Genomic DNA, 50911 nt, shown 5'->3' with positions numbered 1-50911 from the left:
GGTGCATTCTAGAGCATTTCAGAATCATTGCAACCCCCAATTCACTATATTTTTCACGTATGTATTTTTTATAAGCGTTTTTGCTAAAAAAATTGCAATTTTACCTATTTTTTAAGCATTTTTTATAAATATTTAGCAGATAGTCGATATTTAATTAAGTAAATTTCTTATATCTAGCAAATCTTTTTCAGCGCTTTTAATTCTAATAAAAGTGACTTTGATTGCTTATTAATCATTAGTCTACTTTTCTGCCTCAAAGCACATCATTTTTTTCTGTCATCACACCGATTCAAGCTTTATAGACTTTTTTTGCGTGCATTTTTATATTTCCCAGCATTCTTTTAACGTTCATATGCTAAATGTTGCATGACTTCCAAGATGACTTGTTGCTTTCCACGGAAATCTTCAGCAGAAAATAGCAGCTTTGCACGTCGAGGGAGTTGTTCTCGTACCAATGCAAATAGTTGGTACTGTGCTGCGATATCCAAATCATGTAATTGTTGCTGCGCCTCACAAAATAATGCTCGCTTATGCTGTGTGGTTTGGTAGTCAAATAAATATCTCAAGATTCGATCGATCTGTTCATCATGATTATCGGTATTGTAATACGCCATGTTGTTGCTCTTTTTTGATTTTTGACCATTGTTCCATAAGGCCTGTTTTTGCAAAAATCATTTTAATTACATGCTTAGTCATTTTTGCTGATAAAAATACAGCCTATTTATTTGAATAATCACTATTAACGATCACAGTCATAAAAAGCCACTATTTTTGGGCTTTAGACGCATAGAGCGCAGGCTGCATTTCACGTACACTCTTTTTATTTTTTAGGTGCAGGATGCCAACACAGTTTTTTCCACGCTTATTCTTACTATTAAGCGGATTAGGATTATTAGCTTTTGGTGTCGTACTCTCTATACATTCAAATTTAGGGACATCCCCTATTTCTTCGGTGCCCTACAGCTTTAGCTATATCTTTCCACTCACCGTCGGCACATTAACAGTATTAATGCATATCGTCATGATTCTGCTGCAAATGCTGATCTTAAAATCACGCTTTCAGTGGATACAGTGGTTGCAATTACCTGTGGGAATTTTATTTGGTGCATTTATTGACAGTTTAATGTGGCTCACCCAAGGCTGGAGCATAGAAAGTTACCCACTTCAACTCTTGGCTTGCTTGGCAAGTTGCCTGATTACCGCTTTAGGTGTGAGCTTAGTGGTCAAAGCCAGTCTAGTCCTCTTAGCCGCAGAAGGTCTCTATCAAGCCATTGCTGTTCGTTATCGCCTTGATTTTGGCAACTGTAAGACCTATGGCGACATCCTCTTGGTCAGTATTGCAGTTATCAGCAGTTGGCTGGTCTTACATCAAGTCATCGGAGTACGTGAAGGCACCATTATTACCGCACTTTTAGTCGGGACTTTAGTCAAGCGGATCTTACCTAAATTAAGCTTCATTCAATTTGGCCCTAAGCCCTAAAACCAAGCTCCATGAACATCTATCTAAGTAAAGACATTTTAAAGCTCGATTGAATCGGGCCTTTTTTCTGGCGCGATTAAAATCTTTAATACAGAAATGAATGTGATTTTTGAAAGGAATAGCTCAATTTTACAAATAAAAAAGGGAAAGATCTCTCCCAAAATCTTTCCCTTAGAATTGAATCTTTAGTCGATCCATCGTGTAGTTATTATAGTTATTTGTTAACTCACTAAAAAAAGAGTCCCTTGGGGAAGAGACTTATAAAAAGTGGAGTTATGATTATGTACCCTCTAGATGGTATATATCTCTCTCTAGATGAATAAATCTTATACATAAAATTCGAGAAATGCAACACATTTGGCAAAATTTAAGTGTTGTTTTTATAAGGTTTTTTTTGAATTTGCTTATTTATATTATTAATATATTAATTGGTAAAAAAAAGCAGGCCGAAGCCTGCTTTTAATTCAATAACTTAACTAAAAATTCAAGAATTTATTAGTCGGTAAAAGTTACTTTTGCGATCGCTTTTTTGCTCGCTTGGATGATCAAAGTTTTGTTTTCTGACACAGCATAACCTGCATCAACCACTTCCCAATCCACTTTCACCCCGCCACGACCAATTGCATCTTTTGCTTGAGCTGCATTTTTAGTCAAACCCGCTTCACGCAAAATAGAAGTAATGAAAATCTCACCACCAAATGCGCCACGAGAAATCGTCACTTCTGGTGTACCTTCTGGAAGTTCACCTTCAGTAATCAAGTTACCTGCACCTTTGTGCGCATTTGCCGCAGCTTCTGCGCCATGGAAACGCTCAACCAATTCAAGTGCAAGAATTTTCTTCACTTCTTGTGGATTACGGCCTTCAGCCACTTCTTTGAGCAACTGTTGAATGTCTTCAATCGATTTAAAGCTCAACAAGTCAAAGTAACGTTCGATCAAATCATCTGGCATTGACAGCACTTTTTGGTACATCGCACCCGGTGCATCAAATACAGCAATATAGTTACCCAAAGATTTAGACATTTTATTTACGCCGTCTAAACCTTCAAGAATCGGCACAGTAATGCACACTTGAGACTCTTGGTCATAACGGCTTTGTAATGTACGACCCATCAGCAAGTTAAAGGTTTGGTCTGTACCCCCCAACTCTACATCCGCTTCTAGCGCAACTGAATCATAACCTTGCACCAATGGATATAAAAACTCGTGAATCGCAATCGGTTGATGGCTGTTATAACGTTTAGTGAAGTCATCACGTTCCAACATACGTGCCACAGTTTGCTGTGAAGCCAACTGAATCAAGTCAGCAGCAGTTTTTTGACCAAACCACTCTGAGTTAAACACAACTTTAGTTTTCGCTGGATCTAAGATCTTAAATACTTGTTCTTGATAAGTTTTAGCATTTTCTAAAACTTTTTCACGTGACAACGGTGGACGCGTAGCGCTCTTACCCGTTGGGTCACCGATCATGGCTGTATAGTCACCAATCAGGAAGTAAACTTCATGACCTAAATCTTGGAAAACTTTTAATTTATTAATCAGAACCGTATGACCTAAATGTAAATCAGGTGCAGTCGGGTCAAAACCCGCTTTAATTTTTAATGGGCGATTCTGCTTTAATTTCTTAAGAAGATCTTCTTCAGAAATAATCTCATGTGTGCCTCGTTGGATGAGGGCAAGTTGTTCTTCAGCCGGCAGGAAATTTGACATCACAAAATCCAAATAGATCAGTTATACAATTTGTGCGATATACTAACACTTTTTCAGCACATTGCAGGCTTAAGAATCATCATGACAGCGATCTACATTGGGGTAATGACCGGCACAAGCATGGATGGTGTCGATATTGTTGCTGCTTCTTTTGATCCTTTAGAGATTCATGCGACGCTCACACTTCCCTTTGACCCAGACCTTCGTGATGAACTGATGGCGCTCACTTTGCCTGATGATAACGAAATTGATCGTATGGGTAAGGCAGACGTTGCATTAGCTCAAATGATCGGTCATGGCATCAATGAATTGATCGAGAAAAATCAGCTAGATCGTAGTCAAATCAAGGCGATTGGTTCGCATGGACAAACCATCCGTCATCGCCCTGAACATGGTTTTACCCTACAAATTGGCGACCCAAACATTATCACCGAACTCACTAAAATCCCTGTGATTTCAGACTTCCGCCGCCGTGATATGGCTGCAGGCGGTCAAGGCGCACCTTTAGTTCCTGCGTTTCATCAAGCGCTTTTCCAACATGATACTATTCACCGTGTGATTTTAAACTTGGGCGGCATCGCCAATGTCAGCATGTTACCTGCAGGCAAACCTGAAGATGTCTATGGCTTTGATACAGGCCCTGCCAACATTTTAATGGATGCTTGGTGCGAACGTTATACTGGTCAGCCCTATGATGAAAATGGCAACTGGGCAGCTTATGGTCAACCTATTCGCAGTCTGCTCGACCGCTTACAAGCGCACGAGTTTTTCTCTAAGGAACCACCAAAAAGCACAGGTCGTGAAGACTTCAATCTAGAATGGTTAGATGAACAGATTCTCGATTGGCGTGGAGATCTCGAATATGACGAACTCGAAGATACGCCAGAAAACATTCAAGCAACCTTAATGAAACTCACCACACGTGCCATTAAAAAAGCCATTTACCGTTCTGATATGGATACCGGTGAAGTCTATGTATGCGGTGGTGGTGCATACAATTCGCACCTATTAGAGCAACTGCGCTGGCGTCTACGTAAACATGAATGGACGGTGCAAAGTACCGCAGATTTAGGCTTAAGCCCAACATGGGTGGAAGCCACAGCCTTTGCTTGGTTGGCGATGCGCTTTGTCAATCAGCTTAGTGCAAATTTACCAAGTGTGACGGGTGCTGCTGGCTATCGTATCTTAGGTACAATCACTGCGGTTTAAGAGTCAAAAACATATAAAAAAGGTCTGCAATTGCAGACCTTTTTATTATTGATGAATTAACGCATCATATTTTTCGCATTTTCATTACGAAATGCCCGTAAAATCTGCTGTCCCGCCCGACCTGTTGGACTTAAACCCAGTCGATTTTGCTCTTGTCGAATGGCTTGACGGGTTTTATCTCCAATTAATCCATCCACTTTACCGATGTCATAGCCGCGGTTAAGTAAAAATTGTTGAATCTCACGTCGTTCCGCACGTGAAGTCCCAGGATCATCGGTTGGCCATGTCGTACTAAAGCCACCCTTGCCTTGCAAGCGATCGGATAAATGCGCAATCGCTAATGCATAACTCTCTGCCGCATTATAGCTGTAGATTGCATCGAAATTTTTAAACACTAAGAACACAGGCCCACTTGCCCCAGCCGGTGCCATTAAACCTGCTTGGCTTGATCCAGAAAGGTTACCTTGAATTAACGGCGTACCATCGGCACGCTGCAAACCACGATTCATCCAGCTGTCTAATGACTTTTTATTACGGCGACTTTCTCCACTGATCGACATGCCATCCGGAATTTTGACTTCAAAGCCCCACGGCTGACCAGTTTGCCAACCACGCTTTTTCAGGAAGTTGGCTGTAGATGCCAACGCATCCGTGGTGCTCGATACCAAATCACGGCGGCCATCACCATCAAAATCCACGGCCAGTTCTTCATAAGTACTCGGCATAAATTGGGTATGACCAAATGCACCTGCCCACGAACCTTTCAATTGTGATTCATTTAAATCACCACGCTGCAAAATCCGCATGGCTGCAAAAAACTCGCCACGGAAATAGCTTTGACGGCGTCCTTCACAACTTAAAGTGCCCAATGACTGTAATAAAGGATAGCTACCCGCAATATCACCAAAATTACTCTCCACACCCCAAACCGCGACCACGGTTTCAGCAGGCACACCATAAGCCGCTGCGACACGGTTTAATACATCACGATGCTGCGCCAATTTCTGCTGACCCAGTTGTACACGCTCTTCATCTACCAGACCGGACAGATAGTCCCAAATCGGAGTTGAAAACTCAGGCTGATAGTTGAGCTTTTCAATCACAGAATAATCAGGTGTTAAATTTTGTGTATAGCGATCATAAGTGGATGCACTCACACCAGCATTCATTGCTTGCGAGCGCAAATTGGCTAAACAACCTTGAAAGTTATTTTGTGGTGAAATGCTGCTTGTTGTAGGCATGCTCGACGCATTGACAGACTGACCATTAATAATCAACTCGGCATTTGCCTGAGTTATTGCCAATAAAGCAGTCCCGAAAACAAATCCTAAGTGATGCTTCATACCCTAGATCTTTTTTGAATTTAAATTGTTGCTTTAACAATAGCAGCTCAAAGCAAAAGTTAAAGGTTCAAAACGTAAATTTAAATTCATATTTTATACTTATTTAAATTCATTTTTAAAATTTGAATTCAAAAGCAGTTATCCACAACCCAACTTTAAATTCATTAGAAACCAAACACCAGTTTAAATTTAAATTCAAAACTTTTAAATTTAAAATAAATTAGGCGCATAAAAAATTACCCACAAATGCAAAATGGGGGAAAAATTTATTTTTATTATTAATAATCAAAATATTATAGGTTTTAAAATACACTCCCTATAGATCCAATAAGTCTGAGCAACTTTTAAATTCAAATTTTTAAATTTAAACTCAGCGAAATGAATTCATTTTTTCAAATTTGAATTCATAAACTTTGAATTCATTGCTTTTGGTATAGGATTTTTTGAATTCAAATTCATAGTTTGAATTCAAAAACACAATTTAAATTCAAAACGCTTTGGTTATTTTTGATTTTGATTCACACACATCACAGGCTATTGATACACAAAAAATCATACGAAGATTAACGCAGAATATTTATAAACGAACGAACACTTTATGATCCATAGTTTCTTATCGTTTCACCGATAAGCGGTGTGATTTTGCAAAGAGGCGCAATCATGCCCGAACTATAGCGATAAAAAAAGCGGCCATATGCATGACCGCTTTTTTATCATTCAAACTCAAGTTTAAATGGTCATATCTTCGCTAAGCGCCAGCGGATTCGGCAAAATTTTCGCCAATGCGCGGCATAAAGCTGTTAATTCAGCGGTATCGTTCGGCATTAAAGTGATGTGACCAATTTTGCGACCTTCACGCTCTGTTTTGTTATACAGATGCAAATGCGCGCCATTCAGTGCCAATACATCTTCAGATTTCGGATGTTGACCAATGATGTTTACCATGACCGTTGGACGAACAACTTCAGTTGAACCCAAAGGTAGACCTGCTACAGCACGAATGTGGTTTTCAAATTGTGAACACACTGCGCCTTCAATCGACCAATGCCCCGAGTTATGCACACGTGGCGCCATCTCATTGGCATATAAGCCTTTATCCGTCACAAACAGCTCTAACGTCAAAACACCGACATAATTCAAATGATTGAGCAGGCGAGTAATGTAATCTTGCGCAACTGGTTGTAAGTCTGCACTGTTTGGTGCAGGCACAATCGAATGCGACAAAATGCCGTTGTGGTGGTGGTTTTCCGCCAATGGCCATGTTTTCACATCACCATCTTGACCACGCACCGCAATGATTGAGACTTCACGTGAGAAGGTTACAAAGCTTTCTGCGATCAATTCACCTGCAGGGCCTAGTTCAGCCCATGCTTGATCCATTTGCTCAGCGCTACGTAGCACAAATTGACCTTTACCGTCATAACCGCCACGCGATGTTTTCAGTACGATGGGTAAACCCAACTCAGCAACAGCAGCTTGTAAACCCTCGAAAGATGTCACGGCCTTATAAGGTGCAACTGGGATAGCCAATTCATCAAACAAAGCCTTTTCGGACAAACGATGCTGTGCAATCGCTAAAGCTTGGCGCGGTGGGTGCAATGCTTTGTTCTTAGTCAACACATCAACATCTGCTAACGGAGTATTTTCAAACTCTAAGCTGAAAACATCTGCGCTCTGAATGAAATCTTGCAAACCATTTTCAGCTTGAGTCGAAATCACTGGACCCAGCGCTGCAGAAGGGCACTCAGTACTCGCTTCAAAGAAGGTGCATTGAATGTTTAAAGGCAATGCCGCTTGCGCCATCATGCGACCCAACTGGCCACCACCAAAAATACCAATGGTTTTATCCATGAGAAATGCCCCTTAATTAAGCTTGACCCGGAATATTTTTACTCGCCACTTTATCGGTTTGCGCAGCGCGGAAATCTGCAACATTTTTTGCGATTTCAGGACGCGTTAAACCTAAAATTTGTGCCGCCATGATCGCTGCATTGGTCGCACCCGCTGGGCCAATCGCCAAAGTACCAACTGCAATACCTGCTGGCATTTGCACGATAGACAGTAATGAATCCACGCCGTTTAAAATTGATGATTTTACCGGTACACCAAGTACAGGTAGGTCAGTCTTGGCTGCGCACATGCCTGGCAAATGTGCTGCGCCGCCAGCACCGGCAATAATCACTTGAATACCACGATCACGTGCGGTTTCAGCATATTCGAATAATCGATCTGGAGTTCGGTGTGCAGATACAACTTCCGCTTCAAATGGGACGCCAAGCTGTTTGAGCATATTGGCAGTGTTTTCTAGAGTTGCCCAATCCGATTGAGAACCCATGATAATTCCAACGAGAGGAGTGTCTTGTGAAGCGGCCGCATTCATTGCAATGTTTCCAGAGATTAAAGTAAGAGAGAGTAAATCTCGACTAGAGCCAAGCTTTAATAAGAGCCCCATATTATAGACTGAAAATTCATCTCAATAAAATTTAACGGTTGTCTTTAAAGAGAAAACTCCATAATATTTTGATGAAAATATTTTTATTTTTTTCAATTTTATAAAAACTTTTATTAAATCAATATTTATAACTGATGTTACGCACATAAAAGTAATTTTGCATTTTTAAAATGATTTTTAAGCCTATTCGACGGAGTCTTACATCTTAGGGATTGAATAAAGGGATTAGCCTTCGGCTGGAGGTACTTTTGTTTCAGCAAAAGTACCCAAAACCATTGTCATCCGCAAAACTCGTTCACTAGCGTCTAATTATTCAAAAATATCGCAAAACATTTTTGATTAGAAGTAGTCCTGTCTCAAACACTTGCGGATGACCTTACCGCGTATCGTTCTTTTATTTGAATCAAATTACGCTCCTGATGTTACTGCGTAACATCAGTTTATAAGACACCTTAAACATAAAACAGATCTTTATCCTGCTCACTTTAGCCCTAAGCTCTCCGAGTTTTGCCCAACTCGTTCAACTCAATACGAGCCAATGAATCAATTAAGCACTACGAAATACGAAATAGACACATCCAAAAAGGCATAAACCTGCCCACAAATAGTCCAATTTAAAGGGTTGTTTAAAAAGGAAAATCATAAATGGAACAAAGACCAATAGCGTCACGACTTCTTGTGTAATTTTCATTTGACCCAATGACCACCCATGTTTGGCCAACAGTCGCGTTGCTGGAATCATAAAACTGTATTCGAGTAATGCAATCGCCCATCCAAATAAAATCGCTTGCCAAAGCGGTGCATCATGTAAAAACTTCAGATGTCCATACCAGGCCAAAGTCATAAAACAGTTGGAAATAATCAATAAAAACAGGGCAAGTGACATAAGCAATCAAGATCGCAAAAATTTGCTCTTATTGTACGTTTTTCATCATGATTTCGCGCCTATTTTCCGTGTTTTTATCCTCAAGAAATTTGCGCACATTTGATCAGTTACGAGCTCAATCTTTTTGCACGATCTCATACAAAAAAATCTATCTTTTCCCTAAGACCCTTGCTATGGTTGCTCTCAAGTGAAATTAACCTTTTCAACCAAATCTATAATGACAACACCACAATAACAAAGTGATGTGTCGATAAAAGCAGTGGAGTTAGAACGAATGCATCTGCATATCTTGGGTATTTGTGGCACCTTTATGGGTTCATTGGCGCTCTTGGCGCGTGATTTAGGACATAAGGTGACGGGTTCAGACCAAAACGTCTACCCACCAATGTCTACCCAATTGGAAAATGCAGGCATTACCTTAATGCAAGGCTATGACCGTAACCACCTTCAACCACACCCTGATCTCGTGATTGTCGGCAATGCCATGAAACGTGGCATTGATGCTGTGGAATACATGTTGAACGAAGGCCTGCCTTATATTTCTGGCCCACAGTTCCTTGCAGATCACGTCCTACAAGGCAAACATGTCTTAGGTGTTGCAGGCACACATGGTAAAACCACAACCACAACCATGTTGGCATGGGTGCTCGATCAAGCCGGTTTAAACCCTGGCTTCTTGATTGGCGGCGTACCCTTAGGCTTTAGTGAAAGCGCACGTTTAGGCGGTGGTGAATATTTCTGTGTAGAAGCCGATGAATATGATTCGGCATTCTTCGACAAACGTTCGAAGTTTGTGCATTACCATCCTAAAACAGCGATTTTAAATAACCTTGAATTTGACCATGCTGATATCTTCGATGACTTGGCGGCGATTCAAAAGCAATTCCATCATCTGGTTCGTACTATTCCAAGTGAAGGCCGTATCATTGCGCCCATCACAGAGACAAATATTGATGAAGTCTTGGAAATGGGCTGCTGGACACCTGTAGTGCGTACATCTTTAGATGCCAATGACAAATCTGAGCTGTATGCAGAGCAATTGTCTGCTGATGGTTCACATTTCAAAGTACTGCAACATGGTGTCGTGAAAGGCGAAGTCAAATGGAATATGACTGGGCAACACAGTGTAGCCAATGCTTTGGCAACCATTGCTGCAGCTGAACATGTCGGTGTTTCGATTGAAACGGCGTGTGAAGCGCTTTCAAACTTTGGTGGTGTAAAACGTCGTATGGAGCTTTTGGGCACAGTACGTGGCGTTGAAGTGTATGACGACTTTGCACATCACCCAACGGCGATTGATACCACGTTAGAAGGTGCGCGTAAGCGTCTAGGTCAACGTAAGCTTTGGGCGGTGATTGAGCCACGTTCTAATACCATGCGCATGGGTAGTCATAAAGATGGCCTTGCACATTCTGCACGCTTAGCGGATGAAGTGATTTGGTATCAACCTGAAGGTTTAGATTGGGATCTACAGCCTGTGATTGAAGCTGCTGCGAATAAAGCTGTCGTGGCACGTTCACTGGATGACATCATCCAAACCATCGTAAGCGAGGCAGGCGAGGGCGATGCTGTAGTGATTATGTCGAATGGCGGTTTTGGTGGTTTACATCAGAAGTTGATCAGTGCATTAAAAGCCTAAATCAACTGGATAAAATGAAAGAAGCCCGCGAAGCGGGCTTTTTTTATTTTATTCACACTCAGCTTAAAAATAATGCTGATAGCCTCGGTTTTTATAGCCTGAATCCAGCTTAACCGGCTGTTCAACATTTTCTAATCTTAACAATGTCGTTAAAAACGCCTGAATTTGTTCCGTATTAAGCAGGTTTGGTTGAAAGCTTGAATGTCCAAAGCGCTGGAATAAACTGGCAATTTCACTATGTCGATTTACATATTTCATCGACCATTTTGAAAAATCGATTTGATCAATAGTTTGATCAGGATAACGCACAATATCCCGATGCCGCGTATCTTGCGCAATATGCTGAAAAAGCTGTTCGAGAGCCGCTTGTTCACCTTGCAGGCATTGGAAGAACCGGCCTTCTGCATAGTACAGCACGCCAAAAATACGCTTTTCAGTATTAAAGCTGCGGGCTCTCACCAAAATATCACTTAAATCTTGTATTAAATCAAATTGTTGTTCTATACGTGTACTGGCATAACAGAGTTGTATCATTGTGTTTATTCTTCAAGTATTTGCATGATTTTAACGCGGGATGAGCGACAAAATTAGTGTATATTTGTATGTTTTTTAATCAAATGTGCTTTTTAACTTACAACAGAAAACCGATATCACGGATACCGAAATTAGCTTCAAATTTTTAAACTGATCAACATTAAAACAATGAAACGATTCCTCTTTGAGGATGAATATAGAGGTCTCCCATGCTCAAAAATTTATTCATATTTTTATCGATCACTTGTGTATATTTTGCTGCCTTAATCATCCTGAATAATTTTGGCATTTCAGATTTTTTAAATGTCGTGATTTGCTCGCTTATCTTAGGAATAACACTGCGCACCGTGATTCCTCACTATCTTATTTATTTACTGATGATGATGACCATTGGCAGTATTTATTTTGTGCTGAATGATTTTGCTTTATTAAATATCATGTGTTTAAGCTTGGTTTTAGGAATATTGATCTGCTCAATTTTGTTCCAATTGTGGCCACATATCGTCAAAACACCATCAACGCTGTTGAAACTCAAGCTCAATTGAGCACAACGCAGTTTTTAAATTTTCATACTGATAAAACGCCCGCATCGCGGGCTTTTTTAGGCTTGAATATCGGCTAATGTCTTGTCTCGGCGAAACATCACCTCTACATAAGAACAGGTTGGGATAATTTTTAAGTGTTTGTCACGAGCAAATTCCACCAAATGATCCAATAACACACGAGCAACCCCTTGCCCACGTAAGGAATCATCTACCCACGTGTGATTTGCCACAATAGTGTGTTCATCACGCCATAAGTAACTCATTTCTGCGAGGCGTATACCCTCAGCATTTAACTGAAAAAATTCACCTTTTTGACCGTTATCTTGATGTTGCATAGTCACTGTTTTTTCTTCCTTTTTATGAAAAAATACACCGTGTAACAAACGAGAAAGTGATCGGTACAGAACTTAAACGACCTATATTCAACTGTAGGTGATAATAAATCCGTACACCTTTCACATTAATTAAAAAACAATTAAATCACACTTGCCGGATATTTTTATTATGGACCTTTATCTTGTCGCCATCTTTGTATTACTCATTGCTGCAGCATGCTTGGTTGTATCGCTGTATAAATCACGATCTTAATTCAATTTCACAATTAGATTTCAAATAAAAGAACAGCCTGATCGCAATACGATCAGGCTGTTTTTATTTATCCAAATGATTAATCTACATCACGCTGTACAATTTAGCGTAGAACATCACGAATCGATTCATCTTTATCAAATACAGATTTTGCAAAAGGGCAGAGTGGAATAATTTTCACGTTCTTTTCCCGAGCAAAATTCACTGCTGCATCGAGGAGATGTCGTCCAACACCTTGTCCTCGCAAGCTATCACTGACATCGGTATGATCAATAATAAATTTATCATCGCCTGCCCATGAGTAAGTCATCTCTGCCAAACGCTCCCCATCTTGCTCAACAAATAAAGCTCCTTTTTTTTGATCATCATCTTGTTGTACAAACATCTTAAATTTCCTCCATTTTTTTATAAATTGGCATGTAATGCAGGTCAACTCTGTTGTTTTTGTATTAATTTAAACCGCATGTACAGGGCTTAAATCGGTTCCTGCTTGTGTATACAGCATAGTAAAATATGCCACTTTTTTTATTTGAAGACACTCATGTCTGCCTCTCCCTCCGAAACGGCTTTTTCTGGCTCTTGGACGGCTGTGATTGCTTTGGCTTTCGTAGCATTTATTTTTAATACCACTGAATTTGTACCTGTCGCGTTGCTCAGCGATATTGGCAAAACCTTTAGCTTAGCCGCAACCGATGTCGGTATCATGATTACGCTGTATGCATGGGTGGTTGCGCCGATTTCTTTGCCGATCATGTTATTGACCAAAAATATTGAACGTCGCTCGCTCCTGATTTGTTTATTTATAGTGTTTATTATCAGCCATGTTCTGTCGTATTTCGCATGGAGCTTTAATACCTTATTGCTCAGTCGAATCGGCATTGCCTTCTCACATGCACTTTTTTGGTCAATTACCGCATCACTGGCAGTTCGTGTTGCGCCGAAAGGCAAAGAATTTCAGGCCTTGGGTCTTTTAGCCACAGGCACAGCTTTGGCAATGGTTCTCGGTATTCCGTTTGGGCGGATGGTTGGAGAAGCCTATGGTTGGCGAAATACCTTTGCTCTGATTGGCATTGGCGCCAGTATCGTTTGCCTGATTTTAGCCAAAACGCTGCCAATACTGCCGAGTTTGAACTCTGGCTCGCTGAGCAGCCTAAAACAGTTTATTCGTCGTCCAAGCTTAATGATGGTGTTTGTATTAACCATTATCGTGATTAGTGCGCAATTTACTGCATATAGCTATATCGAGCCGTTTTCACTTAACATTGCTGCGTTCAGCTCCATGCAAACCACAGCCTTGTTATTAATCTTTGGTGCAGCAGGCTTTCTGGGATCTTATCTCTTTGGGAAATTTGGTGGGAAATATCCCAAAGTTGCGATTCCTTTGAGTACAGCCACACTAGCTTTATCGATGCTGCTGTTGCTTCCTGTTTCTTTGAGTTTTGCAGGTGTAAGTGCAGTGTGCTTATTGTGGGGCATGAGTATCATTGGATTTAGTCTCGCATTACAGTCAAAGACACTACATCTCGCATCCGACGCCACCGATGTCGCCATGGCTATCTATTCAGGACTTTATAATGTCGGGATTGGCGGTGGTGCACTCTTGGGCGGTATCGTCAGCGTTCATTTCGGTTTGAGTTATATTGGTGTGATCGGAGGAATCATCGCCGTGATCGGCACACTTTTAGCCTTAGCGTTAGTACACCGTGGTGATTTTAACCCTCCTGTGGCACATTAAATGAATTCGCAAATTGCCGATTGCACTTTGTACTAAAAACTGTCATGCTTTGCCGCATATTTGGACAGTGTCCAAAACAAAATTTGAACAAGGGGAGTAGCCTCCTCCAAACGTAAACCTTGTTTTACGTGTCAGAATATCGTCATTACACTTTGCAAAAAGTCGGTATCTGAGCATCGCTGCTGAAAATCATTACAGTACGATGTAGGCAAGACCTTGATCATGTTGTCTCAGGCGTTTTATTTCGTCTGGCAACTGGTCGAGGTTTTTTTATGGCTGGTTGTTAGATGTGGAGAATACACATGGAAACGATTGGCTCTTTATGGCTATATCTGGCATTTTTCGGTTTAGTCACCATCATGCTACTCATCGACTTTTTAGGCTTTAAAAATAACAAAGGCCAAGAAATCAAAGTCAAAACCGCTGCCTATTGGAGTATTGCATGGGTCTCTGTGGCTACCTTATTCGGTGGTGCATTGTGGCTCTATTTACAGCAAACCGCTGGTGTCGCTGTTGCAAACACCAAAGTCATGGAATATTTCGCTGGTTATCTGCTCGAGAAATCACTCGCAATTGATAACGTTTTTGTCTGGCTCATGATCTTTGCTGCCTTTGCCATTCCACCTGCTTTGCAGCGTAAACTGTTACTCTACGGTGTCCTTGGTGCAATTGTGCTGCGTACCATCTTTATTTTTATTGGGGCATGGTTCGTTCAAGAATTCTCTTGGGTGCTGTACTTCTTCGGTGCGTTCTTGGTGTATACCGGCTTTAAATTCCTTAAGGGTTCAGACGAAGACGACAAAGATATCGAAGATATGGCAATTTTGAAGTGGCTACGTAAACACATGCGTATTACCCCTCAAATGCATGAAGATAAATTCTTCGTTCGTCAAAATGGTGTCTTGTGGGCAACGCCGCTCTTTTTAGTGTTGATCTTGGTTGAAGCATCGGACGTGATTTTTGCGGTGGACTCAATCCCAGCAATCTTTGCGGTTACCTCTGACCCGTTTATTGTACTGACTGCAAACTTGATGGCGATTTTGGGTCTACGTGCCATGTTCTTCCTCTTGTCTGGTGCTGCATCGAAAATGCATTACTTACCATATGGTCTGGGCATTATCCTGGTATTTATTGGCGCTAAGATGCTGTTGCTCGATGTGTTCCACATGCCAATTTGGATTTCACTCGGTTTTATTGTGGTGACTTTAACCATTACTGCATGGTTATCAATCCGACACAGTAAGAAGTACCATCAAACCACGTTATAAAACGCTTAGATAAATAAATGCCTTCTTTCGAGAAGGCTTTTTTTATTTTGTAACAAAGCCATGAACTAAGCTTCAGGCGTCATCAAGAGTTTGAGTTTCGGCCAGCGTTGTAAAAATTGTTTTTGCTGCACACGCTGCAAAAAAGTCGCCTGACTGACTAAACGTGGGTTCCAACGGACATTTAACTCAAATAAATCATCTAAACCCAAAGGAGCAATCAGCTGTATTTGTTGTTGATCATCCAATTTAACGGCGATGGCAGTGGCAGTTTCTGGCCACAAAGATAGCGCATGCTCAATCGACTTGAGCGCCTGTATCGGCTCGCCATTTTCCAAGCGATACCACTGGTGTACTGTCGCTTGGTTGGTGACATCCCAATGAATGTGAGGAAAATCCAACTGCATCTGCTGTTGAATCCTGTAACCCTGTGTTCCATCATCATGTTCCGCATAATAAATCACATCCACTTCTGTGCCTTCCAGTGCATAGTGTTGTTGATGTCGCTGTGACCAAATCAAATTACGAACTACGCCTGCAGCCAAATAAGCCTGTGTATCTATGGCATACAGGGCATGTAAAATCTGCATGATGCCTTGATGCCTTGATGCTGAAGCAGGTTATGCTTTAATTGGTCTGAATAGCTCATGTTCACTAAAGGGTTCATTATCGTTTTTTAAAGGGCGCTCTTGAGATCAATATAGCAAGCGTTGCGACTCATGGTCTTTATTCATTCATCGATGCAATGTATACAGCTCAATGCTTTTGTATTATTCAAATCAAATACAATGAACAAAAAACAGAATCATTTATAAACAGCTGTTCTATTTTTTAGAACACATTTTCACAATTACTCTAACGGTATTTTGAACCAAATTGGGCTACAATCAACCGAAAAAATTCTAAACTGCAGGTATGTCATGTCTTCTGTTATCACATCTACAGCGATCCGTGGTCGCTTTCTAGATATTCAGAATACAGTTGCCCAAGCACGTGAAATTCACGACCAAGTGCGCTATTTCGAAGATGGTTTGCTAATTACGCAAGCCGGAAAAATTCAATGGTTCGGTCCATGGTCTGAGGGCCAACACCATCTCCCAGATCAGGTTGAAGTACAACATTATCCAGATCAATTGATTGTTCCGGGTTTCATCGACACCCATATTCATTATCCACAAACGGAAATGATGGGGGCTTATGGTGAACAGCTACTGGAATGGCTTGATACTTATACCTTCCCAACCGAAATCCAATTTGAAGATCCGGCTTATGCAGAGCAAATTGCACAGTTCTTCGTAAACGAGTTACTCAAAAATGGAACCACAACAGCCTTGGTTTTTTGTACCGTTCATCCACAATCGGTCGATGCTTTATTTAAGGCTGCAGAACAGCATCAGATGCGCTTAATTGCTGGTAAAGTCATGATGGATCGACATGCCCCTGAAGCATTATGTGACACAGCTGAGAGTGGCTATAACGACTCCAAAGCACTCATCGAAAAATGGCATGGTAAGGGGCGTAACCTGTATGCCATCACGCCTCGTTTTGCCCCAACCTCAACGCCTGAACAATTAGCACGGGCAGGGGAGCTAAAAGCCGAGTATCCCGATGTTTATGTGCATACACATTTGAGTGAAAATAAAAATGAAATTGCGTGGGTCAAATCATTATTCCCTGAGCAAAACGGCTATTTGGACGTTTATCATCATTATGGTCTGACCGGATCACGTTCCGTGTTTGCGCACTGCGTGCATTTGGAAGATGCCGAATGGGACTGTATGCATCAGACCAACTCTGCCATTGCGTTTTGTCCAACCTCAAATTTGTTCTTAGGCAGTGGTTTATTTCCATTAAAGACAACATGGGAAAAACAGGTGAAAGTCGGCTTAGGCACAGACATTGGTGCAGGCACTTCATTTAACCAACTGCAAACCATCAATGAGGCCTACAAAGTTCAACAACTTCAAGGTGATAAACTGTCCGCATTTGAAGCGCTGTACCATGCCACGTTAGGGGGAGCAAAAGCCTTAGACCTAGAGGACAAACTTGGAAACTTTGATTTGGGCAAAGAAGCAGATTTTGTGGTGCTCGATTTAAAAGCCACGGCTTTACAAGCCCTACGTCAACAACGTGCCAAAAATCTGGAAGATGCTTTATTTGCCCTGATGCTGATGGGTGATGATCGTAATATCCATGCCACCTATGTGTTTGGACAATGTGCGTATGTCAAAGCATAAAACGGCTCGACCGAGACGAAAAACAGCGTTGAAAATTGGACTGATTGCCGTCGCTTGTCTGTGCTTACTCAAGCGTGACAGCACTTCCAAGAAAAACTGATTACATTTTCAACGGCAAAAAAGATGCATCTGCGCGCCAGATGTATTAAAATTGGTTCATCTTTAGAGGTGTTGCAAGTCAACACCTTTTTTATTTTTTGATTTGCTTTTTTAGGTATCTACCCATGTCTGTTCAAATGAGCGTACTGATTTCCACTGAAGAAATTCAAGCTAAAGTGAAAGAGCTTGGCGCAAAAATTGATGCACACTATGCTAACAGCGACAAAGAGTTGGTGTTAATCGGTCTTTTACGCGGTTCTGTTATTTTTATGGCTGACCTTTGCCGCGCAATTTCAAAACCGCATGAACTCGACTTCATGACCGTTTCAAGTTATGGCGGTGGGACCGTATCTACTCGTGATGTAAAAATCTTAAAAGATTTAGACGGTGACATTAAAGATAAAGATGTCTTGGTGGTTGAAGATATTATCGACTCAGGTAATACCTTAAGCAAAGTCCTAGAAATTTTACAGACGCGTAATCCAAACTCAATCGAGCTTTGTACTTTGGTTAGCAAGCCTTCACGTCGTGAGATTGAACTCGAAGTGAAATTTTTAGGTTTTGAAGTCGAAGATAAATTTATCGTAGGCTATGGTCTGGACTATGATCAAAAATATCGTCACATTCCATTTATTGGGGAAATTGGTCTCTAAGCAAGATCAGATACTTAAGAGTGGCCAAAGGCCACTTTTTTTTATTTTTTGGTTTGTTTTGAACAAAAAAACAACAGTTTTTTGCATGTTTAGGCTATAGCTCAGCGCAGTTTTGATTAAAGATAAAGATTGAACATGTCGTAAAAAACAAATACATGATAACAAAAGGAGAGTTACTATGTGGTCACTCATTGTTGCGATTGTTGTTGGTTTTATTGCTGGTTTAATTGCACGTGCGATCCATCCTGGAGATGACAAAGCCGGTTTCATCATGACCACCATTCTCGGGATAGCAGGTTCCTTACTTGCAACCTATGGCGGACGTTTATTAGGTCTGTATGGAGAAAATTCTGCTGCAGGATTTATCGCTTCCGTCATTGGTGCGATCATCGTGTTGTTTATCTATAACCTTGTAACGAAAAAAACCCGCGTCTAATTTTTTATAACGCCATTAAAATACCCGCCTATAGACGGGTATTTTTTTAATTGTACTTTATTCATCGTACAGCTTGAAATTATTTGATCTCTTTTAACATCGATTCTAATTCAGCAGCGGGGTAGGCACCGGTTAAGATCGAACCGTTGGCAAATACGATTCCCGGTGTACCACTTAGTTTTAAGCTTTTAGCTAATTTTAAATTTCGATCAATGGGGTTTGCACAGCTTTTCGCTGACTTCGGTTGAACTCCCTTATTGATTAAATTATTCCAGGCCATAGCAGGGTTTGAATCACAAAAAATTTGCTTCGATGGCGCCAACGACTGCGGTTTTATCGCTGTGACAAAAGTATAAATGGTCACATCATTGAGTTTTGCCAGTTCTACTTCAAGCTTCTTACAATATGGGCAATTTGGGTCAGAAAAGATCGCGATTTGGCGCTTCCCATTCCCCCTGACTGTTTTAATCGCATCTTGTAATGGAAGTTTATTCCACTCAGTTTTCTGCTGATCGAGGATCAATTGTTTGGTCAGATTTTTTTGATCTTTTAAACGGATCATAGATCCTGCAATCACATAATCCGCATTTTCACTCAAATACAAAACTTGATCTTCAACAAAACCGCTATATATGCCCGGCATTTCGGTACTTTGAATATTTTCAATTTTTAAACTGGGGTGCTTTTCTACCAAGAGCTTTTGAACCTGTGCCGCATCTGCCAAAGCAAAAGTCGAAAGGGTGGTACTCAACGCCAACGCACATATTTTTTTCAACATAGACCGAACAACTTCAACATTTAATTGATTCAGCATTCTAAGCCTTAACACGTGAAAGTCTTGGGCATTTTTCAGTTCATTACGCAATAGCTACATGCCGTTTCACGTGGAACATATTAAGCTGCATCAGGTGAATTAATTTCAACAGACACATGTACAATTTCTTCATGAATCGACAGCGCTTGACGCACTTCATCTGCACTCAATGCCTGACTTGTTTCTAAAGTCACAATACATGAAAACTGACCTTTACCCACTTTCCATACATGTAAATCAGTTACATCGACGTCGACAGGTAATTGCATTAAAATCTCTCGAATCTCATCAATGACAGGGTGATCCATTTCCGCATCCAGTAATGTTTGTCCAGTTTCTTTCATCAGCCCAATGGCCCACTTACCAACAAGTACCGCACCAACAATCCCCAATAGCGCATCTAAAAATCCCCAACCCAACCATTTTCCGGCAAATAAAGCCACAATGGCCAACACCGAAGTCACCGCATCTGCAACCACATGCATGAAGGCTGCTTTCTGATTGAGGTCGTGATGATGATCATGCTGCTCCTCATGGCTATGCTCATGATGGTGATGGTGATGGTGATGGTGATGGTGATGGTCATCATGCAATAACCAAGCACAGATCAAGTTCACCACCAGACCTAAAATCGCAATAGGGATTGCTTCGTTATAATGAATTTGAACCGGGTTGAATAAGCGTTCCACCGAATGAAAGGCCATAAATGCAGCAACGACCATCAATAATATCGCGCTGCTATAGCCCGCTAAAATTTCAATTTTCCAAGTCCCAAAACTAAAACGAGCATCTTGGGCATAGTGGCGTGCCGCACGATAGGCAAAATAGGCCAAGCCTAATGCCAACATATGTGAACTCATATGCCAGCCATCTGCCAATAATGCCATCGAATTAAAAATCCATCCGCCAATGACTTCTAACAACATCATGACTGCCGTTAAAATGGTGGCAATTAAGATCCGTTTTTGTGCGAGTGGATTACCTTCATCAAATTGGTGATGATGAATTCGGATGGATGGGGAAGTTTTCATTAGGTTCTATGTTTAAATATACTCCCCCATAGTATATTTATTTTCGGGAGAAAGTGTTGAGTCATTTACATCAGGACAAAAAGATTTTAAATCGGGTTAAACGTCTACAAGGTCAGGTCAATGCGGTTGAACTGGCTTTACAGCAACCCGAAGCAGGGTGTATCGAGGTTTTACAACAAGTTGCGGCCATCAAAGGTGCTGTAAATGGATTAATGAATGAATTAATCGAAGCACATTTACGCCATCATGTATTGCCTCAAGATGTTGAAATCAATGAAGCAGAACTGGAAGAATTTGTAAAACTGCTTAAACGCTATGGATAAAGTTACAACTGCGATTTGACCATGGAAAACAATCGGCATTAAACTGAGGCCATATTTCCTTCTTCCTCATGCAGCACAATATTGACTCTATTGGCTGTACCTCTGCGACTTTAAAATGACCACATCTCCCTCTTGGCGACCATTTATCATGGTGAGCCTTGCACTCTGTATGGGCACTATTGGTACAGCGCTAGCTAGTCCTCTGTATCCCATTTATCAACAACTTTGGGGACTGCTGCCGAGTCATATCACCTATATCTTTGTTGCCTACATGTTTGGTTGCCTAGCGACTTTGCTGTTTTTAGGTCATACCAGTAACAGTTTTGGTTTTTTAAGAACCCTGCAAATCGGTATGGCGTGCATCATCTTAGGTTTAAGCTTATCAGTGTTTGCCAGTAATGCACTGTGGTTATCTATCGGGCGCTTTATTATCGGGATTGCCTCGGGTTTAATTAGCACCTCAGCCATGCTTGGCTTGGTCTATACCATTCCTGAACAGCATAAAAATAATGCACCGCAGCTGAGTTCAATCATTACCGTGATTGGTTTTGGTCTTGGCCCGTTTATTGGTGGGGTGATTGCCCAATTTTCGGAACAGCCTTTAGTCACCCCTTATATCCCTGTGATCTTTGGGGGTTTGGCATGTCTAATTGGGTTGTTTTTTATTCGCACACCGAACTTTGAGCCACAGCCTTTTTCAGTGGCACCACATTTGGAATTGCCTGAAAAGCGTGATCATTCACGATTTTATATCGCCGGACTGACTGCCTTTTGTGCCTTTGGCTCTTTTAGCTTATTTGCATCACTCGCACCCTCTTTCGTCAAAGATGCGATCCCATGGCATGGCCCTTTGGTCAGTGGTAGTGCCATTGCAAGTATCTTGCTGGTTTCCGCTGTCGTGCAATTTATGGCGAAATCGATTCCTTCTGCAAAATGTGTCAATGCCGGCTTAATAGTGTTAATACTGAGCTATGCGCTCCTTGCGCTATGTATGACCCAACATTGGAGCGCATTGTTTTTTGTTAGCGATGTTTTAGTCGGTGTCGGGCATGGTCTGGGGCTTTTAGGCGCATTTGGCTTAGTTCATCAAATGACCAACAATCAAAACCGTGCTGCGGTGATCTCGACCTATTTGTTTATCGGATATCTAGGCACCATTATTCCAATTATTGCGGCTGGTTATTTATCTGATCATTTTGGCTTGATGGTCGGTGTTTTAGGTTTTTGTATTGGCGTAGGTTTATTGTGTATCTGCTTATTGCTTTGGCACCGTAGTCTGAACACCAATTAACCACTGAACTTATTCAAGAAGCATCTTGTATTGGGTGCTTCTTAAACCCAAAAACAATTAAGAAACCCTATAAAAATCAATCAAATTAAATTAAGATCTTGTGTGATGTGATTCAAAAATTTAAAAAATGCTAAAAATTCAATGTCAAATTAACACTGCAGAAAATCAAATCATCGCCAGCAGCGAATACGGGAATATTCAATATAGTTTACCGTTTGAATCCTTACCGCAATTAGAAACCTATGATTTTATCGTTTGGGGCTTTTTACCCATTGCTATGCGCCTTGGCATCCCGCTGCATGTAGAAGGACCTATTTCAATACAAACCCTCCACTCCGCACGTGAGGTTTCAACGGTCTGGGCCGCTTGGTTACCTGATTTATATCAACCAGTCATGCTCAGTGCTGCATCGATTATCCAAACACCACCGGCAAACCAAACCACTCAAAATTTAAGCTTTTTTAGCGGTGGGATTGACTCCACATATAGTACATACAAAGCTTTTCTTGAAAATGGGCAAGACTCTGATTGTCTCACTGTGCATGGAATGGATTATAAATTTGATGACCATGAAAAATTTCAGGCCTTAATGGATCAGACCCATGACTTTAGAAGCCAAGTTTTTAAGCAAAGTCGCGTGGTAAAAACCGATGCTTACACGCTGTACAGTAAATATGGCTGTAACCCTAAAGGTTCGCATGTCACACATATCTTTTCGCTGTTTTCCTGCGCTTCGATTTTTGAACATTACCAGCAATATCGAATTTCAGCCGATTACCGTTTAGATCAACAATTATTCGTTCATCCCTATGGCTCAAATACGGCATCCAACCGATTGATGAAGAACCGATCTGGGGTCTTAATCACCCTCGACGATGATGTGACGCGATCACAAAAAACCGCATTTTTAAGCCAATCTGACTTAGATTTACAAACCCTGTCGATCTGTGTGGACTATAGGGCTCGACCAAAAAATTGTGGTCAATGCAGTAAATGTATGCGCACCAAAGCCATGTTTTATGCCACTAGCCCCGAAATTCCCGATATCTTTTTAGATCGTCGCTTTGAAAAACAGTGGTATCAATCCATTCCATTAAGTTCAAAAATTAATCGTGCATTTTTAATTGATATTTTGTCAGCGGTCGAAAAATCCTCGCAACAGCAACAATTTCCAGACTATGCAACACTCAAAGTCAAAGTTGAGGCTGTATCGAAAAGAGCAGCAATCAATCCTTTTTATGGGATGAAAATAAAAGATGTGCTGAGAACGATCATTAAAATCATTTTTGGCTCAAACCCACACTAAAGCGATGCAAAAAAGCACGATGTTTTCGAACATCGTGCTTTGGATGGATCTATCCATAGGTGAAATGAGGAGCTCAATCGTTTTATTACTTTCCGATACAGAACGATCCAAAAATCTTACCGAGTAGATCATCTGCACTGAAATCGCCCGTAATTTCACCTAAGGCATTTTGCGCCAAGCGTAGAGACTCAGCCACCAACTCACCCGCATGATAAACCACCAATTGCTCACGTGCTTCTGCAAGATAGCGCTGAGTGCGCTTCATTGCGTCTAAATGGCGTGTTCGAGCAATAAAGGTATCTTCTTCTGGTTGAAAGCCTGCATGCGCTGTAATCGCATCAATAAGCGCTTGAACGCCAGTTTCTTGTTTAGCCGAAACGCGAATATGTCGAAAACCGTTTAAATCAGTAATTTCTGCGGTAGATCCCGTCAAATCACATTTATTACCAATCAGCATCAAACGCTTCGGTTCAATATGATCCGCGAAGTACGCTTGGGCCAATTGCAATGGATCTTCGCCTTGACTTAAGTCATAGACCAAAAGTAACAAGTCAGCTTGCTCAATTTCTTTAATTGCACGGCGAATCCCTTCTTTTTCGACGATATCACCGGTTTCACGTAAACCAGCGGTATCGGTCAAAGTAATCGGCAAACCATTGAGGCTGATTTTTTCATGTAAAACATCTCGTGTCGTACCGGCAATATCCGTCACAATCGCACGTTCAACACCTGCCAAAGCATTAAGTAGAGAAGACTTACCTGCATTGGGTTTACCGGCAATCACCACTTGTAGACCTTCACGCAGTAACTGACCTTGACGAGCAGACTGCTGTACAGCATGGACCGAGCTTGCCACGTCATCCAATAAACCCAAAATCTTACCATCCGCCAAAAAGTCGATTTCTTCTTCAGGAAAATCAATCGCTGCTTCCACATGCAAACGCAAATGGATAAGTTTTTCTAACACCGTATTGACCTTGCTCGAAAAGGCACCTTGTAATGAACGTACCGCAGAACGTGCAGCAGCTTGTGAGGTGGCATCAATCAGGTCGGCAATCGCCTCGGCTTGCACCAAGTCCATTTTGCCATTTTCAAAGGCGCGCATTGAAAATTCGCCCGCTTTTGCAGCAACAGCACCCAATTCAAGTAACCGTGCCAATAATGCATTTTGAATAACGGGGCCGCCATGACCTTGAAGCTCCACCACATCTTCACCCGTAAAAGAGTGCGGATTTGGAAAGCAAATCACCAAACCTTCATCCATGATTTCATTCGATGCATCATAAAACTTACGGAAACCAGCAAAACGTGCTTGTGGTAGGGATTGCTGCGTTAATGCTTCTGCAATGGCATATGATTTGGGACCAGACAGGCGAATCACGCCGACACCACCACGACCCGGTGGTGTGGCTATTGCTGCGATGGTGGTTCGGTTTAACATAAAATTCACCTAAAAATTTTCAAACGACAGATAAAGAAAAATCCGCCTAAGATTACCATCTTAAGCGGATTTATTCAGCCCATCAGCAATGCTTAGTTTGCTGAGTCAGCCGCTTCACGTTTTAAACGGTCTTTTTCAACTGATTTGTTAATCAAACCTTGTTGAAGAATAGTAATACTGTTGTTACAGATCCAGTAAAGCACAAGACCCGCAGGGAAGAACAACATAAATACCGTAAAGATCACTGGCATGATTTTGAAGACTTTCGCCTGCATTGGATCAGCCGGTTGTGGGTTCAAACTTTGCTGAATGAACATGGTCAAGCCCATTAATAGCGGCAAAATAAACCATGGATCCATCGCAGATAAATCTTGAATCCAACCTAACCATGGCGCATGACGTAGTTCAACAGACTCCATCAATACCCAGTACAAAGCAAGGAAGATCGGCATTTGGAGCAATAACGGCAAGCAACCTGATAGTGGGTTCACTTGCTCACGTTTATACAATGCCATCATTTCTTGCGAGAAGCGCATACGGTCTTCACCGAACTCTTCTTTCATGCGTTGCATTTCAGGTGCAATCACACGCATTTTCGCCATAGAGCGGTAGCTCTTCGACGACAATGGCCATAAGATCAGTTTCACCAGAATGGTCAATAGAATAATTGACCAACCCCAGTTACCCACTAAACCGTGGAAAAACTCAAGACCGACAAACAATAATTTCGCAATAGGCCATAACCAACCGTAGTCTACAGTTTGGTTTAAACCAACCGCCAATTCTTTTAATTCAGATTGGATTTTTGGACCTGAATAGAACGTTGCATCTACTTCTGCCACAGTTCCTGCAGGAACATTGATTGCAGGCGATGTGAACTGAATAATGTTCATATCATCGGTAGATTTACGTGACTCAAGTTTCGCAGCATACGGTTGACCATTGGCTTGCGTTAATTTGATCTGTCCAGGAATCCACGCACTCACGAAGTAATGCTGAACCATTGCAACCCAACCGCCAGTTGCTTCAACATTCAATTTTTCTTCATTGAAGTTGGCAAATTTAAGTTTGTTGTAATGTTCTTCAGGCGAACCCCATGCACCACCAAGGAATGTACCTAAAGTGAAAATACCTTGATCAGATTTACCTGGATCTTCAGAGTTGTCGCGTTTAAGCTGACCAAACATCTGACCTTGCCAGTTCTGAGCACTGCGGTTCACGATTTTATGATTCACGACAACAGGGTATTCACCTTCAGTGAAGTTAAAGGTTTTAATAACCTCTACACCATCTGCTGTTTTATAAACCATTGGTACTGACAAAACTTTTGCTGTTTGGCCATCTTTACCCTTCACAGCTTTTGCGTCATTTAACGTATATGAAGATTTTTCAATCTCATAGGTCGGACGTCCTTTCGGATTGCTGTCAGGGCCATTAAGACCAATTAAGCCAGACTGAGCAACATAAGTCCGTTTTGCATCGCTTTCAAGCATTACAAACGGTTCATCGCTGTCTTTATTTTTGTCATGATTGAGTAATTCAATACGAACAATATCGCCACCCTTTGGATTAATCCAAAGATGGTAAAGGTCAGTTTGTACTGAAATTAACTGTTGACTAACAGGTGCAGTGGCATCTGTTGTTTGTTGTGTAGCAGCATTATTTGCTTGCGGCACATCAGTAGCAGCCGTAGCTGTCTGGCCATTTGGTAAATCGGCAGATACTTCATGCGTTACCACCGCAGCATTTTGCTGAGGTTTTTGTTCCGCATTTCCATAATCTTTCTGCCAAGCCAAAATGAGCAAATATGCGACAACAAACATGGCCCCTAGAATTGCAATCCTGGCCCATTGTTGCATAGGTATTACCCCAAGTGGTTAGAGTGATTTTGGTTCAATAAACGTTCACGAAAGGGTACAGCAACGTGAAGCGTTTGAGAATCTATTTGCTGAAATGAAATAAAACGAATTGCTTTTGATGGAACAGGATCATAGCCTGAACCGCCCCAAGGATGACAACGGCAAATACGCTGAACAGCTAGACACACTCCACGTACAGCACCATGTTGATGGACTGCTTCCAAAGAATATTGAGAACATGTTGGAATATAACGACAGCGTGGTCCCAATAAAGGACTAATCGCAATCTGATAGAAACGAATGAGCCAATGCAGTAAACGAACCATTGGTCATCTCTACGCTTGTGGGGAGGTAGCTATTTTTTTATGCTTATTTGCAAGGCGCTGCAATTTTTGCCAAGCAAATTGTAATTGCTGATGCAACTCTGCATTCGGTACCGCCTCTATGCCCATTTTTGGCATAACGACAATATCTAATACATTAGACTGCTGTTGATGCAGGCGAAAACTTTCGCGTGCAAGTCGTTTTACTCGATTTCTTTCATGTGCGCGGCGCACTTTTTTCTTAGCAACAACAATACCCAAACGGCTATTCGGCTGTTCGGAGATTTTTGCTAGAAATAAGAAATGGGGTTGATGCACTTTAAAAAGCGCACCATCGAACACACTTTTATAATCGGCAGCACAGTGTATTCGCACATCTGTGCTAAAGCCGTAAAGTGTTGTCATAACACCCAAGTCTTGACAGTCTTAACTGAAATTAAACAGTTAAGCTGTGACGACCTTTTGCACGACGACGCGCTAATACTTGACGGCCAGCTTTAGTAGCCATGCGAGCACGGAAACCATGAACGCGTTTACGTTTCAACTCAGAAGGTTGGAAAGTACGTTTCATATCGAAACTCCACAAATGATCTTTCAGTAAAGGTTCGCGATTTTAGTGCTCATTGCTTGAGCTGTCAATGAAAAACACGCTTTCTTTCAAAATCTAGGCTGTGATATATCAAGATAATATAAGGATTAGAAATCAGTCAGAAAGTTTTAAATTAAAATATTCACAAACTAAATCATTGTATATATTAATTATTCAAGTTATCTTCAAGTTTACTCACAGATTTATCCACAATCTCAAATTTGTGAATTGGTTTTTATGAATTTAAATTTGAATTTAAACCAACCATCAAGTTATCCCCAGAATGGGTCGACCTTATAAATAAATTCAAATTTTAAAATTTAAATTTATTACTATTAGTGTTGATATTTTCTGTGGAAAACGTATTTTTAGATTTAAAAAACAAATAATTACATTGTGGATAACGATGTTTTTATAATTTTGATAGTTTGTGGATAACTTTGTGCTACAATTTATCCACAGCTTGCGGATAAACTTATCCACACGTGATTTAAATTTAAATTTAAACTCAATTTGCGTTTTTTTGATCGATTTCGACTGATTTGTTCATGACAGATGTGGATAAGATGGTTAGAATGGCTGCCCGCTTAGGCGGGGTTGAATTATTTTTTTACGTACAATGGACTGAAATAGGGGTTTCACATGCTTTGGACAGACTGCTTAACTCGCTTGCGACAAGAGCTTTCAGGAAATGTCTATACAATGTGGATACGCCCACTGGTGGCAGAAGATGCAGGTGATAGTCTAAAACTCTACGCACCGAATCCGTATTGGACACGCTATATTCAAGAGCACCATTTAGAACTGATTTCAATTTTAGCGGAACAGTTGTCTGAAGGTCGGGTACGTAAAGTTGAGATTTTGGTCGATTCACGGCCTGGTGCAATTTTATCTGCAGCTGAACAACCAGCAACAACCACCGCAGCATTAGAGTCAACACCACAAGTATCGGCACCGACTCGTCCTAAAAAAGAAAAAGAAGAGACGTCTTCAAAAAATAACCGTAAGCGTCAGCTTAACCCATTATTTACCTTTTCCTTGTTTGTTGAAGGCCGTTCCAATCAGATGGCGGCAGAAACCTGTCGTAAAGTCTTGACGCAGCCCGGTGCTTCGCAGCATAACCCGTTATTTTTATATGGACCGACTGGTTTAGGTAAAACCCATTTAATGCAAGCCGTAGGTAATGCATTATTGCAAGCGAAGCCGAATGCACGTGTGATGTACATGACGGCTGAAAGTTTTGTACAAGACTTTGTGAGCTCGCTACAGCAAGGTAAGGTCGAAGAATTCAAGAAAAACTGTCGTTCGCTAGATTTGTTATTGGTGGATGATATTCATTTGTTGGCGGGTAAAGAGGCCAGCTTAGTTGAGTTTTTCTATACCTTCAACGCGTTATTGGATGAATCTAAACAAATCATTTTAACCTCAGATCGTTATCCAAAAGAACTGACTGAGCTAGATCCACGTTTGGTTTCACGTTTTTCATGGGGCTTATCGGTGGGTGTTGAACCGCCTGATATTGAAACCCGTATTGAAATTTTACTGAAAAAAGCGGAAAGCAATGGGGTGGAACTTCCACGGAATTGTGCGCTGTTTATTGCTCAACAAGTGGTTGCTAATGTCCGTGAACTAGAAGGTGCGCTGAATAAAGTCGTAGCCATTTCTCGTTTTAAAGGCACCCCAATCGATCTAGATGTGGTGCGTGAATCGTTAAAAGATGTGTTGGCAATTCGTGCGCGCACCATCAGCACGGAAAATATTCAGCGTGTGGTGAGTGAATATTTCCGTATTCCATTGAAAGAATTGGTTGGTCCAAAACGTACACGTATTTATGCACGTCCACGTCAGTTGGCTATGGGGCTAGCACGTGAACTGACAGGGGATAGTTTCCCTGAAATTGGTATGGCTTTTGGTAATCGTGACCACAGTACTGTGATGCATGCCTGTGAAAAAGTACAAAGCCTGCGTGAAGAAGATCCAATCTTCAATGAGGACTATAAAAACTTGCAACGTCTGCTGCAAAGTTAAGTCTTTTCGTTCAAATTCTGTTCTTGCAATGCGGTATATTCTGCCGCATAGTACACTGCTAAAAAATTAATTTATTTTGTCTATCTTCAGTTTTTAGAGGAATGTATCGTGCGTTTAAAAATCGCGAAAGAAAGCTTACTGAATGTTCTATCACATGTCGTAGGAGCGGTTGAACGTCGCCATACCTTAAATATTTTATCCAATGTAAAAGTACAGGTAACTGAGCAAGCTTTGACCATTACCGGTTCAGATCTTGAAGTGGAACTGGTTGCAAGCACACCACTTACTGAAGGTGCATGTTTACAAGCAGGAGTGACGACTGTTCCTGCACGTAAATTGATGGATATCTGTAAATCATTACCGTCAGCGGCATTGATTGATTTGCAAATTACTGAAGATCAACGTTGTATTTTAAAATCGGGCAACAGTCGTTTTGTATTGGGTACTTTGCCTGCAGAAGACTATCCATTATTAACCACTGAAAATACTCAAGGCACTCAAGTCGGTGTGACTCAACGTGAGTTAAAGCGTTTATTTGAAAAAACGTCTTTTGCCATGGCGGTTCAAGATGTGCGTTTTTATTTGACGGGTACTTTGCTTGAAATTGATGAAAATCAATTGCGTGCAGTAACGACCGATGGTCACCGTTTAGCGATGTGTGAAACAGTGGCAAGCTCGAATGCGACACAAGCAATGCAAGCGATTGTTCCACGTAAAGCTGTAGGTGAATTGCAGCGTCTATTGAGTGTTGAAGACGAGCAATTATCGTTGTTAATTGGTCGTGAATTATTAAATGTAACGATTACCATTGCCAGCCGTGATAAAGAGCAGGGTGATATTACCGTACGTTTCACCACAAAATTGATCGATGGTAAATTCCCTGACTACCGCCGTGTGATTCCACGTGGTGGTGATAAAAATGTGCGCATTGCACATGATGTATTTAAACAATCACTACAACGTGTGGCGATTTTAAGTAATGAAAAATTGCGCGGCGTATTCTTGAAGTTTGATGCGGACACTTTACAACTTCGTGCCAATAACCCTGAGCAAGATGAAGCTATCGAAGATCTCGCAATTCAATATGCTGATGCACCGATGGAAATGTCATTCAATGCACAGTACTTATTGGAAGTTCTGAATGTATTGGATGGTGATGATGTTGCAATGACCATGACAGAAGCCAACCAATCTGTATTGGTACAAGATCCACAACAACAAGATCAAACCTATGTTGTGATGCCAATGCGTGTTTAATTCGGACTGACGTCTCAATTATTATGCATATCACGCGTTTACATGTAGAACGTGTTCGAAATTTAAAGACGGTTGCACTCTCTGGGTTGCAACCGTTTAATGTCTTTTATGGGCAAAATGGTTCAGGCAAAACTTCTGTATTAGAAGCAGTACATTTGCTGGCAACAGGACGTTCTTTTCGAACCCATATTCCGAAAAATTATATTCAAAATAACAGCCCTGACGCTGTCGTCTTTGCGCAGTCTGCAACAGACCGCATTGGTATGCAAAAAATGCAGTCGGGCGAGCAAGTGATAAAAATCAATGGCGACCTTGTGGGGACACAAGGGCAGTTGGCCAAGATTTTACCGCTACAACTCATCGATCCACAAAGTACCGATATTATTGATCATGGTGCGAAGCCACGACGTCAACTTTTAGATTGGTTGATGTTCCACGTGGAACCGGAGTTTTACCATGCATGGCAATATTATGCACGGGCATTAAAACAGCGGAATAGTTTGCTGAAATCACGACGTCATTTGAGTCTGTCTGACTTAGAACCGTGGAACAAAATGCTCAGTGATTATGGTGAGATATTACATAGTCTGCGCAGTAATGTGGTGGAACAGTGGACTCGATATTTCCAACAAGATCTCCAAGCCTTATTGCCGCATTTAACAGTGACGTTGGAATATAGTGCAGGCTTTCATGCCGAAACAGGGCTGTTGAATGATCTGACCAATCAGCACTTTAAAGACTGCGAACGTGGCTATACTGAGTATGGTCCGCACCGTGCAGATTTAAGGTTAAAAACCGCTATGGGGGATGCAGATGTTGTGCTCTCTCGTGGGCAAAAAAAGTTATTGATCATGGCGTTAAAACTGTCACAGATTGCAATGCTACATGCTTGTAATAAGGAAACTGTGGTATTATTAGATGATCTGACAGCAGAATTAGATTTAACCGCACAACAGCGTTTAATTGAGCGTTTAAGCCATCTTGGTAGTCAAGTTTTTATTACCACTTTAGACCATGATTCAGTGCAAAAACACTTACATGATTTATCTATTTCTTATCAATTATTCAAAGTTGAAAATGGTACGGTGCAGGCTGTTGTGCAATGAAATACCACCTTTGGATAGACCTATTTTTCACTAGGGAGAAACCATGAGTTCAGAAGATCAAGCTGCTTCTCAAACAGAACAAACCATAGAAAAAGCTTATGATTCCTCTAGCATCAAAGTATTACGTGGTCTAGACGCTGTACGTAAGCGTCCGGGCATGTATATTGGTGATACTGACGATGGTACTGGCCTACACCACATGGTGTTTGAAGTTGTCGATAACTCAATTGATGAAGCGTTGGCAGGTCATTGTGACGAGATCAATGTAACCATTCATGAAGATGAATCTGTAAGCGTATCGGATAACGGTCGTGGTATTCCTACCGACATTCACCCAGAAGAAGGTGTTTCTGCTGCAGAAGTGATTTTGACGATTCTGCATGCGGGCGGTAAATTTGACGATAACAGCTATAAAGTTTCAGGCGGTCTACACGGTGTAGGTGTATCCGTGGTGAATGCGCTTTCAAGCAAGCTCGAATTAACCATTCATCGTGCAGGTCAAATCCACCAGCAAGAATATAAACACGGTGATTCCGTGTATCCATTAAAAGTGGTGGGTGAGACAGATCGTACCGGTACACGTGTACGTTTCTGGCCAAGTGCTGAAACCTTCAGTCAAACGATTTTTAATGTCGATATTTTGGCACGTCGTTTACGTGAATTATCGTTCCTGAATGCAGGTGTGCGAATTGTGCTACGTGACGAACGTATCAATTTAGAGCACGTTTATGACTATGAAGGTGGTTTGTCTGAGTTTGTGAAATATATCAACCAAGGCAAAACTCATCTGAATGATATCTTCCATTTTACCACTCAAGCGGATAATGGCATTGGTGTAGAAGTTGCATTGCAGTGGAACGATTCTTATCAGGAAAATGTTCGTTGCTTTACCAACAACATTCCACAAAAAGATGGCGGTACGCATTTAGCGGGTTTCCGTGCTGCATTAACCCGTGGCTTAAACAGCTACATGGAAAGCGAAAACTTACTCAAAAAAGAGAAAGTGGCGGTTTCTGGTGATGATGCACGTGAAGGTTTAACTGCGATTGTTTCGGTGAAAGTGCCTGATCCAAAATTCTCTTCGCAAACCAAAGAAAAATTGGTGTCGAGTGAAGTGAAAACTGCGGTTGAGCAAGCGATGAATAAATCATTTGCTGAATATCTTTTAGAGAACCCACAAGCCGCTAAATCGATTGCAGGCAAGATTATTGATGCAGCACGTGCGCGTGATGCAGCACGTAAAGCACGTGAAATGACACGTCGTAAGAGTGCGCTGGATATTGCAGGCCTGCCAGGTAAATTGGCCGATTGTCAGGAAAAAGATCCTGCATTGTCTGAACTTTACTTAGTCGAAGGTGACTCTGCGGGCGGTTCTGCAAAACAAGGCCGTAACCGTAAGATGCAAGCGATTTTGCCGCTGAAAGGTAAAATCCTCAACGTGGAACGTGCACGTTTTGACAAGATGATTTCTTCTCAAGAAGTGGGAACGTTGATTACTGCTTTAGGCTGTGGTATTGGCCGTGAGGAGTACAACCCAGATAAACTGCGTTATCACAAAATCATCATCATGACCGATGCTGACGTCGATGGTTCGCACATTCGTACGCTATTGTTGACCTTCTTCTTCCGTCAAATGCCAGAACTTGTGGAACGTGGTTATATTTATATTGCACAGCCACCGTTGTACAAGCTGAAAAAAGGCAAGCAAGAACAGTACATTAAGGATAATGATGCGCTTGAGACTTACCTGATTTCAAATGCAATTGATGAGCTTGAATTGCACATCAGTGCAGAAGCACCTGCCATTCGTGGTGAAGCTTTAGCGGGTGTGATTGCGGATTATCAAACCTCTCAAAAGAGCTTGCATCGTCTGACTGTGCGTTATCCTGCAAGTGTGTTGGATGGTTTATTGGCAGTAGAAGGCTTTAAGTTAGATCAAGCAAATAACCAAGACTATGTACAGACTTGGGGTGAGCAACTACGTGCCAATATTGAGAAAACTCAGCCAAGTTTACGTCCTGAATTAAGCTTAGAAACGTTTGAGCATGAAGATACCGAAGGCAATAAGTCAGCGACCTATTTCCCGCGTATTACCATCTATGTTCATAACTTACCGCACCAATACTTGTTAGATTCAGGTCTATTGGGTTCAGGTGAATATGCACGTTTACTCAAAAATTCGAAGAGTTGGTTCACCTTATTGGAAGAAGGTGCTTACCTACAAAAAGGTGAGCGCAAAATTCCAGTAAATAGCTTCCATCAGGTTTGGCAAAACATCCTACAAGACTCACGCCGTGGCATGATGATTCAGCGCTATAAAGGTTTGGGTGAGATGAATGCTGAACAGCTTTGGGAAACCACAATGGATCCTGAGAACCGTAACATGCTGCAAGTAACGGTACAGGATGCGATTGAAGCTGATCGTATGTTCTCTTGTTTGATGGGTGATGATGTGGAACCACGTCGTGCTTTCATTGAAGAAAATGCGTTAAATGCGGATATTGATGCCTAAATTCTGATTACAGAATCATTCAAAAAAGCACTCTTCGGAGTGCTTTTTTTTTGTGCTATCTTAAATAACATTGAATATTAAATCGCCAATTTGTGTTTTATAAAATTGACTTATTCTGATGCTAAGCTCAAATCAAATTGAACTTAGCAGCTAAAAATAAGAGGTCTATATATGATGGACAATCAACTTGAACACATTCGTGACATCTGGGTAAATGCATTTTTTACAGGAAATTATACCGTTCTTGCCGAATACGAAGATGAGCACTTTAAGGTGGTTTATGAGCAAGACGGGCGTGTCGAAAGTAATTATATCCGCTATGAACGTATTGCACATGCAGTGAAAAATGGGGTTTGGAAACCACAAAAACCAGACGTAGAATTTGAAGAATATGAGTTTAATCGTGACCAAACTGAGTGCAAAATTTTAATTGGTTTAGCCGAAACACGGCAGCAAATACAGGAAGTCTGGCATTTTGATCAGACCTGGAAAATACAAGAATTACGCTTTTTAAAGGCAAAAAAAGCCCATTCTTCTGCCTTATCTTAAACAATAAAAAGTTTAAATTGATTTAGTCAGTGGAGATAAAATGCATCCATCTTGCAAATGTGGATAAGTTTTGTGAATTTTCACATTTAATAGTGTTCAACATCAAAGTCATTTATAATTGTGGATAACATCATTTAAAAATATTTATCCACAAAAAGGTGGTTCGATATTTTGAATTTAAAAAATAAAAATGAATTTAAAACTAAGATTTGAATTTAAAAATGGCTTTTGTGGGTAACTGTGGCAATGAGTTTGATGTGAAGTATATTTTTTGAATTCATTTACAAAGTTAGGGTAAAAGCTATCGCTGAATTTTTAGATTCTTTCCGAATAGAAATGCCTTAACGATGCAATAACCAGTTGGATATGAACATTCGATTTTTTAAATATTTTTTAGATTTATAGTGTGATTATTATTGTGAAGTATAAATAAAAAATCGCCGTGGAACATTTAAATTTCACGGCGATTGATTTTTTGAGCTTAAGTTAGGTTTTCTTAATAATGCAAATCTAGGGTTTTGCTTTTTAAATTAAGCCTCAAAACTACTTTCCATTTCTTCTAATTCCATCATTAATTCAAGCATTTGCTCTTCGACAGATTCGAGTTTGGCTTTTAACTCTGTTTGCTCATTCATCAGTTTGAGTAAGTCATCTTTTCGACTGGCTTCATATAAAGCACTGTCTGCTAACAATTCCTCGATTTCGTTTAAGCGAGGCTGAATTTTGCTGATTTGCGCTTCATTTTTTTCAATACTTTTACGAATCGGGCGGGTCAATTCACGCTGACGTGCAGCTTCTTTACGTTGCGCTTCTTTATCGACTTTGGAAATCGTCGGTTTAGTTTCAACTTGAGATTTGATGGGAGTCGGGGCTTGTTGACTATTTTTCATCATGTCGATCCGTGCTTGACGCAGCCAATCGGCATAAGCCACGAGGTCACCATCAAATTCGCGACATTTCCCATGATGTACCAATAATAATTCGTCACAAACACTGGCAATCAATTGACGTTCATGCGAAACCAAAACCACAGCGCCTTCAAAGTCTTGTAATGCCATAGTTAGCGCATGACGCATATCAAGGTCTAAATGGTTGGTCGGTTCATCTAGAATTAAAACATTGGGGCGCTGCCAAACAATCAAAGCTAAAGCCAATCGTGCTCGTTCACCGCCTGAAAATCCTTCACTTGGCGTATCCATGCGTTCGCCACTAAAACCAAAGCTACCTAAGAATGAACGTAATACCGCTTCACTGATTTTTTTGTCAGCGATTCGAGATAATTGCAACATTGGGCTGGCATTGCCATCTAGAGCATCCATTTGATGCTGTGCAAAATAGCCAATATTTAACAGTTCCGAGGCTTTGCGCGTCCCTTGTAATAAGGGAAGGTCACCAACCAAGGATTTAATTAAGGTTGATTTACCCGCACCATTCATCCCGAGTAAACCAATGCGACTGTTTGGGGTAATCTGTAAATTCACATTGGTGGCAATCAGTTTGTCACCATAGCCAATATCGACATGTTCCATTTGTAACAGCGGCGAGCTCATTTTGGTTGGCTCACGGAAACTAAAGGTAAATGGCGTATCGACATGCGCGGCAGAAAGTTCCTGCATACGTTCTAATTGTTTAATACGGCTTTGAGCCTGCTTAGCTTTAGTCGCTTTGGCTTTAAAACGGTCAATAAATTTTTGGAGATGCGCACGAGTTTCGAGTTGTTTTTCATAGGCTTGTTGTTGTTGTGCCAAGCGCTCAGAACGGGTGCGTTCAAAGGTTGAATAGTTACCGGTGTAAAGCGTCAGCTCTTGATTTTCGATGTGTAAAATATGATCAGTCACCGCATCTAAGAAATCACGGTCATGTGAAATCAAGATCAGTGTGCCTTCATAAGCTTTTAACCAATCTTCTAACCACAAAATCGCATCTAAGTCTAAGTGGTTGGTTGGTTCATCGAGTAATAAAAGGTCAGAACGGCTCATCAGGGTACGCGCAAGGTTTAAACGCATACGCCAACCACCTGAAAAGCTTGAAACATTGAGCTGGGACTGATGTTCAAAGAAACCCAGGCCAGCCATCAGCTGTGAGGCTTTGGATGGTGCTGTATAGCCATGGATTTCATCAAATCGGCCATATAAGTGTGCCAACGCTTCATTGTCTAATTGCTCTGGATGTTCAAGTTTATGTTGTATATCCCAATATTCTTCATCGCCTGATAGAACGAAATCAATCGCTTTCATATCGAGTGCTTTGATTTCTTGCGCCATATGCGCGACGGTCCATACCGCAGGACGAGTTAATGAACCACCATCAGATTCCATTCCACCTAAAAGTGCAGAAAAAAGAGTCGATTTACCCGCACCATTTACACCGGTTAAGCCGATTTTCCAGCCTGGATGCAATTGCATAGATGCTTTTTGAAATAAAACACGCCCACCGCGACGAATGGAAAGTTGGTCTAACTGAATCATGGAACTAACTAAACAAGAAGAATGTGAGGCTATTCTAATGGATGGCTTTGCAAAAGAAAAAACAAAGCATCGCAACCATCTGAAAAAATGTGACAGATTCCACGTATTTAGGTGTATTGAATGGGCTTTAGTATTAAAAAAATATTTCAAGTTGTTGTTTTAAATGGATTAATAAAACATATTGGGAATATAAGAAATGAGAAAAGGAATTTTAATTTTATCGCTTCTTTCAGGTGTGATGTCTGCACAAAGCTATGCCAATCAGAAGGTCTGTGTGTTCGATTTACTTGGAAAAGCAGGGGAATCTTATAAGCTAATGGAAGAGTGGTCTCTAGCCAGTAAGGCATGGGGAGCACAAGTTCAACTGATTTCATATCAAGATGAATCCAAAGTCGATAAAGATTTTAAAGAAGGGAAATGTGACGCATTTTATATGACCTCGATGCGGGCACGTGCGTATAACAAATTTGCTGGTTCGATTGATGCCATTGGCGGTGTACCGAACAATACCATCGCACAAAAAGCCATTACCTATGTCTTAGATAAGCGGAACAGTAAGCGACTGATTACCAATTCAGGTAAAGATAGTTATGAAGTGGCAGGGATTGGGCAAATTGGTTCAGCCTATATTTTTGTCCGTGATGGCAATATCAATAATTTAGAAAAAGCTGAAGGTAAAAAATTTGCCATTTTGCATTATGACTATGCGCAAAAAGAGATGGTCGACCGTGTCGGCGCTGTGCCAGTCATGTCGGAAATTTCCAATTTTATTCGCAAATTTAATCAGGCCGAAGTTGAAATTGTGGCTGCGCCGGCTTATGCCTTTAAGCCACTTGAAATTTCAAAAGGCTTAGGCACTACTGGGGCGATGGTTAATTTTCCTGTGGTGAATGTCACGGCAGACCTGATTATTCGTAACAATAAATTCCCAGATGGTTTTGCTGGACCCTCTCGGCAATGGTTCGTTAAACAATTACCGAAAAGTTTTGCCATGGTAAAACGCATGGAAGCTGAAATTCCTGCCAAATATAAGATGAATCTCAGCAAAGATGATCAGTTGAAATATCAGAAAATTTTGCGTGAAGGACGGATGGATTTAACCAAACAAGGAATCTACGACTCCACCATGATGACGGTACTGAAAAAAGCACGTTGTACGATTGAGCGAACCAATTTTGAGTGTTCAGTGGCGGGTGAATAAGCTTTTTTCTGTATTTCTTTGTAAAGTTTCATAAAAAGGCTGTAAATGCAAAAAGCCTTTTTTGCATACAACATGATGATTATATTTATAATTTTGCCTTAAATAAAAAAGTGATATTAATCACAAAAAAACAGAATGTGCCAAAATGACATAAATAAATGGAGTAAATGCTCTATTTTTTTTAAATTAACTTGCTTAATATCGGCGTTGTGTAAGGACACCTCTGAACCATAAAAAGATTTGAAAGGAAAATAGAATGAAAAAAACGCTCCTATCATTGGCTACATTTGCTGCAATTGGCTTTGCTGGTTCAGCTCAGGCAGCAAAAGTAGATATCTGTGTATTTGACTTACTGGGTAAGTCAGGTGAGTCATACCAAATGGCTCAGGAATGGGCGCTTGCAGCAAAAGGCTGGGGTGCTGAAATTAACTTAATTCCGCGTCAAGATGAAGCAGTAGCCGACAATGACTTTAAAGCGGGTAAATGTGATGGCGTATTTATGACGGCAATGCGTGCTCGTCAATACAATAAATTTGCAGGTTCGATTGATGCGCTTGGTGGCGCACCGAGCAATGCAATTGCGCAACGTGCGATTACCTTTGCATTAGACCAACGTAATGCTGCAAAAATGGTCAGCAACCTAGGTGGTAAGAAATACGAAGTGGCGGGTATTGCTCCACTGGGTTCAGCATTCATCTTTGTCAAAGACAAAAAAATTGACTCAATTGAAAAAGCAGCAGGTAAAAAGTTTGCAGTATTAGGCTATGACGAAGCACAAAAAATTATGGTGCAACGTGTCGGCGCTCAAGCTGTGGTTTCAGATGTATCTAACTTTGTGGCGAAGTTTAATAATGGTCAGGTCGATATGGTGGGTGCGCCTGCGTATGCCTACAAACCATTAGAGATTTATAAGGGTTTAGGTACCAATGGTGCGATGTTTAACTTCCCAGTTTTACAAGTGACCGCGGACTTTATTATTCGTCCTGATCAGTTCCCAGCAGGCTTTGGTCAAAAATCTCGTGATTGGTTTGTGAAACACTTACCGAAGAGTATCGCGATGATTAACCGTTTAGAGGCGGGTATTCCTGCGAAATATAAACTTAACTTAAGTGCAGAAGATAAAACCAAATATCAAAAATTATTGCGTGAAGGTCGTATGGATATGACGAAACGTGGCATTTATGATGCGGGCATGATGTCAGTATTGAAAAAGGCACGTTGTTCTGTCGATAAAGCCAATTTTGAATGTTCACTTAGCGGCGAATAAACTGATATTTAAAGAAAAAAGCCTGGATTTATCCGGGCTTTTTTTCGCAAATGCACAGGTCATTTTCGCCATTGAGTCAGCAAAATATTCAGGTAATCTAAATTGAAATCGAGGGCAGTGAGTCAATTGAATCGAACTCAGCATGACCCAAAATTCAAAAAATGGTTAAAAAACAAAAACAGTAAAAAACAAGGAAAGTCAGTATGAAACGATGGACAAAGGCATTGAGCGTTGCTGCTGCATTAATAGCGGTAAATGGCGTAGCTCAAGCGAAGCAAGTGGTATGCGTATTTGATTTGGTCGGTAAAAATGGTGATGTTTTTACCCTGATGAAAGATTATCAATTGGCGGCAAAAAACTGGGGCGCAGACATTGAGCTCCGCGTCGGTCAAAATGAAGCGGTGATTGCAGAAGATTTTAAAGCTGGTAAATGTGATGGGATCAGTGTTACTGGTATGCGTGGTCGCCAATTCAATAATTTTACTGGTTCTTTAGATGCCATTGGTGCGATTCCAGATTTGAAACTTGCGGTTAAAGTGATGCAAGGCCTTGCGAGTCCAACGTTTGCAAAGAGCATGGTCAATAGTAAATATGAAGTGGTAGGTGTGATTCCTGTAGGTGATGCCTACCTGTTGGTGAATGACCGTAGTATCAATACTGTCGCTAAAGCAGCAGGTAAAAAAATTGCGGTGCTTGATTATGATGAAGCGCAGAAAATTATGGTGCAACAGGTGGGGGCTCAAGCGGTCAGTGCTGACGTGACCAATTTTGGCTCTAAATTTAACAATGGTCAGGTGGATATTATTGGTGCACCTGCAGCGGTGTTTAAACCCTTGGAGTTACATAAAGGTTTAGGTAGTAAAGGTGCAATTGTTAATTATCCAATTTTACAAGTGACGGGTAATATCATTATTCGCCCAGATAAATTCCCAGCGGGATATGGGCAAAAATCACGTGATTGGGTCAAAACACAATTACCTCGTGCATTCACGATATTAGGCAAAATGAAGTCAGAAATCCCAGCTAAATATTGGATGGATGTTCCAACGGCAGACAAAGCTGGCTATCAAAAAATGATGCGTGAAGCGCGTATTGATTTGACTAAACGTGATATCTACGACAAGCGAATGATGAAATTATTATGGCAATTCCGCTGTAAACAAGACCCGAAAAACTTCGAATGTGCATTACAGGACGAAAACTATAAATAAGTTTTAAATGAATCTTGAGAAAAATACTCTGATTTAACTTTAAACTGTGAAGACTGACCATATATTGAGTATGTTATACTTGAAACATGGTCTTTTCTTTTTAAAGACACCCCAATGACTCAGAGGAATCCATCATGAATGCTCAAGCACTTGTGCTGACTGACAATGCTGCCAATAAAGTACGCCAATTGCGTGACAGTGAAGGTAATCAAGACCTCATGTTACGTGTATATGTGACTGGTGGTGGTTGTTCAGGTTTCTCATATGGATTTAATTTTGCAGAAAGCCAAAACGAAGATGATGCTGAATTTATCAATGAAGACGTGAAAATGTTGGTGGATTCACTTAGTTATCAATATTTAGTTGGTTCAACAGTCGACTATATTGAAGGTTTAGAGGGTTCTCGTTTTGTGGTACAAAACCCGAATGCGACAACCACGTGTGGATGTGGATCTTCATTCTCGATCTAATCACGATGATGAATTGAGCCATAAAAAAGCCCTCATTTTGAGGGCTTTTTTAATGTTTAAAATCGATATTAGGCTTCAAATTTTAGCGCTTCTAACAGATCTAAAATCACTGTGGTCACGTCTTGACTCAATTGATAATTATTAAAAATTTCATAAGCCGTAATGGTGATATCGGTATCACTCGGAAGCAGGCGTTGTTCTTCTTCGATGAGGTCACGGATCGGCAAAAGGGTTTGTTTGACTTGTAAATGCAAGACATCTTTAAACTCAAGATTTTCGTCTTCGAGTTCAATTAATTGCTCATTAAAAAATGGTAAAAGTACCGCATGGAGATAAGGTTGAATTTCGGTAATATCAAAAAGCTCAATATCACGGGTTTGTTCAATCGTGCTGATGTGGTCATTCACTTCAATTAAGATATGGTAGTAACTCACATTGCTCTCCACGGAAGATGTCATTGATATAAGGGAATTATTGCAAATCAACAATAACATGAAATGCTAATTATTGTTGGTGAATCCTATAATATCCTTATAGATTGTATGGTTTTTTTGCTCAGGGTGTTCTAACGATAATATAGTAAGCCTTGGTCTGCTGGCATCAGTTTAAAGTTTTCTAATTGTTGCGCGCCTAAGATTGGGTACATTAATGCAGCAGGGTCATTATGGTGAGATAAGCCGAGAGCATGTCCGAGTTCGTGGGCAAGGGTAAGGCGTAAATCATCTTCGGCATCAAATTGATAAATCTGAATCTGATCGCCCATAAAGACACCTTTATGAAACTCTCGAGCAGGAAAGCGCTGACTGGCTTGTATCACGCCTGCATTATATTGATCGATTTGCTGGTTATAGCTTAAGACTTGTTGGTTAAATTGATCATTTTGCTGATTAAATCGATCTATTTCTTGGTCTAATTGCATCGCTTGTGCTTTAACTTGCTCAAGTTCTCTTTCAACGCGTTGCATATTGGGGCCTTGTGCATGCTCGATTTGGTTCCAGTTCATACGTTCTTGCGACAGCTGTGCGATTTCCGCACGAATCATGGCTTGTTTTGATCGGAGCTGTTGCTCATTCATCTCCAGACCTTTTCTCGAATTTGCTAAGTTCTCGGCATATAAATCATTACGGGCTTTATCTGCGGCTAAGGTCTTTTGGACTTGCTTATAGGCATTGTATTGTTCTTGGCGATCATCATAAATTAGATGGATCGCCAGTTGTGCATCTGGGTCATAGATAAATAACGGCTTGAGCGTCCCTTTATGCCATATCTCTGCGGCCTCTTGGCTAAGTTGAATGACTTGTTGTTGGCTTAATCCAAAACGTGGATCGACATCAGCAACCCGATAACGCAATCGGGTATCGAGAGGGTGTAAAAGTCGATCTGAAATTGAATTAAATTTCAGTTGAGGATGCTGCTTGGTTTGATAGATCCACCAAGTACTCAAAACGATGACAACAATAATTAAAATCAAACGCATAGCGTCGCAAAACTTGATTATTTTGCATTAATTTAACTGAAATTTAGCGCTATGCAAATCTAAGTTTAGATTGATGGTGAGTCGAGAAGAATGTGGCTGTTTGAACGTTTGCGTGTTATTTGAATATTGCCTGATGCAGATAAAATCATCCACAAAAAAAACCGCGCTTTCGCGCGGTCTTTTTGAGCTTTGAAAAACTCAGTTAAAGCGACAAATTATTTTTTGTCATCTTTCACTTCAGTGAACTCAGCATCTACAACGCCGTCATCTGCTTTTTGAGCTTGACCTTCAGCGCCTTGGAAAGCGTTAGGATCAAAACCTTCAGCACCGCCTTGACCTTGTGCAGCTTCATAAGCACGTTGAGTGATCGGCATAATGATGTTTTGAAGTGCTTCAGTTTTCGCTTTGATTGCATCTACATCGTTTTCTTTAGTCGCTGCTTCGAGCTCAGCTACAGCAGCATCGATTGCAGATTTCTCATCAGCAGTTACCTGTTCACCAAGATCTTTTACTGCTTTTTGAGCAGAAGAAACAAGTGCATCAGCTTCGTTACGTGCTTTCGCTAATTCTTCAAATTTACGATCTTCTTCAGCATTCGCTTCAGCATCTTTGATCATCGCTTCAATTTCAGCATCGCTCAAACCAGAGTTAGCTTTAATTTGAATTGATTGCTCTTTACCTGTGCTCTTATCTTTTGCAGATACTTTCAAGATACCATCAGCGTTGATGTCAAATGATACTTCAATTTGTGGTACACCACGTGGAGCAGGTGGAATATCGCCCAATTGGAAGTTACCCAACAATTTGTTTTGTTGAGCCATTTTACGTTCACCTTGGTAAACTGAAATGTCTACAGCTGGTTGGTTGTCTGCAGCAGTTGAGAACACTTGAGATTTCTTCGCAGGAATCGTGGTGTTTTTCTCAATGATCGCTGTTAACACGCCACCCATTGTTTCAATACCAAGTGTAAGCGGAGTTACGTCAAGAAGAAGTACGTCAGTTTTATCACCTGAAAGTACTGCACCTTGAATCGCAGCACCCATCGCTACAGCTTCATCTGGGTTCACGTCTTTACGTGGCTCACGGCCGAAGAACTCTTGTACTTTTTGTTGTACAAGTGGCATACGAGACTGACCACCCACCAAGATTACGTCAGAGATGTCAGAGGTTGAAAGACCTGCATCTTTAAGTGCAATCTTACATGGTTCAATTGTACGAGCAACCAAGTCAGCAACTAAACCTTCAAGTTTAGAGCGAGTCACGTTGATCACTAAGTGTTTAGGACCAGTCGCATCTGCTGTGATGTATGGAAGGTTGATTTCTGTTGCATTCGAAGAAGAAAGCTCGATTTTTGCTTTTTCAGCAGCTTCTTTTAAACGTTGAAGTGCAAGAGGATCTTGTTTCAAGTTTACGCTTTGTTCTTTCTTGAACTCTTCAACCAAGTATTCAATTAACGCATTATCGAAGTCTTCACCACCAAGGAATGTATCACCGTTTGTAGACAACACTTCGATTTGTTGGTCGCCATCAAGGTCAGCGATTTCAATGATTGATACGTCGAAAGTACCACCACCTAAGTCGTAAACCGCAACTTTACGGTCGCCTTCTTTTTTGTCCATACCGAACGCAAGTGCAGCAGCTGTTGGTTCGTTGATGATACGTTTAACATCTAAACCAGCAATTTTACCTGCATCTTTAGTCGCTTGACGTTGAGCATCGTTAAAGTACGCAGGAACAGTAATTACCGCTTCAGTTACTGTTTCACCAAGGTAGTCTTCAGCTGTTTTTTTCATCTTTTTCAAGATTTCAGCAGAGATTTGTTGTGGTGCAAGTTTCTTGTCGTTTACATCAACCCAAGCATCGCCATTGTCAGCTTTGATGATTTTGTAAGGTACAAGGCCGATATCTTTTTGCACAGCTTGGTCTTGGTACTTACGACCGATCAAACGTTTGATTGCAAATAATGTGTTTTTAGGGTTAGTCACTGCTTGACGCTTAGCAGATTGACCGACAAGGATCTCGCCGTCTTTATACGCAATAATAGATGGGGTTGTACGAGCGCCTTCAGCGTTGTCGATTACTTTTACTTTGTCGCCTTCAAGTACTGCTACGCAAGAGTTTGTAGTACCTAAGTCAATACCAATGATTTTCGCCATTTGGATGTTTCCTCTAAAATTCTTTTACGATGTTTTCGCTTGTTATCCGATATGAGAGCCAATCAAAAATTTTCAAGTAATATTGGTTAAAATTTTTAATTCGTCTCAGAAAATTTGTCTTTATGCACCAACCATAACCATAGCAGGGCGTAATAGGCGACCGTTTAAACTATAGCCTTTTTGCAATACTGTCCCAATTTCATTCGATTTGGCATTTGGATCGATGCCCACAGCCTGATGAAGATCTGCATTGAAACCATTTGCAGTATCCACAGCAACCACACCAAATTTTTCTAAAGTGCTGAGCAATGATTTCAGTGTAAGTTCTACACCTTCAGATAAACCTGATTTTTCATCACCTGCCGCAGCAATCGCGCGTTCAAGGTTATCAACTGACTCAAGCAATTGTTTTGCAAATTTTTCCAACACAGTATCTTTATGCTTTTCAGATTCGCGTTGAATGCGCTCTACACTTTTTTGCGCTTCATATACGGCATTTGCAGTACGTGCTTTTTCAAGTTTTAAGCTTTCTTCTAAATTGGTGATTTGTGCTTGTAAATCTTCAACTGAAACTTCAGCTTGCTCGTTTTCAGCTTGAGTTTGCTGTTCTGCTTGCTCTTGTTGAAGATCTTGAGCGTCTTGGTTTTGCTCAGTCGCCATTGATTTACTCCGTTTAAATGGGTTCTTAAACATGTTCAGTCCTTATAGCTGTGCGTTCAAACGACATCGATGCGTAACTGCCATGCGTTTTGAATTCATGATTAATAAAAGAAATCGGGGCAGGGTATAAAAATTCAAGCGAAGTCAGCGATTAAATGCAATTTTTTATTCAAATAAATGGTTTTTCAGCCAAATATCGACTGCAAAATTAAATTCTATGAAAATATAAATTATTGATTTGAATGTATAATCATATTTTGATCGGATTTATAGATTTTCATCATAAATTTTAACGGTTTCTCTTTGTGCCTGAAAATTTGCATAATTTATCTATCGGAAGTGACCATATCCACTGGAGAGAGGGATATGGTGACTACCTCTAGATTTTAGAAACACTTTTCCATGCTGATTTCCCAAGAATCAGCATTTTTTTTGCCTCAAAAAATAGTGGTTAATATTTATACATAAAAACTCTTAGTATCAGTTTTATTAAATATTTCACAAAAAATGATCAGCACAGTATTCTTTGTTTCAGATTCTATCGCTGTAGTTTCTTAATTTATTTCAAATGTGTTTTTCATGGCCTGCTTCTCTCATAAGCAGGCTTTTTTTGCATGAAATTTATAAAAACAGCCACTTAAGTAACTGAGTTGCAAGTTTTGTTGAACTTTGTTGTATTCAAAAGCTGTGATCACGCTTTATTTAAAACCATGTATAGTTATTTTATTAATAAAAAACAAAGCACTTGAGTTAAAAAAATGATGTAAAGCCTCAATATAAAAGAAAACTGCCTGATTAATAAAACATTTCATAAGCTGTACCGTGCCTCGTACAAAGTACAACTTAGAAGGTGGGAACTTCACAGAATTATTTTCCATTATGACTCGGGCAAAGTTGAGCTTTGCTTTTAATGATTCAATGAAGGAAATAATGAAGATGAAAAAAATTGGTTTATTCGCTGTCGCAGTTTTAGGTTTTGGTTTAGCTGCGGTGGGTTGTACTTCTCAAGAAACTGTAGAATCTCCAGAAACCGCACAAGTAACGTCTGCAACTGAAGCATCTGTAACGACAGAGCAATCGGGTGCTGTGGTTCAAGCAGATCCATCAGCTCAAGGTGCTGAAGTTCAATCTGCGCCTGCACCACAACCTACAATTCAGCAATAAGATTGTTTAATGCTCTCTGACCTGTAACAACAGGCAGTCAAGAATAGACAGAAGATAGGATGCCTCTTCTGTCTATTTTCTTTTCTATTGCTTTTTTTTACCTTTTCTATTTTTAGTGAACGAAAAAAAAGCCCATCATGTAGATGAGCTTTTTACTTTTAACCGATCTGCAAAAACAACAATTAACGGCGATTTTCCCACGCGCGACGACGTTCTTCAGCCGCTTTACGTTGTTGATCTGATGCCTTTCTTAAATCTTGAATATTTTTTTTGCGCTCTTGCTCAATTTGTTTTCTACGATCTTGACTGGCTTTACGGCGCTGTTCTTCTAAGCGCTGACGCTCTTTGCTGACTTTTTGACGATCTTGTTCAGCACGTTTACGACGTTCAGCTTCAGAGTATTTACGCTGTTGTTCTAGACGTTGACGTTCGAGTTCGTTTTTACGACGATCCCACTCTTGTTGATTTTTACGATTCTGTTCCCAGTTACGCTGGTCAAGTTGCTGCTTTCTACGTTCGAGCTCTAAACGATTACGTTGTTGTTGCTGACGTTCCCATGTACGGCGGTCTTGTTCATAACGACTGTCGTAACGGCGATCATAACGATTATCATAGCGTCGATCATTATTATCATAACGGCGGTCATAACGTTGATCATAACGTCCATCGTAGTAACCATCTTCAGGGAATGCTACGCAGCCTACAGCCAAAAAAGCAGTCGCAAAAGACAGAAGGATGATCTTTTTAGCCATGGTGAGTATCCTTTATCGAGAATGGGTTAGCATAATCAACCCATAAAACTTGGGTAAATTGTCAATGACAACTCTATAAAAGAAGATTAGCTTAACTAGGTCTGTACTATGTATGTCGATGTTGAGACTTATATGTGAATATGGTCACATTTGACCTAGATCATGTAGAAAGTATGAAGAGCATAATTCGAAGGATAGAGCATGTTTGCATTGAACGAATCACTTAAAAATATGAAAGATAAAGGCCAAGGTACGGCTGCTCGGTTACTTGATCGTCTTCCTAACTTTGCCAAAGAAAGCCTCGCAAAACGTCTCGATTATCCGTTTATTTTTCCAGAATTAGATCCGCTGGTGAAATGCATGATGGCGGCTCAACTCAAGCAAGGTAAGTCAGGCTTTGTGACTGAAGACTATGTGAAGTCTCGTAAATTATTTGATTTACAGATGGAGTCGATCAAGACCAAGCCGACCTTTGTGAAACAAGTGCAAGATATACGTCTACCTTTACAAAGTGCTACGCTGTTTGCGCGTCATTATCATCCTGCTCCAAATAAAAAATTACCGATGATCGTGTTCTATCATGGTGGTGGTTTTGTGGTGGGTGGTCTAGACACGCATGATGAAGTTTGTCGTTTATTGGCCGTGCATGCCAAAGCACAAGTCTTAAGTATTGATTATCCTTTAACACCAGAGGCCAGCCCAGCTCAATTAATGCAAAGCTGTGAAGATGCCTTGGCTTGGACTTATCAAAATAGTCGTCAGTTTAAAATTCTAAAAAATCGAATTGCGGTGGCAGGGGATAGTGCAGGCGGCAATATTGCTACCGCAGTTGCGCAGCGCAGTGCTCAGAAAGTTTTTGCCCCGCAAGCTCAGCTATTAATTTATCCTGTGGTGGATTTCAAAAGTCGCCACCCATCTTTCTATGCTTATAAAGATGGTTTGGTTCTGACTGAGAAAGATATTGATGTCGTAACGGCTTTATATGCAGAACAACATGCAGTGGCCTTAGATGATCCATTAATTTCACCAACCTATGGAAAATTGGCAGGTATCGCACCCGCGTATATCGTGACGGCAGGGCATGACGTTTTACATGACGAAGGTGAAATTTATTCGCATAAACTCCGTCAGCAAGGGGTGAAGGTGTTTTATCAAGAATATACCGATCAAACCCATGGCTTTATTAACTTAACCCCGGTTTCGCACCGAGCTAAAAAATACGTGATTGAGATCAGTACGAAGTTCCGTAAATTTTGGGATAAACGTAGTTAATCATTCCTTTATATAAAGTAAACCCAGTGTTTCACGTGAAACACTGGGTTTTTATTTATTGGGTTATTTATCTTGGATTTTTGCAGCAGGAAATACCAGGCTAAATTCGGGGACATAAAAGCTTTGCAATAATCGTGCTTCGGCAAAATTAGGAAAGATCTCCTGCGTGTTGTGCCATTCTACCTGTTTCAGTTTAGAGAGCCGTCCACGAAACTTCGGTGAAAATTGATAACGCTTACCTTCCCACGCTTGTCTGATTTGCAACATCGCTGCAGGGATATGATGACTATTAATATAGAAAGAACGCTGTGAACGTGATTTTTTTAAACGGATCTGCATTTTGTGTTGTTCAACTTCTATAGTACAGACCACTTCATTGTCATGTTGTTGCCATTCAAACTTTGCCAACTCTTTAGGAATACCCCAGAGTTTTTGACCATGAATGACAGAGATATCTGTCGAAACATAAATCTTAGGAATCGAACTTAACCTTTTCTTACTCCATAAAGGGTGATCTAAAATTAGCAATTCGTCATAAGGGCCCACAGGTGAATCATGGTATCGGACCAATAACACCTGAACCACACGACCTAAAGGCGATGTCGCTAAACGGAACATCTGCGCTTGTTGGATAAAACTCGGAGAGATCCAATAATTCAAAATAAAAGCATCGCCACGCAGTTGCCAAGGCGGTAAATGTGTCAATGCAGTGTCCGACGGTATTATTTGCGTCATCATTGTTCTCGTTTTAATAATGGCAGAATAATTACTTTTTAATCATCAAAGACTAATATACAGTCAATAACAAGTACGAGATCAACCAGAAGAGTTAGCAAATGTTAAAACAGATTTTATTTACCGCAGCACTTGGCTGTGTGAGCTTAAGCAGTTTTGCTGCCAATACTATTGTCGAAATGAAAACCTCTCAAGGCAATATTGAAATTGAGCTATTCAATGACAAGGCACCTATCTCAGCTAAAAACTTTGAAAGCTATGCAAAAGAAAAATTTTATAACGGCACGATCTTTCATCGCGTGATTCCTGGATTTATGGTTCAGGGTGGGGGCATGGATGTCAAAATGCAGGAGAAGCCAACAAAAGCGGCTATTAAGAATGAATCAAGTAATGGCTTGAGCAATAAGCGCGGCACATTGGCAATGGCACGGATGAATCATCCTGATTCAGCAAGTAGTCAGTTCTTTATTAATGTTGCAGACAATGACTTCCTCAATAAAAGTGCAATGAATGCGGGATATGCTGTTTTTGGTAAGGTCACTAAAGGTATGGATATCGTCGATAAAATCGTAAAAGTTCCAACTGCGAACTATGGAATGCACCAAAATGTCCCTGTAAACCCAGTGGTTATACAGAGTGTGGTGATTAAAGCAGCACCTGTAAAAAACTAAGCACGCAAAATAGGAAAAATATTTTACATGATATTTGTAATAAATATCATGTATTTATGTGAATAAAGTGTGTTTTTTGAACCATAATGGTGCATAAAAATAAAACACTCGTGTTCTTTGTGAGTGAAAAGCACTTGCACGTGTAAGAAATTGCCCTATAATGAGCA

48 protein-coding genes are annotated in these 50911 nt (G+C 40.7%); 23 read left to right on the top strand and 25 right to left on the bottom strand.

The features are described 5' to 3' along the window. Positions 1 to 341: 341 nt before the first annotated feature. Positions 342 to 614, bottom strand: coding sequence for a hypothetical protein (locus FTU16_RS13265; protein WP_078194471.1), 273 nt, complete (start codon positions 612 to 614; stop codon positions 342 to 344). Positions 615 to 838: 224 nt separating this feature from the next. Between FTU16_RS13265 and FTU16_RS13260 the strand changes: the two genes are divergently transcribed. Next, the gene (locus FTU16_RS13260) at positions 839 to 1480 is read left to right on the top strand and encodes a YitT family protein (RefSeq protein ID WP_180163446.1); all 642 of its coding nucleotides are present in this window, start codon (positions 839 to 841) and stop codon (positions 1478 to 1480) included. A 495-nt stretch (positions 1481 to 1975) separates the two neighbouring features. Here the strand turns inward: FTU16_RS13260 and tyrS are convergent, their stop codons facing one another. Beyond that, positions 1976 to 3208: a tyrosine--tRNA ligase gene (gene tyrS / locus FTU16_RS13255; protein WP_180163449.1), complete on the bottom strand. Its 1233-nt coding sequence runs from the start codon at positions 3206 to 3208 to the stop codon at positions 1976 to 1978. A gap of 63 nt (positions 3209 to 3271) precedes the next feature. Between tyrS and FTU16_RS13250 the strand changes: the two genes are divergently transcribed. Next, on the top strand, positions 3272 to 4399 hold the full coding sequence (locus FTU16_RS13250; protein ID WP_078189534.1) for an anhydro-N-acetylmuramic acid kinase: 1128 nt from the start codon (positions 3272 to 3274) through the stop codon (positions 4397 to 4399). A gap of 56 nt (positions 4400 to 4455) precedes the next feature. On the opposite strand, the gene FTU16_RS13245 is transcribed toward FTU16_RS13250, so the two are convergent. The 4 genes from FTU16_RS13245 to FTU16_RS13230 form a co-directional block, all read right to left on the bottom strand. Then, complete coding sequence (locus FTU16_RS13245) at positions 4456 to 5742, bottom strand: lytic murein transglycosylase (protein WP_180163445.1); 1287 nt, start codon at positions 5740 to 5742, stop codon at positions 4456 to 4458. 729 nt (positions 5743 to 6471) lie between these two features. Continuing rightward, positions 6472 to 7593 carry a 5-(carboxyamino)imidazole ribonucleotide synthase gene (locus FTU16_RS13240; protein ID WP_078194467.1) on the bottom strand — a complete coding sequence of 374 codons (1122 nt, stop codon included), beginning with the start codon at positions 7591 to 7593 and terminating at the stop codon, positions 6472 to 6474. Positions 7594 to 7609: 16 nt separating this feature from the next. Further along, positions 7610 to 8122: a 5-(carboxyamino)imidazole ribonucleotide mutase gene (gene purE, locus FTU16_RS13235; protein WP_078189531.1), complete on the bottom strand. Its 513-nt coding sequence runs from the start codon at positions 8120 to 8122 to the stop codon at positions 7610 to 7612. 619 nt (positions 8123 to 8741) lie between these two features. Continuing rightward, positions 8742 to 9080: a DMT family protein gene (locus tag FTU16_RS13230; protein ID WP_078189529.1), complete on the bottom strand. Its 339-nt coding sequence runs from the start codon at positions 9078 to 9080 to the stop codon at positions 8742 to 8744. A gap of 274 nt (positions 9081 to 9354) precedes the next feature. Here FTU16_RS13230 and mpl point away from each other — a divergent pair, with 274 nt between their 5' ends. Next, positions 9355 to 10719, top strand: coding sequence for a UDP-N-acetylmuramate:L-alanyl-gamma-D-glutamyl-meso-diaminopimelate ligase (mpl, locus tag FTU16_RS13225; RefSeq protein ID WP_168379502.1), 1365 nt, complete (start codon positions 9355 to 9357; stop codon positions 10717 to 10719). Between the two features lie 63 nt (positions 10720 to 10782). On the opposite strand, the gene FTU16_RS13220 is transcribed toward mpl, so the two are convergent. The 4 genes from FTU16_RS13220 to FTU16_RS13205 all read right to left on the bottom strand — a co-directional run bounded on the left by FTU16_RS13220 (position 10783) and on the right by FTU16_RS13205 (position 12795). Then, the gene (locus tag FTU16_RS13220; protein WP_168379503.1) at positions 10783 to 11253 is read right to left on the bottom strand and encodes a BLUF domain-containing protein; all 471 of its coding nucleotides are present in this window, start codon (positions 11251 to 11253) and stop codon (positions 10783 to 10785) included. A 160-nt stretch (positions 11254 to 11413) separates the two neighbouring features. After that, positions 11414 to 11599 carry a hypothetical protein gene (locus FTU16_RS13215; RefSeq protein WP_162689776.1) on the bottom strand — a complete coding sequence of 62 codons (186 nt, stop codon included), beginning with the start codon at positions 11597 to 11599 and terminating at the stop codon, positions 11414 to 11416. Between the two features lie 255 nt (positions 11600 to 11854). Then, positions 11855 to 12139: a GNAT family N-acetyltransferase gene (locus tag FTU16_RS13210; RefSeq protein ID WP_111885720.1), complete on the bottom strand. Its 285-nt coding sequence runs from the start codon at positions 12137 to 12139 to the stop codon at positions 11855 to 11857. 350 nt (positions 12140 to 12489) lie between these two features. After that, positions 12490 to 12795 (bottom strand): GNAT family N-acetyltransferase, encoded by a 306-nt coding sequence (locus FTU16_RS13205; RefSeq protein ID WP_373683902.1) that lies wholly within the window; start codon positions 12793 to 12795, stop codon positions 12490 to 12492. 132 nt (positions 12796 to 12927) lie between these two features. Here FTU16_RS13205 and FTU16_RS13200 point away from each other — a divergent pair, with 132 nt between their 5' ends. Together FTU16_RS13200 and FTU16_RS13195 are read left to right on the top strand one after the other, a co-directional pair. Further along, positions 12928 to 14121: a sugar transporter gene (locus FTU16_RS13200; RefSeq protein WP_180163443.1), complete on the top strand. Its 1194-nt coding sequence runs from the start codon at positions 12928 to 12930 to the stop codon at positions 14119 to 14121. Between the two features lie 302 nt (positions 14122 to 14423). Beyond that, complete coding sequence (locus FTU16_RS13195; RefSeq protein ID WP_180114810.1) at positions 14424 to 15389, top strand: TerC family protein; 966 nt, start codon at positions 14424 to 14426, stop codon at positions 15387 to 15389. 65 nt (positions 15390 to 15454) lie between these two features. Here FTU16_RS13195 and FTU16_RS13190 read toward each other — a convergent pair whose 3' ends face one another. Next, a complete protein-coding gene (locus FTU16_RS13190; RefSeq protein WP_180163442.1) occupies positions 15455 to 15976 on the bottom strand; it encodes a nucleotidyltransferase family protein in 522 nt (173 codons plus the stop codon). Between the two features lie 330 nt (positions 15977 to 16306). Between FTU16_RS13190 and guaD the strand changes: the two genes are divergently transcribed. The 3 genes from guaD (at position 16307) to FTU16_RS13175 (ending at position 18811) form a co-directional block, all read left to right on the top strand. Then, on the top strand, positions 16307 to 17623 hold the full coding sequence (guaD, locus tag FTU16_RS13185; RefSeq protein WP_180163441.1) for a guanine deaminase: 1317 nt from the start codon (positions 16307 to 16309) through the stop codon (positions 17621 to 17623). 224 nt (positions 17624 to 17847) lie between these two features. After that, positions 17848 to 18375 carry a hypoxanthine phosphoribosyltransferase gene (hpt, locus tag FTU16_RS13180; RefSeq protein WP_078194457.1) on the top strand — a complete coding sequence of 176 codons (528 nt, stop codon included), beginning with the start codon at positions 17848 to 17850 and terminating at the stop codon, positions 18373 to 18375. A gap of 178 nt (positions 18376 to 18553) precedes the next feature. After that, complete coding sequence (locus FTU16_RS13175; RefSeq protein WP_078189516.1) at positions 18554 to 18811, top strand: GlsB/YeaQ/YmgE family stress response membrane protein; 258 nt, start codon at positions 18554 to 18556, stop codon at positions 18809 to 18811. A gap of 79 nt (positions 18812 to 18890) precedes the next feature. Here the strand turns inward: FTU16_RS13175 and FTU16_RS13170 are convergent, their stop codons facing one another. Both FTU16_RS13170 and dmeF read right to left on the bottom strand, forming a co-directional pair. Beyond that, a complete protein-coding gene (locus FTU16_RS13170; RefSeq protein ID WP_180163448.1) occupies positions 18891 to 19589 on the bottom strand; it encodes a DsbC family protein in 699 nt (232 codons plus the stop codon). Positions 19590 to 19705: 116 nt separating this feature from the next. Then, positions 19706 to 20656 (bottom strand): CDF family Co(II)/Ni(II) efflux transporter DmeF, encoded by a 951-nt coding sequence (gene dmeF, locus FTU16_RS13165; protein ID WP_180163440.1) that lies wholly within the window; start codon positions 20654 to 20656, stop codon positions 19706 to 19708. Positions 20657 to 20712: 56 nt separating this feature from the next. Between dmeF and FTU16_RS13160 the strand changes: the two genes are divergently transcribed. The 3 genes from FTU16_RS13160 to FTU16_RS13150 all read left to right on the top strand — a co-directional run bounded on the left by FTU16_RS13160 (position 20713) and on the right by FTU16_RS13150 (position 23576). Continuing rightward, on the top strand, positions 20713 to 20979 hold the full coding sequence (locus tag FTU16_RS13160; protein ID WP_180009138.1) for a metal/formaldehyde-sensitive transcriptional repressor: 267 nt from the start codon (positions 20713 to 20715) through the stop codon (positions 20977 to 20979). 115 nt (positions 20980 to 21094) lie between these two features. Continuing rightward, positions 21095 to 22270, top strand: a complete 1176-nt coding sequence (locus FTU16_RS13155) for an MFS transporter (protein ID WP_257227140.1) — start codon at positions 21095 to 21097, stop codon at positions 22268 to 22270. 127 nt (positions 22271 to 22397) lie between these two features. Then, positions 22398 to 23576, top strand: coding sequence for a hypothetical protein (locus FTU16_RS13150; protein ID WP_180163439.1), 1179 nt, complete (start codon positions 22398 to 22400; stop codon positions 23574 to 23576). An 85-nt stretch (positions 23577 to 23661) separates the two neighbouring features. Here FTU16_RS13150 and mnmE read toward each other — a convergent pair whose 3' ends face one another. From mnmE to rpmH, 5 genes are all read right to left on the bottom strand, one after another. After that, on the bottom strand, positions 23662 to 25017 hold the full coding sequence (gene mnmE / locus FTU16_RS13145; RefSeq protein ID WP_180163438.1) for a tRNA uridine-5-carboxymethylaminomethyl(34) synthesis GTPase MnmE: 1356 nt from the start codon (positions 25015 to 25017) through the stop codon (positions 23662 to 23664). Between the two features lie 92 nt (positions 25018 to 25109). Next, positions 25110 to 26876 (bottom strand): membrane protein insertase YidC, encoded by a 1767-nt coding sequence (yidC, locus tag FTU16_RS13140; RefSeq protein WP_180022819.1) that lies wholly within the window; start codon positions 26874 to 26876, stop codon positions 25110 to 25112. A 5-nt stretch (positions 26877 to 26881) separates the two neighbouring features. Beyond that, positions 26882 to 27202: a membrane protein insertion efficiency factor YidD gene (gene yidD, locus FTU16_RS13135; RefSeq protein WP_078189510.1), complete on the bottom strand. Its 321-nt coding sequence runs from the start codon at positions 27200 to 27202 to the stop codon at positions 26882 to 26884. Positions 27203 to 27211: 9 nt separating this feature from the next. Further along, positions 27212 to 27604 (bottom strand): ribonuclease P protein component, encoded by a 393-nt coding sequence (rnpA, locus tag FTU16_RS13130; RefSeq protein WP_078189509.1) that lies wholly within the window; start codon positions 27602 to 27604, stop codon positions 27212 to 27214. Between the two features lie 31 nt (positions 27605 to 27635). Next, entirely contained in the window at positions 27636 to 27770 is a 135-nt protein-coding gene (gene rpmH, locus FTU16_RS13125) for a 50S ribosomal protein L34 (protein WP_000831329.1), read from the bottom strand. Between the two features lie 660 nt (positions 27771 to 28430). On the opposite strand from rpmH, the gene dnaA reads away from it, so the two are divergent. The 5 genes from dnaA to FTU16_RS13100 all read left to right on the top strand — a co-directional run bounded on the left by dnaA (position 28431) and on the right by FTU16_RS13100 (position 35240). After that, the gene (dnaA, locus tag FTU16_RS13120) at positions 28431 to 29816 is read left to right on the top strand and encodes a chromosomal replication initiator protein DnaA (RefSeq protein WP_180005504.1); all 1386 of its coding nucleotides are present in this window, start codon (positions 28431 to 28433) and stop codon (positions 29814 to 29816) included. 108 nt (positions 29817 to 29924) lie between these two features. Beyond that, positions 29925 to 31073: a DNA polymerase III subunit beta gene (gene dnaN, locus FTU16_RS13115; RefSeq protein ID WP_180005503.1), complete on the top strand. Its 1149-nt coding sequence runs from the start codon at positions 29925 to 29927 to the stop codon at positions 31071 to 31073. 23 nt (positions 31074 to 31096) lie between these two features. Beyond that, on the top strand, positions 31097 to 32179 hold the full coding sequence (gene recF, locus FTU16_RS13110) for a DNA replication/repair protein RecF (protein WP_180005502.1): 1083 nt from the start codon (positions 31097 to 31099) through the stop codon (positions 32177 to 32179). 43 nt (positions 32180 to 32222) lie between these two features. Beyond that, positions 32223 to 34691 carry a DNA topoisomerase (ATP-hydrolyzing) subunit B gene (gene gyrB / locus FTU16_RS13105; RefSeq protein ID WP_180163437.1) on the top strand — a complete coding sequence of 823 codons (2469 nt, stop codon included), beginning with the start codon at positions 32223 to 32225 and terminating at the stop codon, positions 34689 to 34691. Between the two features lie 171 nt (positions 34692 to 34862). Further along, positions 34863 to 35240: a hypothetical protein gene (locus FTU16_RS13100; RefSeq protein ID WP_180163436.1), complete on the top strand. Its 378-nt coding sequence runs from the start codon at positions 34863 to 34865 to the stop codon at positions 35238 to 35240. Positions 35241 to 35770: 530 nt separating this feature from the next. Here the strand turns inward: FTU16_RS13100 and FTU16_RS13095 are convergent. Next, positions 35771 to 37708, bottom strand: a complete 1938-nt coding sequence (locus FTU16_RS13095; RefSeq protein WP_180163435.1) for an ATP-binding cassette domain-containing protein — start codon at positions 37706 to 37708, stop codon at positions 35771 to 35773. 196 nt (positions 37709 to 37904) lie between these two features. Here FTU16_RS13095 and FTU16_RS13090 point away from each other — a divergent pair, with 196 nt between their 5' ends. From FTU16_RS13090 to erpA, 4 genes are all read left to right on the top strand, one after another. Further along, a complete protein-coding gene (locus FTU16_RS13090; protein WP_180163434.1) occupies positions 37905 to 38909 on the top strand; it encodes a putative solute-binding protein in 1005 nt (334 codons plus the stop codon). 256 nt (positions 38910 to 39165) lie between these two features. Beyond that, a complete protein-coding gene (locus FTU16_RS13085; protein WP_180005536.1) occupies positions 39166 to 40176 on the top strand; it encodes a putative solute-binding protein in 1011 nt (336 codons plus the stop codon). A 203-nt stretch (positions 40177 to 40379) separates the two neighbouring features. Beyond that, a complete protein-coding gene (locus FTU16_RS13080; protein ID WP_180163433.1) occupies positions 40380 to 41387 on the top strand; it encodes a putative solute-binding protein in 1008 nt (335 codons plus the stop codon). Between the two features lie 134 nt (positions 41388 to 41521). Next, positions 41522 to 41857, top strand: a complete 336-nt coding sequence (gene erpA / locus FTU16_RS13075; RefSeq protein WP_078189499.1) for an iron-sulfur cluster insertion protein ErpA — start codon at positions 41522 to 41524, stop codon at positions 41855 to 41857. A 68-nt stretch (positions 41858 to 41925) separates the two neighbouring features. Here the strand turns inward: erpA and FTU16_RS13070 are convergent, their stop codons facing one another. The 4 genes from FTU16_RS13070 to grpE all read right to left on the bottom strand — a co-directional run bounded on the left by FTU16_RS13070 (position 41926) and on the right by grpE (position 46150). Further along, positions 41926 to 42303: a hypothetical protein gene (locus FTU16_RS13070; protein ID WP_180005534.1), complete on the bottom strand. Its 378-nt coding sequence runs from the start codon at positions 42301 to 42303 to the stop codon at positions 41926 to 41928. A gap of 119 nt (positions 42304 to 42422) precedes the next feature. Further along, complete coding sequence (locus FTU16_RS13065; protein WP_180163432.1) at positions 42423 to 43334, bottom strand: matrixin family metalloprotease; 912 nt, start codon at positions 43332 to 43334, stop codon at positions 42423 to 42425. Between the two features lie 215 nt (positions 43335 to 43549). After that, positions 43550 to 45490 (bottom strand): molecular chaperone DnaK, encoded by a 1941-nt coding sequence (gene dnaK / locus FTU16_RS13060; protein WP_180163431.1) that lies wholly within the window; start codon positions 45488 to 45490, stop codon positions 43550 to 43552. A gap of 120 nt (positions 45491 to 45610) precedes the next feature. Next, entirely contained in the window at positions 45611 to 46150 is a 540-nt protein-coding gene (grpE, locus tag FTU16_RS13055; protein ID WP_111885723.1) for a nucleotide exchange factor GrpE, read from the bottom strand. 936 nt (positions 46151 to 47086) lie between these two features. On the opposite strand from grpE, the gene FTU16_RS13050 reads away from it, so the two are divergent. Beyond that, the gene (locus FTU16_RS13050) at positions 47087 to 47314 is read left to right on the top strand and encodes a hypothetical protein (protein WP_252725869.1); all 228 of its coding nucleotides are present in this window, start codon (positions 47087 to 47089) and stop codon (positions 47312 to 47314) included. A gap of 182 nt (positions 47315 to 47496) precedes the next feature. On the opposite strand, the gene FTU16_RS13045 is transcribed toward FTU16_RS13050, so the two are convergent. Beyond that, entirely contained in the window at positions 47497 to 48066 is a 570-nt protein-coding gene (locus FTU16_RS13045) for a hypothetical protein (RefSeq protein ID WP_168379529.1), read from the bottom strand. Positions 48067 to 48267: 201 nt separating this feature from the next. Here FTU16_RS13045 and FTU16_RS13040 point away from each other — a divergent pair, with 201 nt between their 5' ends. After that, positions 48268 to 49338, top strand: coding sequence for an alpha/beta hydrolase (locus FTU16_RS13040; protein ID WP_078194436.1), 1071 nt, complete (start codon positions 48268 to 48270; stop codon positions 49336 to 49338). Positions 49339 to 49401: 63 nt separating this feature from the next. Here the strand turns inward: FTU16_RS13040 and FTU16_RS13035 are convergent, their stop codons facing one another. Next, positions 49402 to 50073, bottom strand: coding sequence for an acetoacetate decarboxylase family protein (locus tag FTU16_RS13035; protein ID WP_180005538.1), 672 nt, complete (start codon positions 50071 to 50073; stop codon positions 49402 to 49404). A gap of 101 nt (positions 50074 to 50174) precedes the next feature. Between FTU16_RS13035 and FTU16_RS13030 the strand changes: the two genes are divergently transcribed. Further along, positions 50175 to 50744, top strand: coding sequence for a peptidylprolyl isomerase (locus tag FTU16_RS13030; RefSeq protein WP_180005529.1), 570 nt, complete (start codon positions 50175 to 50177; stop codon positions 50742 to 50744). The last annotated feature ends 167 nt before the right edge of the window (positions 50745 to 50911 follow it).

It is taken from the genome of Acinetobacter sp. YH12069, from assembly GCF_013419675.1.
In the GTDB taxonomy this organism is placed as follows: Bacteria; Pseudomonadota; Gammaproteobacteria; order Pseudomonadales; family Moraxellaceae; genus Acinetobacter; species Acinetobacter amyesii.
This window is presented reverse-complemented; position numbering and strand designations above follow the sequence as displayed.

Excerpts from the sequence above, each read along its gene's own strand:
- dnaK (WP_180163431.1), bottom strand. The coding sequence starts at position 45,490 with ATGGCGAAAATCATTGGTATTGACTTAGGTACTACAAACTCTTGCGTA.
- FTU16_RS13230 (WP_078189529.1), bottom strand. The coding sequence starts at position 9,080 with ATGTCACTTGCCCTGTTTTTATTGATTATTTCCAACTGTTTTATGACT.
- FTU16_RS13250 (WP_078189534.1), top strand. The coding sequence starts at position 3,272 with ATGACAGCGATCTACATTGGGGTAATGACCGGCACAAGCATGGATGGT.
- rpmH (WP_000831329.1), bottom strand. The coding sequence starts at position 27,770 with ATGAAACGTACTTTCCAACCTTCTGAGTTGAAACGTAAACGCGTTCAT.
- grpE (WP_111885723.1), bottom strand. The coding sequence starts at position 46,150 with ATGGCGACTGAGCAAAACCAAGACGCTCAAGATCTTCAACAAGAGCAA.
- FTU16_RS13030 (WP_180005529.1), top strand. The coding sequence starts at position 50,175 with ATGTTAAAACAGATTTTATTTACCGCAGCACTTGGCTGTGTGAGCTTA.
- FTU16_RS13240 (WP_078194467.1), bottom strand. The coding sequence starts at position 7,593 with ATGGATAAAACCATTGGTATTTTTGGTGGTGGCCAGTTGGGTCGCATG.
- FTU16_RS13195 (WP_180114810.1), top strand. The coding sequence starts at position 14,424 with ATGGAAACGATTGGCTCTTTATGGCTATATCTGGCATTTTTCGGTTTA.
- mnmE (WP_180163438.1), bottom strand. The coding sequence starts at position 25,017 with ATGTTAAACCGAACCACCATCGCAGCAATAGCCACACCACCGGGTCGT.
- FTU16_RS13155 (WP_257227140.1), top strand. The coding sequence starts at position 21,095 with ATGACCACATCTCCCTCTTGGCGACCATTTATCATGGTGAGCCTTGCA.
- erpA (WP_078189499.1), top strand. The coding sequence starts at position 41,522 with ATGAATGCTCAAGCACTTGTGCTGACTGACAATGCTGCCAATAAAGTA.
- FTU16_RS13170 (WP_180163448.1), bottom strand. The coding sequence starts at position 19,589 with ATGTTGAAAAAAATATGTGCGTTGGCGTTGAGTACCACCCTTTCGACT.
- FTU16_RS13080 (WP_180163433.1), top strand. The coding sequence starts at position 40,380 with ATGAAACGATGGACAAAGGCATTGAGCGTTGCTGCTGCATTAATAGCG.
- hpt (WP_078194457.1), top strand. The coding sequence starts at position 17,848 with ATGTCTGTTCAAATGAGCGTACTGATTTCCACTGAAGAAATTCAAGCT.
- FTU16_RS13035 (WP_180005538.1), bottom strand. The coding sequence starts at position 50,073 with ATGACGCAAATAATACCGTCGGACACTGCATTGACACATTTACCGCCT.
- FTU16_RS13220 (WP_168379503.1), bottom strand. The coding sequence starts at position 11,253 with ATGATACAACTCTGTTATGCCAGTACACGTATAGAACAACAATTTGAT.
- yidD (WP_078189510.1), bottom strand. The coding sequence starts at position 27,202 with ATGGTTCGTTTACTGCATTGGCTCATTCGTTTCTATCAGATTGCGATT.
- FTU16_RS13150 (WP_180163439.1), top strand. The coding sequence starts at position 22,398 with ATGCTAAAAATTCAATGTCAAATTAACACTGCAGAAAATCAAATCATC.
- FTU16_RS13095 (WP_180163435.1), bottom strand. The coding sequence starts at position 37,708 with ATGATTCAGTTAGACCAACTTTCCATTCGTCGCGGTGGGCGTGTTTTA.
- FTU16_RS13045 (WP_168379529.1), bottom strand. The coding sequence starts at position 48,066 with ATGGCTAAAAAGATCATCCTTCTGTCTTTTGCGACTGCTTTTTTGGCT.
- FTU16_RS13200 (WP_180163443.1), top strand. The coding sequence starts at position 12,928 with ATGTCTGCCTCTCCCTCCGAAACGGCTTTTTCTGGCTCTTGGACGGCT.
- rnpA (WP_078189509.1), bottom strand. The coding sequence starts at position 27,604 with ATGACAACACTTTACGGCTTTAGCACAGATGTGCGAATACACTGTGCT.
- FTU16_RS13245 (WP_180163445.1), bottom strand. The coding sequence starts at position 5,742 with ATGAAGCATCACTTAGGATTTGTTTTCGGGACTGCTTTATTGGCAATA.
- guaD (WP_180163441.1), top strand. The coding sequence starts at position 16,307 with ATGTCTTCTGTTATCACATCTACAGCGATCCGTGGTCGCTTTCTAGAT.
- FTU16_RS13265 (WP_078194471.1), bottom strand. The coding sequence starts at position 614 with ATGGCGTATTACAATACCGATAATCATGATGAACAGATCGATCGAATC.
- FTU16_RS13100 (WP_180163436.1), top strand. The coding sequence starts at position 34,863 with ATGATGGACAATCAACTTGAACACATTCGTGACATCTGGGTAAATGCA.
- gyrB (WP_180163437.1), top strand. The coding sequence starts at position 32,223 with ATGAGTTCAGAAGATCAAGCTGCTTCTCAAACAGAACAAACCATAGAA.
- FTU16_RS13085 (WP_180005536.1), top strand. The coding sequence starts at position 39,166 with ATGAAAAAAACGCTCCTATCATTGGCTACATTTGCTGCAATTGGCTTT.
- FTU16_RS13175 (WP_078189516.1), top strand. The coding sequence starts at position 18,554 with ATGTGGTCACTCATTGTTGCGATTGTTGTTGGTTTTATTGCTGGTTTA.
- purE (WP_078189531.1), bottom strand. The coding sequence starts at position 8,122 with ATGAATGCGGCCGCTTCACAAGACACTCCTCTCGTTGGAATTATCATG.
- yidC (WP_180022819.1), bottom strand. The coding sequence starts at position 26,876 with ATGCAACAATGGGCCAGGATTGCAATTCTAGGGGCCATGTTTGTTGTC.
- FTU16_RS13190 (WP_180163442.1), bottom strand. The coding sequence starts at position 15,976 with ATGCAGATTTTACATGCCCTGTATGCCATAGATACACAGGCTTATTTG.
- recF (WP_180005502.1), top strand. The coding sequence starts at position 31,097 with ATGCATATCACGCGTTTACATGTAGAACGTGTTCGAAATTTAAAGACG.
- FTU16_RS13065 (WP_180163432.1), bottom strand. The coding sequence starts at position 43,334 with ATGCGTTTGATTTTAATTATTGTTGTCATCGTTTTGAGTACTTGGTGG.
- dmeF (WP_180163440.1), bottom strand. The coding sequence starts at position 20,656 with ATGAAAACTTCCCCATCCATCCGAATTCATCATCACCAATTTGATGAA.
- mpl (WP_168379502.1), top strand. The coding sequence starts at position 9,355 with ATGCATCTGCATATCTTGGGTATTTGTGGCACCTTTATGGGTTCATTG.
- dnaA (WP_180005504.1), top strand. The coding sequence starts at position 28,431 with ATGCTTTGGACAGACTGCTTAACTCGCTTGCGACAAGAGCTTTCAGGA.
- FTU16_RS13260 (WP_180163446.1), top strand. The coding sequence starts at position 839 with ATGCCAACACAGTTTTTTCCACGCTTATTCTTACTATTAAGCGGATTA.
- FTU16_RS13090 (WP_180163434.1), top strand. The coding sequence starts at position 37,905 with ATGAGAAAAGGAATTTTAATTTTATCGCTTCTTTCAGGTGTGATGTCT.
- FTU16_RS13050 (WP_252725869.1), top strand. The coding sequence starts at position 47,087 with ATGAAAAAAATTGGTTTATTCGCTGTCGCAGTTTTAGGTTTTGGTTTA.
- FTU16_RS13040 (WP_078194436.1), top strand. The coding sequence starts at position 48,268 with ATGTTTGCATTGAACGAATCACTTAAAAATATGAAAGATAAAGGCCAA.